Origin of the sequence: Acidovorax sp. FG27 (assembly GCF_040365715.1) — a bacterium.
In the GTDB taxonomy this organism is placed as follows: Bacteria; Pseudomonadota; Gammaproteobacteria; order Burkholderiales; family Burkholderiaceae_C; genus Paracidovorax.
Window position 1 is genome coordinate 110105 of record NZ_BAABVY010000010.1, and the last position, 56078, is coordinate 166182.

Here is a 56078-nt window from a genome sequence, read left to right on the forward strand (position 1 = left end):
CTGCACGTCGACATGGCTGCCGACCTTGCCCGTCTGGGCGATGAGCCGCAGGCGGGGGAGCTTGTCCACCAGCTGGCGCGTGATCTGCGTGCGTTCGCGCACCAGCACGATGATGTCCGCATCCTTCAGGCGCACCGACAGCTGGCCCAGGCCCTTGACGGTGTTGGTGTAGACCTTGGCGGAATAGGCGTCCAGCCGCGACGCGCAATGCAGTTTGCGGACCGCGTCCTGGTAGTCGTCGAGTATGACTATGTTCATGTTGTCCGTTGCGTCCGCACCCCGAGGGGCGGTCCCAGGGCCCGGAATCGGGTTCCGTCGCCACTGGCTACTCAAGAAAAAAAGCGAAGTCGGCAGGGCAGTCGCGTTGCACGCTGCGTTGTGGTGCATTGTCGTTCATCCCCACGAGCCCACGGCCGCAGCGGGGCTTGCGAGCGGCCCTGGGGGACACACCGTTACAAAACGCCGGGCTCCCGGGCGCACCGGGGCGGGGCCGCGCGCCGGGCGGTCGCGTGGGTGACGCCCCATTGGTGCGATCCCCAATACGGGCCACGGCGCGGCTCTTTAGGCTGTGGCGGCAAAGGAAGACCGTTCATGCCCCCTCATCATCGATTCTGGCCGCGCCGGCTGCCGCACGCGCTGCGCGTTCCCGCCACCTCGCTCTGGGACAACCTGGCCACCAGCGCACGCCGCTACCCGCACAAGGCGGCACTGGTGTTCTTCGGCACGGCCATGCCGTACGGCGAGCTGGCGGCGTCGGCCGAGCGGCTGGCCGCGCGGCTGCATGCCCTGGGCGTGCGCAAGGGCGACCGCGTGGTGCTCTGCATGCAGAACTGCCCGCAACTGGTGCTGGCGCATTTCGCCATCCTGCGGGCCAACGCGGTGGTGGTTCCCGTCAACCCGATGAACCGGGCGCAGGAGCTGCAGCACTACATCACCGACCCCGACACCCGCGTGGCCATCACCACGGCCGACCTCGCGCCCGAGCTGGCTGCGGCCAGCGATGCGCTGACGGCCGATGCGGCCTTGCGCCATCTCATCGTCACCCAGTTCACCGACGCGTTCGACCCCGCCGCCTCCGGCCCCGATGCGGTACCCCCGCAATGGCGCGACTGGCTCTGCACGCAGCGCCCGCTGCCCACGCTGGCGCACGGGCAGGTGCATGCCTGGTCGGACGCCCTGGCCTGCGACGACGCGCCGCCCCCGCACGACGCGGTGAGTGCCGACATGGCCGTGCTGCCCTACACCAGCGGCACCACCGGCCTGCCCAAGGGCTGCATGCACCCGCACCGCAGCATCATGCACAACGCGGTGGCCGGCAGCCTCTGGGGCACTGGCACGCCCGAGAGCGTGGTGCTGGCGGTGGTGCCCATGTTCCACATCACCGGCATGGTCAGCGTCATGCACACCGCGATCTATTCCGGCTCCACGCTCGTCGTCATGCCACGCTGGGACCGCGACCTGGCCGGCCGGCTGATCTCGCACTACCGCGTGACCAGCTGGACCAACATTCCGACCATGATCATCGACCTGCTGGCCAGCCCGCATTTCGGCGACTACGACCTGTCGAGCCTGGTCTACATCGGCGGCGGCGGCGCGGCCATGCCGCAGGCCGTGGCCCAGCGGCTCTTCGACCACTACGGCCTGCGCTATTCGGAGGGCTATGGCCTGACCGAAACTGCCGCGCCCTCGCATTCCAATCCGCCGGACCATCCCAAGCAGCAGTGCCTGGGCATTCCCTTCATGAGCACCGATGCGCGCGTGATCGATCCCGACACCCTGCAGGAAGTGGGGGTGGGCGAGCAGGGCGAGATCGTGATCCACGGCCCCGAAGTGTTCGACGGCTACTGGAAGCGCCCGGACGCCACCGAATCGGCCTTCATCGAGCTGGACGGCAAGCGCTTCTTCCGCTCCGGGGACCTGGGCCACCGCGACGAGGACGGCTATTTCTTCCTGACCGACCGGCTCAAGCGCATGATCAACGCGAGCGGCTTCAAGGTGTGGCCGGCGGAGGTGGAGGCGCTGATGTTCCGCCACCCCGCCATCCAAGAGGCGTGCGTGATCTCGGCACGCGACGCCTACCGGGGCGAGACGGTCAAGGCCGTGGTGGTGGTACGGCCCGACCAGCGCGGGCAGGTGTCCGAGGCGGACATCGCCGCCTGGTGCCACGAGCACATGGCCGTGTACAAGGCGCCGCGCATCGTGCAGTTCGTCGATGCGCTGCCCAAGAGCGGCAGCGGCAAGGTGATGTGGCGGGCGCTGCAGGAGGCCGAGCCACAATAGCCTGCCGGGCCCGCACCCCTGGCGGCCTCGTCAGGCGGGTGCCGCCAGCTCGCCCAGCTCGCGCTCCAGCAGGGCGAGGTCTTCCAGCTGCAGCTCGATCAGCCGGCGCAGATGGGTGACGCTGTCCAGGTCGATCACCCGGCACAGCACGCCGACGTGCGTGCCATCGATGTGCGCCACTTCGGCGCTCATGGCGATGTGCGCATCGCCCGGCGGCAGCGGCAGCGACAGCTGGCAGGGCATGCCCACCGCCAGCGCCACGTCGGCGGGCCGCTCCAGCAACGCCCCCTGGAGCGACAGATCCAGCACCCGCACCGCGAACGTGCCGTGGCCGGTGGTGAATTGCGCCGGCGCATGAAAGCCGATGCGGACGAAATGGCGGCGCTCTGAAGGCATGGGAAGACGCTCCTGGTGGACGGCAGCCATGCTAGCGCACGGCGGCCGCCCTGCGTGCAACCGGGGGCGCGGCCTGGCGAGGCGCCCGCTGGCCCAGCGCCGCCCGGCCCCGTTGGCCTTAAGCTCGCAGGCCATGGGCCACATCACGTTCTCTCCCCCCTATGCGTCGCCAGCCGACATCGCACCGCAACTGCGCGACCTGGGCCATGTGGTCCTGCGCCCGCAGGGCGTGATGGCCTGGTCGGGCACCACGGCTGGCGAATTGCAGGCCCTCGCCGCCAGTTGGGCCGATCTGCCGCCCGATGAATTCCTCAAGGACGGTGGCCGCTACCGCCGCCGCAGGCACGCCAGCTTCGTGGCGGAGCCCGCGGCGTCGCGCGGCGACGGCGGCATGCAGCTGCGCAGCGTGGCGCACCGCGCCCATTGGCAGCCGGTGGAATACAACGCCCTGCACGGCGGCATGGAGCGCTGGTTCGCGCCGGTCGCCGACGCGGTGCTGCAGGCTCCCGCCTGGCAGCGCCTGCTGGCCGCGCTGGCGTCGCTGGCGCAGTGCGCGCTGGCCACGGCGCCCGAGCCCTGGTTTGTCGAGGCCCACCAGTTCCGCATCGACACCGCAGGCGGCATCGGCCGTCCCACGCCCGAGGGCGCGCACCGCGACGGCGTGGACCTGGTGGCGGTGTTCCTGGTCGCGCGGGAGGGCGTCAAAGGGGGCGAGACGCGCATCTTCGACGCGGCCAGCCCTTTCGGCCAGCGCTTCACGCTGACCGAGCCCTGGTCGGTACTGCTGCTGGACGACACGCGCATGATCCACGAGACAACGCCCATCCAGCCAGTGGCTGAGGGCGGCTGGCGCGACACGCTGGTCGTGACCTGCCGGCGCGGCGGCTTCCAGGACGCGGTGGAAGGCGCCGCCAAAATCCCTGCGGCGTGATGGGCATCAAACCATCGCACGGGTGGCGCTGCCACACTAGGGGCACCTCTGCACGATGGCCGTGCCCCGGGCGAATTCCCCTGAGGGGGCACGCACCCGACGGACGCGGCGACGCGGGCAGGGACGGCGGCCCGGACCTCGACCGGCGACCGGGCCTTCCTTCCAACTCTTGAGGAGAAGACAACATGTTCCAGCACATTCTGATTCCCGTCGATGGTTCGAACACCGCGATGACCGCAGTGGCCAAGGCGGCCGGCCTGGCCAAGGCCTTCGGCAGCAAGGTGACGGCGCTGTACGTGGTCGATCCTTACCCGTTCACCGGCGTGGGCGCGGACTTCGCCTATGGCCAGTCGCAGTACCTGAGCGCCGCCACGGCCGAGGCCAACACCGCGCTCGACGCCGCCAAGGCCGCGCTGGAAGAGGCCGGCGTGCCGGTGGCCACGCTGGTGGGTGAAGGCCATGCCGTGCACGACGGCATCGTGCGCGCCGCCGAAACCGCTGGCGCCGACCTGATCGTGATGGGCTCGCACGGCCGGCGCGGGCTGGAAAAGCTGGTGCTGGGCAGCGTGACGCAGCGCGTGCTGGGCGTGGCCAAGGTGCCGGTGCTGGTCGTGCGCGACTGACGCGCTTGCCCCGGCGGTGAGCGCCTGCGCCGGCCGCTGAAGGCAATGAAAAAAGGCTCCCGCAGCGACCGCTGCCGGAGCCTTTTGTCTTGGAGCCCGCGCTGCCGCAGCGGCATGCGCAGGGGCTCGGCGGCTTATTCGATCTTGGCGCCCGAAGCCTCGACGATGCCCTTCCACTTGGCATAGTCGTCACGGAACAACTTGTTGAACTGGCTCACCGACAGGGCCTCGGCCTCGGCGCCCTGGGCCTGGATGGCGGCCTTCATCTCCGGCATGGCCAGCAGCTTGTTGACCTCGGCGTTCACCCGCGTCACCACCGAGGCGGGCGTGCCGGCCGGGGCGAACAGCCCGTACCAGGTGCTGACGTCGAAGCCCGCGTAGCCCGATTCGGCCACCGTGGGCACGTCGGGCAGCGAAGAGCTGCGGCGGGCCGACGTGACGGCCAGCGGCCGCAGCTTGCCCGACTTGATCTGGCCGATGGCGGACGGCACCGAGGAGACCAGCAGGTCCACGTTGCCCGAGAGCGCGTCCATCAGGGCCGGGTTCGAGCCCTTGTACGGCACGTGCACCAGCTTCACGCCGGAGGCCTTCTCGAACAGGTCACCCGCCAGGTGGATGGACGTGCCGTTGCCCGGCGAGCCGTAGGTGATGGTGCCCGGCGTGGCCTTGGCCGCCGCCACCACGTCGGCCAGCGTCTTGAAGCGGGAGTTGGCGCTGGTCGCGATCAGCACCGGCGTGTAGGCGACGTGTGCGATGGGGGTGAGGTCGCGCGTGGGCTCCCACGGCAGGTTCTTGTAGAGCCATGGCCCGATGACCAGGTTGTCCTTCTGGCCCATCACCAGCTCGTAGCCGGTGGGCGCGGCGCGCACGGTTTCGGTGATGCCGAGGGTGCCGCCGGCGCCAGGCCGGTTGTCGGCCACCACCGTCCACTTTGCGGATTCGCCCAGCTTCGTAGCCACCAGCCGCGCCAGGATGTCGGTGCCGCCGCCGGGCGGAAAGGGCACCACCATGCGGATCGGCTTGGTGGGGTAGTCGGTGCTGCCGGCCGCCGCGGGAGCGGTCTGCGCCTGGGCGGCGGTGCCCAGCGCGAGCGCGAGGGCGGTGAAGGACACGAGGTTGCGAATCATGGTGCGGTTGTCTCCGTGGTGGTCAAAACAGTCGAATGTTCTTGTCTTCAATGCCAATTATGCCTGTGGCGCTTGATCCATATGGGCCTATAGCTACCAAAATAATAGCAGTGGGTGATGTGCTGCCGGCGCCACGCTGAACGTTGCGCGCTGGCGGGCCTGTCTGCGCTCAAGCCTCGCGCACGTCGGCCACGGGCTGCTCGCCGAAGTCCTTGCGGTCCAGCCAGGCGAGCACCCGGCGGGCCGCGTCCTCGGGCGACGTCAGCCGGCCTTCGTCCTTCAGCGCCGCGAAATTGTGCGCGTCGGGGAACCGCGCCGGGTCGGCGCCGCGCAGCTGGCTCTGCATGTCGGTGTCGATCACGCCGGGGGCGAGCGAACACACCCGCGCCCCGTGCGGCCGCGCCGCCTCGTCCAGCGCCACGCAGCGCGTGAAATGGTCCATGCCCGCCTTGGCCGCGCAATAGGCTGCCTGCGACGCCATGGCGCGCCGCCCCAGGCCCGACGAGATGTTCAGCACCTTGCGCGGCACCTGCCAGTCGCCCGTGGCGCCGAGGAAGGCGCCGGTCAGCAGCAGGGGCGCTTCCAGCCCCACGCGCAGCGCCTGCACCAGCGCCGTCGGGCCGCTGGCGGAAAGCGGCGCGATCGGCGGAATGACGCCGGCGTTGTTGATCAGCGTGGCGCTGGCGAAGCGCCCAGCCGGCACGGCCTCGAGCCATTGGCGCAGCCGTGCGGCGGCCTGCACCGCATCGGCCAGGTCCTGCGTCCACTGGTCCAGCGTGGCGCCGGCGGTTGCGGCGGCTTGTGCCAGCTCGGCGGACGGCTGGCGGGAGAGAGTGATCAGCGTATGGCCGGGCTGCAGCAGCTGCCGGGCCATTGCCAGGCCCATGCCGCGCGATGCGCCGGTCAGCAGGTAGAGGGAGGAGGGGGTCATGCGGGCAATGGTAGCGGTTGACGCCGGCTGCGCGGGGGCCGTCCGGCGCGGCAGGCGGTGGGCGAATGGAATCCGCGGCAACGCCGCTCCCCGCCGTTCCACGCCCCACCGGACAGAGGTCCCGGGAGCGCGTTGAGAAAGCGCGACCCCGTCAGAACGGTGCGGGAGAAGAGAACGCCACCATCGCGCCGCTGCGCGGATGGGCGAACCGCAGGTCCGTCGCATGCAGCAGCAGTCGCGGCGACGCCGCCAGCGTGGCCGCGTCGGCATAGAGCGCGTCCCCCAGGATCGGATGGCCCAGGGCCGCCAGGTGCACCCGCAGCTGGTGGGTGCGGCCGGTCACGGGCTGCAGCGCGAGCCGGGTCGTGCCGGCCGCCGCGTCTGGCGCGGGGGCCGCAGCCAGGGCGCGCCAGCGGGTCACGCTCGGCTGGCCCCGCTCGGGGTCGATCACGCGCAGCGGGCGGCGGTCCCAGTCGGCGGCGATCGGCAGGTCGATGGTGTGCCAGTCCGGGCCGGTGTCCGCAACCGCGTCCGTGTCCGAAGCCCTGGCCGCTCCCACCCCCGGCGCGGCGGGGCGCCCCCGCACGACGGCCACGTACTGCTTGTGCACGCGGCGCTCGGCAAAGTCCTGGCTCAATGCGCGCTGCACCGGCAGCGACCGCGCCATCACCACGAGGCCGGAGGTCGCCTGGTCCAGCCGGTGCACGACCAGCGCATCGGGCCATTGCTGCTGCGCCCGGGCGCTCAGGCAGTCCTGCTTGTCCGGGCCGCGCCCGGGCACGCAGAGCAGGCCGGCGGGCTTGCACAGCACCAGCAGGTCCGCGTCGGCATGCAGGGACTCGACCGCCTGCGCAGCCGCGCCCGGCAGCTCAGCCGTGCCGGCCATCGGCGCGGGGCGTGGAGGCGGCGCCAGCGCTGCCCGACCCGTCGGTGTCGCCGGACCCGTGCGCCAGCCGCTGCACGGTCGCGCACAGCTCCTCCACGTCGTTGGGTTTGTGGATCAGCGCGCTGGCCCCTTCCGCCAGCGCCTCGCGCTCGATCTCGGCCGTGACGTAGCCCGAGGCGAGCGCCACCGGCAGGCCCGGGCGGATGCGCTTGGCCTCGCGCACCAGATCCACGCCGCAGTAGCCCGGCATGTTGTAGTCGGTCACCACCAGGTCGTAGCCCTGCGGGTCGCGGCGCAGCGCCTGCGCGGCCTCGTGCGGATCGGTGAAGCCGCTCACGCGGTAGCCGCGCCGGCGCAGCAGCCGCTGCACCAGGAAGACCAGCGCCTGGTCGTCATCGACGTACATCACGTGGCGCTGGCGTTCGGTGGCTTCGGCATCGCCGGTGGCTTGCGGTGGCGCGCTGCTCGGCGATTCCGACGGTGGAGCCGGGGGCGGCGGGACGGCGGCCACCGGCATGCTGGTCGGGATGCAGAACGCACCGCCGTCGCCTTCGTCCGGCACGCAGTGCGAGGTGCCGGGAAAGTAGAGCGTGAAGCTGCTGCCCTCGCCGGGCACGCTGTACACGTCCACCGCGCCGCCGTGCGTGCGCATCACGCCATGCACCACGGCCAGGCCCAGGCCGGTGCCCTGGCCTACCGGCTTGGTGGTGAAGAAGGGCTCGAAGATGCGCTGCTGCGTGGCCGCGTCCATGCCCGGGCCGTTATCGCTGACGCGCAGGCACACGTAGTCGCCCGGCGGAATGCCCAGCCGCTCGCAGATGCGCGGGTCGGGCTGCGCGCAGACCGCCTGCAGCAGCACCGTGCCGCGCTGGTCACCCAGGGCGTGGATGGCGTTGGTGCACAGGTTCAGCAGCGCCTGCTCGACCTGCGTCGGGTCCGCCAGCACGTCCGGCACGTCGGGGTCGATGCGCACCTGCACGTCCACGGCGGGCGGCACCGTCACGCGCAGCAACCGCACGGTGTCGTTCACCGCCTCCTGCACCGACACGGCCTTGCGCTGCGGCGGCTCGTTGCGGCTGAAGGTCAGGATCTGCCGCACCAGGTCGCGGGCCCGGCGGCCGGCCTTCTGGATCTCGAGCAGGCTCTCGAGCACGGGCGACTCGGCTCCGGCGTCGGCCTTGGCCAGTTCCACGTTGCCGAGGATGGCACCCAGGATGTTGTTGAAATCGTGCGCAATGCCGCCTGCCATGGTGCCCACGGCCTGCATCTTGTGCGACTCGCGCAGCTGCGCCTCCAGCTCGTTGCGGTGGGCCTCGGCCTTCTTGCGGCCGGTCAGGTCACGCGCGAACACGGTGGCGCTGGTGCCCTCGCCCTGGCTCTCGAACGACACGCTCACTTCCACCGCCAGGTCGCGGCCGTTGGCGGTGCGCGCAGTCACCTCGCCCAGCACGGCCTGCGTCGTCAGTTGCGACAGCGCCATGGCCTGCGCGGCGTCGGGCAGAAAGCGCTCCAGCGGGCTGCCCAGCGCGTCCTCCTGCGGGCAGGCGAAGAGCGCCGCCGCCGTGGGGTTGAACACCGTGATGCGGTGCTGTGCGTCCACGCAGATGATGGCGTCGAGGGCGGAGTTGATCACCGCCTCCAGCCGCCGTTCGCTCGCCAGGATCTGCGCGTTGCGCTCCTTGAGCGTGGCGGCGCTGTCCTGCAGCGCGCGCCGTTCGGCCAGCAAGGGGCCCTGGTCGATCACGGCGCAGAGGAACTGCGGCGCCGGCGGGCCGCCGTCGGCCTGGGGCGTTTCGATGAAGGCGATGTGCAGGTCGCCGGTGATGCGGGCCTGCTCGCCGGTGAGGAAGACGACCTCCGTCACCTCCGCGCTGCCGCCGGCGCGCGCGGCGTCGAAGGCGGCGCGCACCCGCTCGGCATCCGCGGCTTGCACGAAGGGCATGAGCGCGACCAAAGGACGGTCAGCCTCGGTCGGCTGGAACGAGCGGTGGGCCATGGAATTGGCCTGGACCACCATGTCGTGCTCGTCCAGCACCATCAGCGCCAGCGGCACGCTGGAAAACAGGGTTTCGAACCGCTCCGAAGCGCTCTCCGCCGCCGCCTGGCTGAAGCGCAGCACCTTGTTCTGCGCCTCCAGCTCGGCCTGGGACGAGCGCAGTTCGGCGATCAGCGCCCCCACCGCGTCTGAAGGCCGGCCGGGCTGGCGGCGCTCCGGAATGCCCGGGGGCGGCGCATGCTTGCGATCCGTCGATTCCGGCGCCGGCGGCTGCGCGGAGCGGAAGAGAAAGGATAGGTCGGGACGCGTCATGGCGCGGTGGGCGAGAAGGAGGGGGTGGCGGGCAGCGGCGTGGGGTGGGTGACTGCCGGGGCCACGCCGGGCGGGCGCGGCCCGCAGGCGGTGCGTGGCAGGTGGCCGTGCCAGTGTACGCGGCGCGTTCTCACCCGGCCAGCGCGGGGGGACCGGCCCCTGGTCGCGCCGCGCCCGCCATCGGCATGGCCGTGGCGCGCAGGGCGCTGGCGGAGGGGGCGATCAGCGCCGCACCGAGATCAGCTCGATCTCGAAATTGAGCGTGGCATTCGGCGGAATCACGCCGCCCGCACCGGCAGAACCGTAGGCGATGGACGCAGGGCAGGTCAGCCGGGCCTTGCCGCCGGGCTTCATGCGTTGCACGCCTTCGGTCCAGCAGGGAATCACGCGGTTCAGCGGGAATTCGGTGGGTTCGTTGCGCTTGTAGGAGCTGTCGAACTCCTTGCCGTCGGGGAACGTGCCCCGGTAGTGCACCTTCACGGTGTCGGTCGCCTTGGGCGATTCGCCGGTGCCTTCCTTCAGCGACTGGTACACCAGGCCGCTGGAGGTGGTGACCGGTGCGGGAGTCGTCTGCGCCATGGCGAACGGGCTGATGGCGAGGGAAGCGAGCAGGGTGGTGAGCAGGCGCATGCGGGGGCACTCCATGAAAAGGCGAAGGGCCGATGGTAGTGCCTGGGGGAGGCGGTACGCGCCCACACCGGCCGATCCAGTCCTGGGTCAACGCCCGCGCCGCAGCGTCACCATGGCCGCCAAGGCCATCAGGCCCATCAACAGCCACATGCCGAGCGCACCCAGCGTGGGGATGGGCGCCGCGCCCGAGCCTGCCGCGCTGCGCTGCTCGAACTCGAACGCCCCGATGTCGCAACCTGCTCCCTGCGGGCGCGGCTGTCCGCGTTGATCCACCCCGTTTTGCGGTGCCGCGCTGCAGGCGGCCGCGCTGGCGGTGTTGATCGCCGGGCTGCCGACCAGCAGCGCGTGGGTGAATGTCGGCCCGCCATTGTTGGCGAGCGGGCCAATCAGCGCCGCCGCGTTGGTCGCCGTCGGGCAAGAGTTGTCGTCCGAGAGGTTGTTGCCTCCGCCGCTGGCGCCGGAGCAGTTGGTACCGTTGGCCTGCTGCGCCAGCAGGGTGTTGGTCAGCTGCAGGGTGCCCGCAATTCCGAACACTCCACTGCCCGCTCCGGCTGCCGAGCCATTCGTTCCGCGATTGGCCGCGACGGTGGTGTTGACCAGGGCGGTGGATGGGCTGCGGCTGAAGACTCCGCCCCCATTGCCTGCCGCCACGTTGCCGCTCACCGTGCTGTTGCTCAGCGTTGCGTTGCCCACTCCCGTGTCGATACCGCCGCCCGCGCCCGCGCCGGTGTTGCCGCTGATCGTGGATTGGGAGATCTGCATGGCGCCCCGGTTGACGATGCCGCCGCCGCCCGCTTCCGTCGCCAGCACGGCATTGCTGCTGATGGTGCTGCGGGTGACGGTCAGGCTGCCGTCGTTGTGGATGGCGCCGCCTGAGCGCAGCGCCTGGTTGGCCGTGAGCGTGACGCCATCCAGGCTCAGGAAGCCCCGGTTGAAGAGGGCGCCGCCCGCGCCTTCGACGCCCAGGACGTCGGCGCAGCCGTTGCTCAGTGTCAGGTTCTTGAGCGCCAGCGAGCCGAGGGCGCTGATGTAGAAGATCCGGAACTTCGCACCGCCTCCGCTGCAGGCCGAGCCGCTGAACAAGGCGGGGTCGCGGCTGATCGTGGCGCCATTGCCCTCGATGATCAGGTCGCCGTGGACCTCGGGCAGGCCATTGACCTGGTCGTCGCGGTGTTCCGTATCGCGGTCGCCGATGAGATAGATGCTGTTGGCGGCAAGCACGATGGTGTTGCTGCCCACCGAGCCGGGGGTGCAGTCCCCTCCCGACGTCTCCGATTCGGTGTCCCCGTTGCGGATGGCCTCGCGCAGCGAGCAACTGCCGTTGCCGGGGTTGAAGGCGGTTTCACCGGCAGCGACCAGGATCGTTGCGGCCTGGGCCGGCGCGCCCGCCATGCCGGCCAAAAAAGCCAGTGCAGTGCACCACAGGGAATGTTTCATAGGGTCCTCGATCAAGGTTCTCAGTCGCCGGAGACGAGCGCTGCACGCGGCACCGCTCTCGAAATGCGTTCGTGGTGCCAGAAGACGGCCAGCGCCGCCGCCATGCCGAGCGCGGAAATCACCAGGGGGGCCGCCAACACGTCGTATTGGCCGGGCTGCAACGCGCCGGCGGGACGCAGGCAGGTCCAGACGATGGCCAGCGCGCCGGCCTCCAGCGCCAGCATCGCCGCCGCCGCGAACGGGTACGCGCGCAGGCGGCTGCCCGGCAGCCGGCCCGCACCGGTCTTGGCGGTGACCATGAAGGCGGTGTTGGGCGCGGCGAGGGCCTTGACGAGCGACAGGCCATAGAGGCCGCCCAAAAAATTGTTCATGACCGCGCTTTCGCAGAGATGGCTGCGCCTTGCCCGCTCGACGAAAAACTGCCGCTCCCACAGATGGTTGGCGACGGTGGCGCTCAAGATGAATGCGCCGATGGCGGCCATCAGTGGCAGGCCGATGGGCAAGGTGACGCCGCACAGCAGCAGCACGAGCAGCAGCCCCTTGGCCAGCATGAAGAACGAACCCCACGCGTAGTAGTTCAGCAAGGTGAAGGTGAAAAGCCGTTGCTTGGCGGTGAAGCCGCGCCAGAGCGTCGGGAAGTAGCGCACCAGCAGATCGAGCCCTCCGGAAGCCCAGCGGAGCTGCTGCTGCATGTAGGCCGCCCAGCTCGAGGGCAGCTCGCCCACGGCAATGACTTCATCCACGAAGATGCCCCGCTTGCCGAGCGCCCGCATGCGCAGCATCATCAAATAGTCTTCGGTCAGGTGGACCGGGTAGAACCCGCCGAGGTCGCGCAGCGCCTCGGCGCGAAACGTGGTGTGCGAGCCCACGATCACCGGCATGCCGAGGCCGAAGTAGCTGCGCTGCAGCACGCCGACGAAGGTGTCCCGTTCGTGGGCAGCGGCGCGGGTGACGAAGTTCTGCTCACGGTTGTGAAAGGACTCGGGGCCTTGCACGAAGGCCACGCCCGGGTCGCGCAGGTAGGGCAGCACCGTTCGGTAGAACGTCGGCTTGGGCATGTGGTCTAGGTCGAGGAAGGTGACCACGTCGTACGCCTCGGGGCGTGTCGCGTCGAGCCACGCGTTGATGTTCCCGCCCTTCTGGCGCGCCTGGAAGCGCTGGAAGCGGCGGCCCGACGGTGCCTCGTTGTACCGGGCGATCCCTGCGCGGGTGAAGTAGCGCAAGCGCACCCCGGCGCCGCGCAGGCGCGCATCGAATTCGGCGACCATGGCCCGTACGCGGGCGTCGTTCTCCTCGTCGAGCACCCAGTGGTCCACTGCGTTGCCGCAGCGGTCGACCCGCGCCATGGCCTCCAGCTTGCCGCGCAGCAGATCGAATTCGCGGCTGGGCACGATGGTCGTCGCCATCGCGATGCGCAGGCCGGTGGGCGGGGCGGCATCGGGCGGCACGGCCCGCTTCATCGATAGCACCCGGTACATGGCGGCGATCTGCCACGCGATGGCCAGGGCGCCGCCCGTCACCACGATGGCACGCACCGCCATCGGGGCCACGAACTGCGAAAAGAACATGTCGGCCAGGGTGGCCGACAACCACAGCAGCATGCCGAGGGAGGGCAGCTGGATCGCCAGGAACGCGGCCCGCTGCCGGCCGGACACCACGGCCTCGAGCCGGCACGGCGCAGCCGCGGGCGCCGTGCGCGCGAGCGAAGCGGCTCTGCGGGCAGGCGCTGCGGTCGGGTGGGAGGGGTCAACGTACAAGGGACGTCCAGTTCATCAATGCCTGCTCCCTCGCCCGGTTGCGCAGCGGGTCGCATCGGCCCAGCCAGAACGCGAGGCCGGTCTCGGGCGCCTGCCCTGCGGCGCAGCCCATGCCGTCAGCCGGCCCGGTGTCGTACTCGGTATGGCCGCTGCCACGGAAATCGGCGTAGTCCGCGCACGGCCTGGGAGTGGTGCCGGTGCGGCAGAGCGGCTTGTCAGCCGAGGTGATGCCCACCAGGTCATCGAGCCGCAGGTAGCCGAGGTAGGTGAAGGTGTATTGGCACAGCGGCGATCCATCCGGGGCGCCAGTGGCTTGGTCGCAGATGCCTTCGAGCGACGGCGCCGTCGGGCAGGGCGTGGGCTTGTCGCGCCCGCCGCCTTCACCCAATCCGAACGGGCTGAGCGGGCAGCGGCCCACGAAGGAATACCAATCGGCCGCATAAGCATGCCGCGCGCTGTGGCGTTGGTCCTGGACGCCCACGTAGGCCCCGTAGCGCAGCAGCTGGTCGCGCCCATCCGGCTGGGTGGCGGCCCCGCGGTCGAACGACATGAAGGGTCCGAAAAGCGCCGTGCCCCCGGCATCGCCCGGGGCAGCCGACCGCCGGGCGCGGCGCGTGTTCAGCACGCGCACTTCGAACACCGCGATCGCATCGATGCCATTGCGCCGCCGCTCGCCGGAGCCACTCGCGAATGCCGGAACCACCTCGGTGTGCAGATAGGCGAGCACCCCGCCCACCGAGCCGACATTGGTGTTGCCCAGGCGTGTGCCCGCGTCCCCGAACGGCCCGCCCAGCAGCCGCGAATCGATGGCGCGGTACACCTGGAAGACGGAGACAGGCGGCGGAGAAAAATCGGGCGCAGGAGTGGTCGCGGCGACGCCTAGGGATGCGAACCCGGTGCACAACCCACCGGCCATGGCCTTGCCGATGAGCACAGACAGGCGGGAAGTGGCCGCGCCGGCTGGCCGCAATGCATCGATTTCGCCCCGTTGTCGCGGGTGCGCGTCGGCAGCGGCTGGGGCGTTCAGGTTCACGCCTCGATGGGCGTGCCGGCACCGGGACCGGTCCGAGAGCGTGTAGCGAGCAAGCATGTGGGTGGCTGTCGCTACCAGTCGCGAGAGAAGTCAGGCCGCCGCAGCGCTCACGCCAACGGCCGCCGTGGTCTGGACGGCCGTGGACCGGATGAGCCTGAAGAAATTCACTGACCAGTCCCTTTGCAACCAATTGTTTTGTGCATTGTTCACGAAACCGTTAGCCATGCGTTAGCCGTTCCCAAAAAACGACAAAGGCAGAGGCCGAGCATCCGTTCGGAGTGACCAAGCGTCAGTTCAGGCTTGTGAAGGTGCACTACCGACAGCTGGCCAAGAAACCACGCAACTGCGGTCCGAAAAATTTACCTTAGGCAGTGCCGCGATGCCGGCGGACGAATTGTCGCGGCGAATTCATTAGTCCCTCGCGTCGGCACAGCCCAAAGCGGGTTGCGCGGACCTCCCCTGACCGCCACCATGCGATGTGGTTTGGTCCGAAGCGAATCAGCGGCATGGCGGCTCTGTTGGACAAATTCCCAGACCGCTTTACCCAGACCAAGCCAATGAAAGCATGCCTGCAAGGTAGATGACGACCAACCATAAACTGGATTTTCACCCCGGATTGCCGTCGACCACGGGTGACCCGCCACCCGCAGCACTGAACGAACCCAATACGGACACAGTAGCTACAGTCAGTGCGTCAGTAACTGTATCGGCCGCCTCCGCACCGCGAACGATACCAATGAAGAAGAAGAAAGCTGTACTGAGCACGATCATCCAGCGATCGAAGGAATATGGAAATCCAAGAAGAGCAAGGGTCAGCGAAACACAAAGTGCCACAAGTACGCCAAGCACGGCACCAAAGCCTGCGGATATCAGGCCAAACTGCGCCTGTCAATGAGCGTTGGCGTTTTTTCTCTTATGTGCGGATTGCCGTTTAGGTTCGAGGGCGGCCTGTTCGAAGGCAAGGATACATCACTGGGATATGTTTTTCGATTGCGCTCTCATGCTCCGCACGTACCAAGCTCCGCTGACCCCAAACTATTTGGACGGAGGCGTTACTCATGAGGCGCATTCTGAATTGCCAAGAAGGTCGGCACTATACGTACATGAGTGTGCAGACGCGCCGAACTTATTGATGTACATGGCGCTCCGCACCTGTTTCGCTGCCGTTCGGGTGAACGCGGCGTAGATTGGCCGTCGACCTGGCTAACTGGCTAACTGGCTAACTGGCTAACTGGCTAACTGGCGAACTGGCGAACTGCGGACTCACTCATACAAGGCCTGCCAGCAATTTGCGCCGCACCAGCCATGAACTGGCCTACGCAAACAGCGTGTGCAGCCGTGCCGTGTTCTTGAGCGACCCTCCGTCGCCCAGCTTGGTAGGCCCGGAGGAACCTCCGGTTCGTGCCCTCGTCGGGGAGACGCCCATCGCAGCCTTCGAATTCTGCGAACTCGCGGAACATCGGCATGTCGTCCAGCGCTTGCACTGTCTCCTGGTTGCTCAGTCTCCGGGTCGCTCAGCGCAAACCACTGTTGCCCGAAATGGAGGCGCTGTATAACCTTGCACGGGCTCGGAGGACCCTACGCTTGCCTTCGGGCAGGTAAGGTGACACGCGGGCCACCAGTTCAGTCCAAGGTACGACCTTCTCCATCTCATTCAAGAATTTTCGCCGTCGCGTTCCCTTCGCCTTCATTCCCAAGCCCAGGATGTGCTGCTTCAAGGACGTATCCTCTCAGGGATTCACGCAGCGTCGCGCATGCCAGTAAGTGAGGTATATTGCTAGCGGTACCGCCGCGATGTAAAAGAAAAATACGGGCAGAAAGGTCAGTGCTGACGCAGCGCCAGTGAGGATACCCGTAACTAGCCAAATCCAGTGACAGGTTTGATTTTTCAGCCAGCTAAGTGTCATTGCAGCCTGGCACACCCAGGCAAGCAATGGTACTGGATATAAGTAATGGCTCATGCCCGTAGGTACGCTGTCCAAGCCAACTCTGGATCCGAGAGGAATCATGGCAAAGAAAAAGGCGCTTACTACCGCTATGCTCGCGAAGCACCACGAGAGAAGGGCAAGTGCAAAACGTCGGCCCGAAACCGGTTTGAGGCGGATCTTTTCGTCCATTTTGTTGGTGCGCAAATTTAATCGCGGGAGCATGATATATGAGTTTGGCGGTCACTGAATAATTCGCTGCAATAACGATTTATTTAGTTATGCTAGCAAATCGTTGGCCAACTTCACGCGATACCTTATCTAGTTCATTAGCATTTCTATGTGGCGCAATGCAATAAAATCTAGCATTTCGTCCTGGTTTTTCCATTGGCGCTGCTCAAAGAAAATACAGGTTCTCAATTCGGTAAGAGTGCCTTGTCGCTGTGCATTTGCCACCTCAGCACAGGCTTCAGCACTACCCCAATATTTGTAGCCATCAAACGTAATCGCGAAACGTTCAATCGACGACCAACACGCATCAGCGTCAGGAATTTTTTGCTCGAAGCTCAGCATTGGGAATTAAGCGAGGTGCGGACACAGCAGTCTCCTTAGCGATCTAACGTCTGACTTCGGCGGATGCCTACGGCGGTCCAAAAAGTAGTCCGCTGGAAGGAAATGTTTGGTGTCATGCCGCGTTGAGCGCAACCGCCCGCTCGAAAAATGACTTGCCACCCTTGCATCCGCATCTCTCCCCCTACAAAGCACAAAGGCCTGGTCACCCAGGCCTTTGTCATTCAGGTCACAACGCTCTTAGGACGCTGGATGGTATTCCAGCCCCGTTAAGACACCAACTCGCTCACCGGCACACAACTGCAGAACAGATTCCGGTCCCCGTAAACGTTGTCCACCCGCCCCACGGGCGACCAGTACTTGGACTGGCGCAGCGCGGCGACCGGGAACGCAGCGGTTTCTCGGCTGTAGGCAGCGTTCCAGTCGGTGCCCAACAGGCTTTCCGCCGTATGCGGCGCGTTCTTCAGCGGGTTGTCGTCCTGCGGCCAAGTGCCAGCCTCGATCTGGCGGATCTCCTCGCGGATGGCGATCATGGCGTCGATGAAGCGGTCCAGCTCGGCCAGGGTTTCGCTCTCGGTCGGTTCCACCATCAGCGTGTTGGGCACGGGGAAGGAGAGCGTCGGCGCGTGGAAGCCGTAGTCGATCAGGCGCTTGGCGACGTCTTCGGCCATGACGCCGCTGGTTTCCTTGAATCCGCGCAGGTCCAGGATGCATTCGTGCGCGACATGGCCGTTGGCGCTGGCGTACAGCGTGGGGTAGTGGCCCTTCAGGCGGGCGCTGATGTAGTTGGCGCTGAGGATGGCGGTTTCGGTCGCGGCCTTCAGGCCGTCCGGGCCCATCATGCGGATGTACATCCAGCTGATCGGCAGCACGGCGGCGTTGCCCAGGGGCGCTGCGCTGACGGCGCCGGTACCGCCCGCCACGCCGGCCGTGGCGTGGCCCGGCAGATACGGCACCAAGTCTTCGACCACGCAGACGGGGCCGACGCCTGGGCCACCGCCGCCGTGGGGAATGCAGAAGGTCTTGTGCAGATTCAGGTGGCTCACGTCGCCGCCGAATTCGCCGGGCGCGGCCACGCCGACCAGGGCGTTCATGTTGGCGCCGTCCACATAGACCCGGCCGCCGTGCTGGTGCACCAGCTGGCAGAGCTCCTTGACCTGCGTCTCGAACACGCCGTGGGTGCTGGGGTAGGTGATCATCACGCAGGCGAGCTTGTCGGCGTGCTGCTCGCACTTGGCCTTCAGGTCGGCCATGTCCACGTTGCCGTTCGCGTCGCAGGCCGTCACCACCACCTGCATGCCCACCATCTGGGCGCTGGCGGGGTTGGTGCCGTGGGCGCTGCTGGGGATGAGGCAGATGTTGCGGTGGCCCTGGCCCTGCGCCTGGTGCCAGCCGCGAATGGCCAGCAGGCCGGCGTATTCGCCCTGGCTGCCGGCGTTGGGTTGCAGGCTGATGCCGGCGTAGCCCGTGGCCTGGCACAGCCAGGCGCGCAGCTGCTCGTCCAGCTCGGCATAGCCCTGCAGCTGGTCGGCGGGGGCGAAGGGGTGCACGTGCGCGAATTCCGGCCAGGTGATGGGGATCATCTCGCTGGTCGCGTTGAGCTTCATGGTGCAGGAGCCCAGCGGAATCATGGTGCGGTCCAGCGCCAGGTCCTTGTCCGAGAGCTGGCGGATGTAGCGCAGCATGCCGGTTTCGCTGTGATGGGTATTGAACACCGGGTGCGTCATGAACGCGCTGGTGCGCCGCAGCGCGGCGGGGATCAGCGGCTCCACGCCGGCTTCGGCGAACTCGGCGAAGCTGGGCAGGGCCTGGCCTTCTGCGAAGATCTTCCACAGCAGCTCGACATCAGCCCGCGTGGTGGTCTCGTCGAGCGAGATGCAGAGGTATTCCTTGAAGTAGATTCGCAGGTTTGCGCCCATGGATACTGCGCGGGCAGCTATTTTTTCAGTAGCATCGCCGGTGTGCAGCGACAGGGTGTCGAAAGCGCCGTGCTCGCGCAGCGGCGCGCCCAGGGCCTTCAGGCCGCGCGCCAGGATGGCGGTGTAGGCGGCCACGCGCTGGGCGATGCGGGTCAGGCCTTCGGGGCCGTGATAGACCGCGTACATGCTGGCGATGACGGCCGGCAGCACCTGCGCCGTGCAGATGTTGGAGGTGGCCTTCTCGCGGCGGATGTGCTGCTCGCGCGTCTGCAGCGCCAGGCGGTAGGCGGGCTTGCCGTGCACGTCCACGCTCACACCTACCAGGCGGCCGGGCAGGCTGCGCTTGAATTCGTCGCGGCAGGCCATGAAGGCGGCGTGCGGGCCGCCCGCGCCCATGGGCATGCCGAAGCGCTGGGTGGTGCCCACGACGATGTCGGCGCCCCATTCGCCGGGCGGGGCGATGAGGGTCAGCGCCAGCAGGTCGGCTGCGGCGATGAAGGCGGCGCTCCGGGTGTGGGCCTTGTCGGCGTCGGCCTTCAGGTCGTCGATGCGACCGCTGGTGGCCGGGTACTGGGCCAGCACGGCGAAGTAATCGCCGTCCAGCGCGGTGTTCCATTCATCCAGCGAGTTGGCCAGCACCACCTCGATGCCCAGCGGCGCGGCGCGGGTTTGGATGACTTCGATGGTCTGCGGATGCGCGTCGCCGGCCACCACGAAGCGGTTGCTCTTGGATTTGACCGAGCGCTTGGCCAGCGTCATGGCTTCGGCGGCGGCGGTGGCCTCGTCCAGCATGGATGCGTTGGCGATCGGCATGGCCGTCAAATCGCACACCATGGTCTGGAAGTTGACCAGCGCCTCCATGCGGCCCTGGCTGATCTCGGCCTGGTAGGGCGTGTAGGCCGTGTACCAAGCCGGGTTCTCCAGGATGTTGCGCAGGATGACGCCGGGCGTGTGGGTGCCGTAGTAGCCCTGGCCGATGAAGCTTTTCAGCACGCGGTTCTTGCCGGCGATGGCCTTCAGCTCGGCCAGTGCGCCGGCCTCGGTCGTGGCGGCGGGCAGGTCCATGGGCTGGCTGCGCGCGATGGAGCGCGGCACGATGCCGTCGATCAGCGCGCGGCGCGAGGCCTCGCCGATCACGGACAGCATGTGGGCTTCGTCCGCCGCATCGATGCCGATGTGGCGGGGCTGGAATTCGGTGGCGTTCTCCAGGGCGGAGAGCGGGGGCAGGGCGGTGGTCATCGGCGGCGTCCGGTCGGGGCGGGAGGGGGCGGGGCGTGGGGCCGGCCGCGGCCCGGTCTGCAGTAAGGCAGGCAGGCTGGGCGCGGCGGCGGCGGCGGCGGCGGCGGCGGCGGCGGCGGCGGCGGTGGTGGTGCGGCTCAGGCGGGCTCAGGCGTCCTGGGCGAAAGCGGCGTAGGCGGTTTCGTCCATCAGGCCGTCCAGCTGGGCGGCGTCGGACAGGCGCACCTTGAAGAACCAGCCCGCGCCCAGCGGGTCGCTGTTGGCCAGCGACGGGTCGGCGCGCAGGGCTTCGTTCACCTCCACGATCTCGCCCGAGACGGGCATGTACACGTCGGCCGCGGCCTTGACGGACTCGACCACGCCGGCCACTTCGCCTTGTGCGAAGGTGGCGCCGACTTCGGGCAGGTCCACGAACACCACGTCGCCCAGCGCGTCCTGCGCATGCTGGGTGATGCCGACGATGGCGGCATCCGCCTGGGCCGTGTCGATCCACTCGTGGTCTTTGGAAAACTTGACGCTCATGGGGAACTCCAGAAAAAGAGGGGTAGGAAAGACGTTAGGTAAAAAACGATGGCGCCGATGCCAGTTGCGACTTTAGCCGCGTGGCAGCGGGGCGCGCACCCGATGCCAGTGAGTTGGCCGTCCGCCGTGAGCTCGTCGAAGGGCTTCCTGGGACAGGCCCCCGGCTTCGACAATCGCAGTCCGAGGGCACTTTCATCCACCGACGGGTATGGGGCGCGTGCCGGCTTTCAGCCCCGGTGGTAGCGGTTGGGGGTGAAGGGCATGGCCGCCACTTGCATCGGCACGGCCTTGCCGCGCACGATGGCATTCACCCGCGTGCCCAGCGCCGCGAAGGCGGGCTGCACGTAGCCCATGGCGACGGGTTTGTCCACGGTGGGGCCGAGCAGGCCGCTGGTCACCTCGCCGATGGGTTGGCCGTCGAGGGACTGCAAGGCCGTGTGCTCGCGCACCGGCACGCGCTCCAGCGCCACCAGGCCCACGCGCTTGCGGGTGAGCAGCGCGGGGTCGTCGATCTGCGCCAGCACCTCGTCGGCACCCGGGAAGCCGCCCGCGCGCGCGCCACCCGTGCGGCGCACCTTCTGGATGGCCCAGTTCAGCGCGGCCTCGGGCGGGGTGGTGGTGGTGTCGATGTCGTTGCCGTAGAGGCACAGGCCCGCTTCCAGCCGCAGCGAATTGCGCGCGCCCAGGCCGATGGGCTTGACCTCGGGCTGGGCCAGCAGGGCGCGGGCCAGCGTCTCGGCCTGCGCTGCGGGCACCGAAATTTCGAAGCCGTCCTCGCCGGTGTAGCCGCTGCGGGTCACGTAGCAGTCGCAGCCGGCGATGGTGGCGGCCATGCCGGTCATGAAGACCAGTTGCAGCACTTCGGGCGCCAGGCGGCCCAGCGCGGCGGCGGCCTGCGGGCCCTGCAGCGCCAGCAGGGCCTGCTCGGGCAGCGGCTCTACCTGGCAGAGGTGGCCGATGCGCTCCTGGATGTGTGCGATGTCGCCCACCTTGCAGGCGCCGTTGACGATGACGAACAGGTCGTCGCCCCGGTTCACGAACATCAGGTCGTCGATGATGCCGCCCTCGTCGTTCAGCAGCAGGCCGTAGCGCTGCTTGCCGACGCCCAGGCCCAGCACGTCCACCGGCACCAGGGTCTCGAAGGCCGCGGCGGCGTCGGCACCCACCAGGCGCAGCTGGCCCATGTGCGAGACGTCGAACAGGCCGGCGGCGGTGCGCGTGTGGTGGTGCTCGGCCATGAGGCCGGCGGGGTACTGCACCGGCATGGAATAGCCGGCGAAAGGCACCATGCGCGCGCCCAGTTCCAGGTGCAGTGCGTTGAGCGGGGTCGTCAGCAGGGGGGCGGACGCGGGGGAGGTGGTGGAAGCAGGGGAAGCAGGCGAGGACATCGGCGGAAATCTCCAGGGGGCAGCCAGTGGTGCGGCCTGTCCTTGCAAAAGACGGGCCGCCGCATGTGCCCCGCTGTCCGCTTTACCTGAGAGATTCACCGCGCCGCATGGCGGGGTTTGCTCCTTCGGTGGGCTGCCGGCCGTATCGAACGGGCGGCCACCTCTCTCCAGCAAGGGAAACGCCCGCATCCCTGCGGGCGTTCCTGTCAGTCCTTTTGCCTGAGCGTTCGGGCGGTGGGCCCTGCGCCTTCGGCGGCCGCCGCTGAAAGCGGCAACTCTCTCCTGACGAGTGGGCGAAGTATAGCGGCGCGGCCTGCATGGCGTGGGGCTCGCGCAACGGAAAGGCGGTCGCCCAAGCACTCGAGTCCTGTCACGAATTGTTGCATCTTGCCGGTGATTGGCTGCATCCAAACACACGGCTGGCGGGTAGAGCCCAGGACGGCGCGTGGCATCGCGACGGGCTGTCGGTCCCCCCAACTTCCAAGGAGCAACCCATGCGCAACCTTCGTATCTCCCATATCTCTCGTATGACCGCCCTGGCCGGCACCGTGTCCGCCGCCGCCCTCCTGGCCGCCTGCGGCTCGATGTCTCCGACCGGCACGTCGGCCAGCGCCTCCGGCATGGTGTATTCGCAGGCCGGCCTGCCTGCCTCCATCCAGGTGCCGGCCGGCAACAAGGTGGCGTGGGAAACGGTGGGCAAGGGCGACATCACCTACGAATGCAAGGACAAGGCCGGCATGCCCGGCCAGGTCGAATGGACTTTTGTTGGCCCCGACGCCAAGCTGATGGACCGCAGCGGCAAGCAGGTCGGCAAGTACTACGGCCCGCCCGCCACGTGGGAGGCTAACGACGGCTCCAAGCTCACGGCCACGCAGCTGGCGGTGGCACCGTCCACGGCCGGCGCCCTGCCGTACCAGCTGGTGAAGGCCAATCCCGCCATGGGCAGCGGCGCGCTGACCGGCGTGACCTACATCCAGCGCGTGAACCTGACCGGCGGCGTGGCCCCGGCCAACATGGCGTGCACGGCGGCCAACAAGGGCCAGAAGACCACCGTTCCCTATCAGGCCGACTACATCTTCTACAAGGCGGGCTAAGCCGCGAAAGTCCGCCGGAGAGGGCGGGGACCGGCGCGGCATGCACTACGATGCCGCGCATCCCTCCACCTCTGGCCAGGACCTTTCTTGACCGCTGCCGCCGACGCCCCCTTCGACTACGACGCCGCCCTGGGCGCCTGCGCCCGCGGCGACCACCAGGCCCTGCAGCGCATCTATGAGCGCGAAGGCCGCTACCTGCTGGGCGTGGCCCTGCGCATCGTGCGCGAGCATGCCCAGGCCGAGGACGTGCTGCACGACGCCTTCCTCGGCATCTGGCAGCGCGCGGGCAGCTTCGACGCCGCGCGCGGCGCGGGACGGGGCTGGATCTACAGCGTGGTTCGGCACGCGGCGCTGAACGCGGTGCGCGGCAGCAGCCGCGACGTGCGCATCGACGAAGAGGCCGTGCAGGCCATCGACGACCAGGCAGCGCTGGAGAGCTACCGCAGCCAGGTCGAACCTTATGAGCGCGGCGCCGACCTGGGCCGGCTCGACAACTGCCTGGGCCGGCTCGAGCCCGCCCGGCGCGACTGCATCGTTCTGGCGTACGTGGAGGGTTGCTCCCACGGCGAGATCGCCGAGCGCACCCGCACGCCGCTGGGCACCGTGAAAGCGTGGATACAGCGCGGCATGCGCATGCTGCGGGAGTGCATGGCATGACGACTCCATCGACACCGAACACCGGCGAACCCGCCTCGCCCCAGGGCATCGACGACCTGGCCGGCGGCTACGTGCTGGGCACGCTGCCCATCGCAGGCCGCCGCTCGGTGGAAGCGCGCCTGCCGGACGATGCCGCCCTGCGCGCCGCCGTCGATGCCTGGGAAGCCCGCCTGCATCCGCTCGTCAGCCTGGCGCCCGCCGTGGAGCCCTCGGCCGCGCTCTGGCCGCGCATCGAGCACAGCCTGGGCTGGGGGCAAGCCGAAGCGGCCGACGCCGCCCGCCCGCCGGCACCGGCCCGGCCCTCCGCCCTGGCTTCGTGGTGGAACGACCTGCGCCTGTGGCGCGGACTGGCGGCGGGCGGGTTCGCCGCTGCCGCCGTGCTGGCAGCGGTGCTGGTGGCCGGCCCCGGCCTGCGCGGGCCGGCCGGCGGGCCCCAGTACATGGTGGTGCTGGTGGCGCCCGGCGGCACCGCGCCCGGCTGGGTGGTGCAGGCGTCGGCCAGCGCGGGCCAGCTGCAGCTCAAGCCGCTGGGCGACACGCCCGTGCCGCCGGGCAAGTCGCTGCAATTCTGGACCAAGGCCGACCAGTGGACGGGTCCGAAGTCGCTGGGCCTGGTGCGCCCGGGCGAAACGGCCCAGGTGGCCATCGGCCGCCTGCCGCCGCTGGAGCCCAACCAGCTCTTCGAGCTGACGCTGGAGCCCGAGGCGGGCTCGCCCATCGACAGGCCGACCGGGCCGATCGTGTTCATCGGGCGGGCGGTGAAGATGCTTTGATGCTATCGAAAAGATAGCTGCTGGCGTTGTGGGGGTGGGCGGTGCAGCTAGTTTTTATGCTTGGTTCGCGCTGACCTTTTAGAGGCCAGAGTTTGGCGTGGGGGCGCTGCTGGCCATTGCCAAGTGGTTGCTTCCCGGGGCGAAATCCCGGCTCCGGGAAGCAACCGCCTAGCACGTGCTAGCACCGCCCCCGGCTCCGACAAGGCTTCGACTAGCTCAGCCCGAGCAAGCCCGGCTCGCCCCTCGAACAGCGACCGTCACATACCCGAATAGTTCGGCCCGCCACCACCCTCCGGCGTAACCCAAACGATGTTCTGCGTCGGATCCTTGATGTCGCAAGTCTTGCAATGCACGCAGTTCTGCGCGTTGATCTGCAGGCGCTGGGCATCGCCGCCCTTCGACTCGTCCGGCACGAACTCATATACCGCCGCAGGGCAGTACCGCGCCTCCGGCCCCGCGAACTTCGCCAAGTTGATGTTCACCGGCACGCTCGGGTCCTTGAGCGTCAGGTGGGCGGGCTGGTCCTCGGCATGGTTGGTGTTGCTGATGAACACGCTCGAGAGCCGGTCGAAGGTCAGCTTGCCGTCGGGCTTCGGGTAGACGATGGGCTTGAACTCCGAGGCGGGCTTCAGGCAGGCGTGATCGGGCTTGTCGCGGTGCAGCGTCCACGGGATGTGACCCTTCAGCACGAATTGCTCGATGCCGTTCATCAGCGTGGCGGTGGCCAGGCCCTTCTTGAACCAGGTCTTGAAGTTGCGGGCCTTGTTGAGCTCGGTGTAGAGCCAGCTGTTCTCGAACGCCGTCGGGTAGGCGGCCAGTTCGTCGTGCTGGCGGCCGGCCTGCACGGCGTCGAAGGCTGCTTCCGCAGCCAGCATGCCGGTCTTGATGGCGGCGTGGCTGCCCTTGATGCGGCTCACGTTCAGGAAGCCTGCTTCGCAGCCCACCAGCGCGCCGCCGGGGAAGACGAACTTCGGCAGGCTCATCAGGCCGCCGGCCGTGATGGCGCGCGCGCCGTAGCTGATGCGCTTGGCCGGCTTGATGCCCTTGGACTCGTCGCCTTCCAGGTAGTAGCGGATGTTCGGGTGCGTCTTCCAGCGCTGGAACTCCTCGAACGGACTGAGATAGGGGTTGGAGTAGTCCAGCCCGGTGATGAAGCCCAGCGTGACCTTGTTGTCTTCGGCGTGATAGAGGAACGAGCCGCCGTACGTGTCCGCCTTCATCGGCCAGCCGGCCGTGTGCATGACGAAGCCGGGCTGGTGGCGCTGGGGGTCGATCTCCCACAGCTCCTTGATGCCGATGCCGTAGCTCTGCGGGTCGCGCCCTTCGTCCAGCTTGAAGCGCGAGATCAGCTGCCGGCCCAGGTGGCCGCGCGAGCCCTCGGCGAACAGCGTGTACTTGCCGTGCAGCTCCATGCCGAGCTGGAACTCGCCCGTCGGCTCGCCGTCCTTGCCCACGCCCATGTTGCCGGTGGCCACGCCCTTGACCGAGCCGTCTTCGTTGTAGAGCACCTGGGCGGCCGGAAAGCCCGGGAAGATCTCCACGCCCAGCTCTTCCGCCTGCGCGGCCAGCCAGCGCACCACGTTGCCCAGGCTGACGATGTAGTTGCCGTGGTTCTGGAAGCACTCGGGCAGCAGGAAGTTGGGCGTGCGCCAGGACGACTTCTCGCCCAGGAAGATCATCGCGTCCTCGCTCACCGGCTGGTTCAACGGGGCGCCGCGCGCTTTCCAGTCGGGGATGAGTTCGGTCAGCGCCTTCGGGTCCATGATGGCGCCCGACAGGATGTGCGCGCCGGGCTCGGAGCCCTTTTCCAGCACCACGACGGACAGTTCCTGCTCCTTCTCGGCCGCCAGCTGCTTCAGGCGGATCGCGCTCGCCAGGCCGGCGGGGCCGCCACCCACGATCACCACGTCGTATTCCATGGCCTCTCGCGGGCCATAGGTGCTCAGAATCTCGTCTTTCGTCATGGGTGTCTCTTCGTCATTTGATAATCGACACGGTGAGTCGCTGGGCCTGGCCTGGCGTCACCTCGCAACCGATTGTATGCACGGCTTCCGTGCAAGTGAACGACCGTTCTTTTTTTAGGAATCCAGGGATGGCTGATCGACAGGCGCGGGGCACCGCAACCGCTGGCCCGGCCGCCGTGGGGCCGGCCGGCGGCGTGGCGCGCGCATGCTGACCGGCATCGCCGCGGGCCTGGCGGCAGGCGCGCTGTGGGGCCTGGTGTTCGTGGCGCCCAACATCGCCCGGGGCTTTCCCTCCACCGACCTGGCGGCGTGGCGCTTCATGGCCTACGGCGCCATGGCTGCCGGCATGCTGCTCTGGAGCTTGCGGGGCAAGCCGCGCTGGCCCACGCCGCGGCAGGCGGGCGCGGCGCTCGCGCTCTCCGTGCTCGGCTTCACCGGCTACTACGTGCTGCTGGTGCTGGCCATCCGCGATGCCGGCGCGGCCATGCCGGCGCTCATCATCGGCACCATCCCCGTGTGGGTCATCGTGTTGGGCAAGCCGCAGGGGCTGCGCTGGGGCGCGCTGGTGCCGGGCCTGCTGCTGACCGTGGCCGGGTTGCTGCTGATGGCCGACGTGCCGCACGCCGACACCGCCGCCACTGGCGCTTCGGCCGCGGGCACCTACTGGCGCGGCATCGGCCTGTCGCTGGTGGCCCTGGTGTTCTGGACGGCGTTCGCGCTGCTGAATTCGGCCTGGCTCCAGCGCCACCCCGAGGTACGGGCGGGCGACTGGGCCAACTGGCTGGGCATCGCCACCGGGCTGGGCGGGTTGCTGCTCTGGCTGACGCTGGGCTCCAGCATGGCGGCGCTTGCGGCGCGGCCGGGCTTTGGCAGCTTCGTGGCGGTGTGCCTGGCCATCGGCATCGGCGCCAGCTGGCTGGCCACCGTGCTGTGGAACGTCGCCAGCCAGCGCCTCTCGGCCAGCCTCTGCGGCCAGCTCATCGTGAGCGAAACCCTGTTCGCGCTGCTCTATTCCTTCGCGTGGGACGGCCACTGGCCCAGCGCGGCGCAGTGGGCGGCCTGCGTGCTGTTCACGCTCGGCATCCTGGCGTCGGTGCACGCGCACCGTTGACGGGCGGCGGCGCCACGTGCCGTGCGCTGCCTGAGGGTGCCGCGTGCGCGGGGTCATCGCGCCAGCCGCTCCAGCGTCAGCGGGTCGGGCTGGCCGCGGAAGTAGCGGTTCAGCACCGCCGCGAAAGCGTCGTCGCCCGGCGCCGCCACCTCGCGAAAGAGCGTCATGCTCGAGCGCAGCTTGATGTCGTCGGGACTGCCGAAGATGTCGTGCGCCGAACGGTCCGGGTGCTGCAGCAGCAGGGCGCAGCAGGCGCGCAGCCGGCTGCCCAGATCCGGATGGCCCAGGTAAGCCCGCGCTTCCCCGGCCGAGAGGATGGCGTAGCGCAGCGCCATGTCGCTGTGCCCCAGGCCCGCCAGCTGCGGGAAGACGAACCACATCCAGTGGGTGAGCTTGCGGCCGGCGGCCAGTTCGGCCAGCACCCGAGGCCAGACGGGCGCCTGGGCCTGCAGAAAGCGTTCGAGCGATGGGTCGTGGGACATGCCCTCATCTTGGCCGCTTCGCGCCGGGCCCGGCGGTGAGCGTCTGGCCCGCTTCGGATGCTGCCCAGTCCTACAAGCGGCCGCGAACGGCCGGCGCCAACCTGCAGGCATGACGCTGCGCATCCACCACCTCAACTGCATTTCTGCCTGCGCCCTGGGCGGCCATTGGATGGACGGCTGCACGCCCTCGCTGATGCAGCGAGCGCCGCTGTGCTGCCACTGCCTGCTGGTGGAGACGCCCACCGGCCTCGTGCTGGTGGACACCGGCTACGGCCTGCGCGATGTGCGCGAGCCCAGGCGCCGGCTCAGCCCGTTCTTCCTGTGGTTGATGGACCCCGACCTGCGCGAGGAGATGACGGCCGTGCGGCAGATCCGCCGGCTCGGGTTCGACACCGCCGACGTGCGCGACATCGTGCTCACGCACCTGGACTTCGACCACGCCGGCGGGCTGGACGACTTTCCCCGGGCGCGGGTGCACCTGCTGGCGCGCGAGCACGACGCCGCCCTGGCCCAGCGCGGCTGGCTGGACCGTCAGCGCTACCGGCCGCAGCAGTGGACGCAGCGCCAGCACTGGCACACGTATGCGCCATCGCATGGCGGGGGCTGGTTCGGCTTCGACTGCGTGCGCGAACTGGAAGGCGTGCCGCACGACATCCTGCTGGTGCCCTTGGCCGGCCACACGCTGGGCCATGCCGGCGTGGCCGTGCGCTCGCAGCACGGCTGGCTGCTGCAGGCGGGTGATGCCTACTTCCACCACCGGGAGATGGATGCCGAGCGCCCCTGGTGCCCGCCCGGCCTGCGCGCCTACCAGACGATGATGGAAAAGGACCGCCCCGCGCGGCTGGGCAACCAGGCGCGGCTGCGCGCGCTGGCCCAGGGGCACGCGGGCGAAGAAGTGCGGGTGATCTGCGCGCACGACAACCGCGAATTCGAGCAGCTGGCGGGCCGGTCGCTGTCGTCGTTGCCGTGAAACAGGAGTGGCTGGGCGCGCCTCGCAGGGGCCGCCGGCCGCCTCAGTTGATGGCCGTGAAGAACTCGTCCAGTTGCGTGGACTTGTCGAACACCGCGTCGGCGCCCAGCGCCGCGCAGCGGCGGCACACGTCGGGCGACAGGTAGTTGGTGAGCATGAAGATCTGTTGGTGCGCCGCCCGTTGCTGAAGCGCCTCCAGCACCGACAACCCGTTGCCCTCGCGCAGGAAAAGGTCGAGCACCATCAGCTGCCAGTCGCACTCGCTCGACACCTTCAGTGCCTCGTCCACGGTCTCGGCCGTCGCCACCACTTCGCCCAGCGTCAGGTCGCCCAGCGCGGAAAGCAGGGAAGCGCGGATGGCGGGGTTGTCTTCGACCAGGATGATGCGTTTGTGCATGGCGGGAAAGGAAGCGGTTCCAGGGAGCTTCCCTGTTCGCGGCCCCAGCGCGTGTAGGAGCACAGGCTTTTTGCCGTGACGTGGGTGGTGGCGCGTGGTGGATCGCCAGCCATGGGCGAAAGGGCGGATTCACCCGTGAGCGCCCGCGCTGCGGGCGTGGTCTGCTATCGAATAATGAGCGGCCGGAGGGCGGCTGGCTACCGCACCACCCGAAAGCGTGTCGCGTGCGCAACGAACCAGGCTTGCGCCAGCGCGGCCGCGCCGGGCGAATGCGTCTCCTGGTCGGGGTGGAAGTCGCGCCGCAGATAGCGCAGCGCCGCCGGCACCGTGCGCCACACCAGGCCGTCGCGCCCCCAGAACAGGTCCAGGGCCTGCCACCAGGTGGAAGGGCGCCAGAGCGTGCCGTCGCGGTGCAGGTTCAGCACCGTCTGGCGCAGGGTGTCGCGGGCGAAGGTCAGGCACACGAACAGGTACCAGCGCACCCGCCAGCGCTGGTTGCCGCCGCTTGCCTGGTACAGGTCGAACGCCACCGAGCGGTGCTCGGTCTCCTCGGCCGCGTGCCAGCGCCACAGCAGCTGCATCTCGGGCTCGGCGCCATCGAGCCAGCGCGGGTAGCGCAGCGTGCCGTCGGCCAGCAGCGCGGTGAAATGCTCGTACGCGCAGGTCACCGCCAGCGCATGCAGCGGGTGCGGGGCGCGCCGCTGCAGCAGCGCGATGCGTTCGCGGGCCCAATGCTGCCAGCGGTTGACCAGCCCCTGCTTGTCGAGCTGGGCGTTGTAGAGGCCGTGGATGTGGCGGTGCGTCGCCTCCTGCCCGACGAAGCCGCGCAGCTGCTCCTGCAGCGTCTCGCGCAGCCGGGCGTGTTCGGCACCCTGCGGCAGCAGCGGGGCGGCGCCGCGCACCGCATCCATGAAGAATTGCTCGCCCACCGGAAAGCTCATCGAGAGGGCGTTGAAGAACTGCGTGTGAAAGGCCTTGCCGCCGTGCCAGTGGCGGCCGAAGCCGCGCTCCAGATTCACGGCCAGCTTGCGGATGGGCAGCGGGCTGGGGCGGCGGGCGTCCGGTGCCTGGCCGTCGGGCTCGCGCGGCGCGGCGTGACTGGCGGCGGTGGTGGTCATGGCGATGTCCTTGGAAAGTGGCACCCCATCGTCCGCGTTGCGGGAGGCGCCATTTCTGAGCATTATTCAGATTCATGCCGCGCACCGCTACTCGCCTAAGGCTCATGTTTTGCCAGCCCCATCCATGAAGAAGACCGATACCCCCAAAACACGGCCGGCCCTGCGCCGGCAGCCCACGCAGGACCGTGCGCTGCACACCGTCGAGGCGATCTTCGGCGCCACGGCTCAGATCGTGGAGCAGGGCGAGGCGGCGGTGACCACCAACCGCATCGCCGAGGTGGCGGGGTTTTCCATCGGCACGCTCTACCAGTACTTCCCGTCGAAGGAGGCCATATTGCTGGCGATGGTGGAGCGCGAGCGCAACCGCGTGCAGCAGCAGATCCAGCAGTTGCTGGACGCGGCCGTGGCCGAGCGGCGCGAGGTGCGCGGCGTGGTCCGCGACATGGTGGGGCTGCTGGTGGCGGCGTTCGGCACCGGCCGCTCGCAGGCGGGCCGGCAGATGGTGCGGCTGGGCTGGCGCATCGACCGGCACGATGCCATCACCGCCGCCCTGCGCGAGGGCGCCGAGCGCAATGCCCTGGCCCTGTCGCGGCTGGTGGAGGAGGGCGGCGGCGACGCCTCGGTGCGCCCGCCCACGCCGGCGATGATGTTCGTCGCCACCCGCGCGGTGATGGGCGCCATCCGCAGCGCCGCGCTGGAGCAGTCACCGCTGCTGGGCACCCCCGCTTTCGAGGACGAACTGGTGCGCATGATCTGGGGCCTGCTGCGCGCCGATGACGATGCGCCCCGGCCTGCGGCGTAGGTCGTGCGCCAGAACGGGCGGCCGCCGTGCCCTCGCTTCCAGGGCACGGTAAGGGCGTGGTGGGGGCGCTGCTGGCTGCGCCGCCGCTGCAGAATCCAGCGAAGAATCCCGTGCGCCGTCAGGCGCTGCTTGGTACAACCCTGGTCATGCTCTCCCACCACTCCCACGTCTTCGTGAGCATCCAGGCTCTGCAGGACTTTTTGCGAACCGGCCCGCTTGCCGCCCATGCTGCCGCGGCGCGCTCGGTGCTCGTGCAGGTGTACTCGATGCACAACGAGATGGCCGCTGTGATGGAGATCGTGCGGGTGGTGTCGGACGAACTGCCGCAGGCCGTCATCGTCGGCGCATCCACCGTGGGCGAGATCGCCGGCGGACGGCTCCTCACGCACCAGACCGTGCTCGGTTTCACCTGCATGTCCTCGTCCACCGTCACGGTGATCGACATGCCTTGCGGCGGCGACGACGAGGCATCCGTGGGCGCAGCACTGGGCCACAGGATCGCCCGTGCCGCGGGCGATGTGCGCGGCGCCTTGTTGCTCGCGACCCCGCTCAGCCTGGACGCCGCTTCCCTGCTGCGTGGAATCGAGTCGGTGGCCGCCGGCGTACTGCTGTTCGGCGGGGGGGCGGGCGACTACGCCATGATGGCGAATTCGTTGGTCTTCACGAACGGCGCGGCCTACGCATGTGGCGTCGTCGCCGTGGTCTTCGCGGGCGCGGACCTGCAGATCGATGCCCACACCTACCTGGGCTGGCGTCCGCTCAGCAAGAGCATGGCCATGACCGCGGTGCAGGGACTGACCCTCGCGCAGGTCGATGGCGAGCCTGCTTTCGAGATGTACCGCCGGTACCTGAACATTCCGAACGATTCGGATTTCTTCCTGAACGCATTGGAGTTTCCACTGCTGATCGAGCGCGAGGGCCGGTTGCTCGCACGCGTGCCGGTCGCAGCGCACGAGGACGGATCCATACAGTTCGTGGCCGACCTGCACGAAGGCGACCGGTTCCGCCTCGGCTACGGTGACCCGGTGCTGATCGTGGAGGGCGCGCGCAGCATCCATGCCGCGATGGCGCACGAGCGGCCACAGGCCATCTTTCTTTTCTCCTGCGGCTGCCGGCGGTTCCTGATGCAGGGCGAGGCCGAACTCGAAACCGTTCCTTTCGAGTCGATCGCTCCGACGTTCGGGTTCTATACCTACGGCGAATTCTTCGGAACGACGCGCCTGTCGCTGCTCAACGCGACCATGGTGGCGGTCAGCTTGCGCGAGGGCCCGCGGGATCCATCCCCCGGCACGGCTTCGGAAGATGCGGCGAGCCCGCTGCCTCGGCCCGATGTGCGGGACCCTTACGCGAACCAGCACAGCCGCGTCGTCTCGCGCCTGGTGCAGTTCATCGAAGCCGTCACTTCCGAGTTGGAGGCCTCCAACCAGGAGATCACCCAGCTGTCCATCACCGACCGCCTCACCGGCATCGCCAACCGGACGCGGCTGGACCAGGTGCTGGAGGACAACCTGCTGCGGGCCCGGCGGTATGCCACGTCGTTCTCCGTCATGCTGCTCGACATCGACCATTTCAAGCGCGTCAACGATCTGCACGGGCACCTGGTCGGGGACCGGGTGCTGGCGCACCTGGCCAGGGTGCTGACGGCACACACGCGCAGCGTCGACACGGTCGGCCGCTGGGGCGGGGAGGAATTCATGCTGGTGCTGCCAAACACCCCCGCCATCGACTGCCTGCTGGTCGCCGAAAAACTGCGCGGCGCCATCGCCGCCACCGACTTTCTCGCCGTGGGCCCGTGCACCTGCAGCTTCGGCATCGCGAGCTACGCCATCGACGACGATGCCGACACGCTGACAGCGCGAGCGGATCAAGCGCTCTATGCCGCCAAGCACGCGGGCCGGAACACCGTGCGCGTGAAGTGACCGTTCCGAGGCGTAGGAGGCCTCGCCCGATCGCCATGCCCGCTGCGGCTGGGCCAAGCGCATGGGCAGCGGAGCGGGTCAGATGACGCATCCCACCCAGAAAATCACCGCTGGCGCCCGCCAATCCAGCGCCTCTTGCTATCAATAGCGTAGCGAAGCGCTCAGGCTCGGTTCAGGTTACCGGCGCCGGGTTGAACAGCACCAGCTGGTTGGCCAGCTTCCAGCGCTCGGCCCAGGTCTTGTGCCGGCCGCTGGCCACTTCCAGCATCAGGTGGAACATCTCCCAGCCCAGCGATTCGATGGTCGCCTCGCCATCGGCGATGCGCCCGGCGTTCACGTCCATCAGGTCGTGCCAGCGCCGCGCCAGATCGCTGCGCGTGGCCACTTTGATGACGGGCACCTCGGCCAGGCCGTAGGGCGTGCCCCGGCCGGTGGTGAAGACGTGCAGGTTCATGCCGGCGGCCAGCTGCAGCGTGCCGCAGATGAAGTCGCTGGCCGGCGTGGCGGCATACAGCAGGCCCTTCTGGCGGGCCTTTTCGCCCGGCGACACCACGCCGCTGATGGGCGCGCTGCCGCTCTTGACGATGGAGCCCATGGCTTTCTCGACGATGTTGGAGAGGCCCCCCTTCTTGTTGCCCGGCGTGGTGTTGGCGCTGCGGTCCACGCGGCCCTGGTTCAGGTAGGCGTCGTACCAGGCCATCTCGCGGATCATCGCGTCGGCCACCTCGGGCGTGGCGGCGCGGGCGGTGAGCTGGTCGATGCCGTCGCGCACCTCGGTCACCTCGCTGAACATCACCGTGGCGCCGGCGCGCACCAGCAGGTCGGTGCAGAAACCCACCGCCGGGTTGGCGGTGACGCCGCTGAAGGCGTCGCTGCCGCCGCACTGCACGCCCACCACCAGTTCGCTGGCGGGCACTGTCTCGCGCCGGCGGGCATTGAGCCGCTCCAGGTGGCGCTCCGCCTGCCGCAGGATCGATTCGACCATCGACATGAAGCCCACGTGCGCCTCGTCCTGCAGGCAGACGACGTCGAGCGGCGCTTCTTCCAGCGTGCGTTCGTCGCGCAGCGCAATGCTGCCGGGCGGCAGCAGGCGCTCGGGCTGCAGCTTCTCGCAGCCCAGGCTGACGACCATCACCTCGCCGCCGAAGTTGGGGTTCAGGCTGATGTTGCGCAGCGTGCGGATGGGAATGACGGCGTCCGGCGCATCGATGGCCACGCCGCAGCCGTAGCCGTGCTCCAGCGCCACCACGTCGTCGACGTTGGGAAAGCGCGGCAGCAGCTCCGACTTGATGCGCTGCACCGCGAAGGCGGTCACGCCCGCCACGCACTGCACGGTCTGCGTGATGGCCAGGATGTTGCGCGTGCCCACCGAGCCGTCCGCGTTGCGAAAGCCCTCGAAGGTGTAGCCGGTGAGCGGCTCCAGGGCGGGCGGTCGCACGGTGGCGATGGGCAAGCCTTCCAGCGAGCGCGCCTCGGGCATCTTCACCAGCTTCTCGTGCACCCAGCTGCCCGCGGGAATGGGCCGCACGGCGTAGCCGATGGGCACGTCGTAGCGGCGCACCACGCCGCCTTGCGGAATGTCTTCGAGCGCCACCTTGTGGGCCTGCGGCACGTGCTCGACCAGCACCGGGCCGCCCGGCAGCGCGGTGCCGGCGGGCAGGCCGCCGTCGTTGGCGATGATGGCGACGTTGTCGGCCGGGTGCATCCTGATGTGCAGCGGCGGGCGGGAGAGGACGGTGGAGGTGGGGGCGTTCATGGCAAAGGTTCCTCGGGGCGGGCGCCGAGCGTGCGGCGCCGCGGGTTCGATCATGCCCGCTGGCCGATCTCGACCGACGCGCGCGTCCAGCGGGCGGCCTGCTCGCTGAGGGACAGGCCCAGGCCGGGCCGGGTGGGCACCTGCATGCGGCCGTCCTTCAGCTCCAGGCGTTCGTTGAAGAGCGGCTCGAGCCAGTCGAAGTGCTCCACCCAGGGCTCGCTCGGGTAGACGGCGCCCAGGTGCACGTGCAGCTCCATGGCGAAGTGCGGCGCCAGCATCACATGGGCGGCCTCGGCCTGCGCGGCCACCTTCAGGAACGGCGTGATGCCGCCCAGCCGGGGGCCGTCGGGCATGATGAAGTCGGCGCCGCGGTGGCGGATCAGCTCGGCATGCTCGGCGGCGCTGGTCAGCATCTCGCCGGTGGCAATCGGGGTGTCGAACTGCGCGGCGAGCGCGGCATGGCCCTCGTAGTCGTAGGCGTCGAGCGGCTCCTCGATCCAGACCAGGTTGTAGGGCTCGAAGGTGCGGCACATGCGCTGCGCGGTGGGGCGGTCCCACTGCTGGTTGGCGTCCACCATCAGGCTCACCTGGTCGCCCAGGTGCTGGCGGGCGGTGGCCACGCGGTGGATGTCCAGCGCGCAATCCGGCTGGCCCACCTTGAGCTTGAGTCCGCCGATGCCGCGCCCGAGCGATGCCTCGGCATTGCGCAGCAGCTGGTCGAGCGGGGTATGCAGAAAGCCGCCGGAGGTGTTGTAGCAGCGCACCGATTCGCGGTGCGAGCCGAGCAGCTTGGACAGCGACAGGTTCGCCCGCCGCGCCTTCAGGTCGTAGAGCGCCACGTCGAACGCGCCGATGGCCTGCACCGCCAGCCCGCTGCGGCCCACCGAGGCGCCGGCCCAGCAGAGCCGGGTCCAGAGGCGTGCGATGTCGTTCGGGTCTTCGCCGATCAGGGCGGGCGCGATCTCCTCGGCGTGCGCGAACTGCCCCGGCCCGCCCGCGCGCTTGGAATAGCTGAAGCCCAGGCCGCGGTGGCCGTCCCGCGTCTCGATCTCGGCGAACAGCATCGCGATCTCGGTCATCGGCTTCTGCCGCCCGGTCAGCACCTTGGCGTCGCTGATCGGCTGCGAAAGCGGCAGGTAGCAGGACGACAGGCGTATCCAGGCGATGCGGTCCTGGCTGGAGGTCTCGGAGGAAAGGGCGGGCGCGGCTGAAGTCATGGGTTCGTCAGGAAGCGTGTGGGGGGCGGTTCGACCTCAGTCGATGGAAATCTTTCCGGTCTGGATCACGGTCTTCCAGCGGTCGTATTCCTTGCGCTGGAAGGCGGCGAATTCCTCGGGCGTGTTGGCCACCATCTCGAAGCCGATCGAGACGAACTGGTCGCGCACCTTGGGGTCGTTCAGCGCTTCCACGAAGGCGGCATGGGCCTTCTGGCGCACAGCGGGCGGCAGGCCCTTGGGCGCGACGATGGCCTGCCACGAGGCGACTTCCACGTTCTTCACGCCAGCCTCGGCCAGGGTGGGCACGTCGGGCAGCACGGGCGAGCGCCGGGCGCTGGTCACGGCCAGCGCGCGCATCTTGCCGCCCTTGATGTACTGGATCACCGAGTTCACGTTCTGGAACGACGCATCCACCTGGCCGCCGATGAGGTCGGTGTGCGCGGGCGCGCCGCCCTTGTAGGGCACGTGCATGCCCTGCGTTCCGGTCTGCTGCCAGAAGAGCTCGGCCGTCAGATGGTCGCTGGAGCCGTTGCCGGCCGAGGCGAAGCTCATCTTGCCGGGTTGGGCCTTGAGCTGTGCCACCACGTCGGCCACGCTTTTCAGCGGCGACGCGGCCGGCACCACCAGCACGTTGGGCGACTGCACGGCCACGGTGATGAGGTCAAAGTCCTTCAGCGGATCGAAGGGCAGGCTCTTGACCAGGTGCGGCACGATCACCAGCGGGCCGAGCGAGGTGACCAGGAACGTGCTCCCGTCCGGCGCCGCCCGCTGCACGAAGGTGGCGCCGATGGTGCCCGTGGCGCCGGGCTTGTTGTCCACCAGGAACGATTGCTTGAACTTCTCGGTCAGCCGCGGGCTGACGGCGCGGGCCACCTGGTCGGTCGACCCGCCGGGCGGGAAGGGCACGACCAGCGTGACGGGCTTTTCGGGCCAGGACTGGGCGGCGGCGCCCCAGGCGGCCAGCGCCAGGGCGGCGGCAATGCAAAGCTTTTTCATGGTGTTGTCTCCGTGATGAAGGGGTGAATGCCTGCGGGCAGCGACTGCCCGGCGGATGACATCGTTGTCATCTGGCGCCGAGCGACCTGGACTGTTGGAATATTTGTGGTTTGCCACGGCCAGGCAGGAACGTGAGACGGAATGATATCGTTGTCATTTGGGCCAGTGAAAAGGGTTTTCCCGCATCGCGCGCCTGTGAGCTGCGCCGGCGCGGTGGGCGATCTGCTACCGTTGCCACCCGCCGTCAAGGCGCCGGCATGTCAGGACGATGCGTTGGCTGGCCGGGCCGTCATGTCCCGGCGTGCCCGGGGCCCTGGGTTGGCGCCCGGCGCGGGTTCCGGCGCTGGCAGCCCCGGCAGCGTGTACGGCCCGATCCTTTTTGCTGTTGCTCCATGAACGCTTCTTCCCGCCCCGACCGAACACCGAATGCGCCTGTGAAGGGCGCCACGCTGCACGACGTGGCGCGGGTGGCCGGCGTGTCGCTCATCACCGCGTCGCGGGCGCTGGGCAATCCGGCGATCGTGTCCGCCAAGACACGGGAGCGGGTGGAGCAGGCGGTGCAGGCGACTGGTTACATCCCCAACCTGCTGGCCGGCGGGCTCAAGTCCCGGCGCAGCCGCATGGTGGCGGGCATCGTGCCGGCGCTGTCGGTGTCGCAGTTCCTGCCGACGGTGCAGACGCTGACCGCGGCGCTGCACGACGAGGGCTACCAGCTGCTGCTGGGCCAGACCTTCTACGACGCCGAGCGCGAGGACGAAGTGCTGGCTGCCATGCTCGGCCGCCAGCCCGACGGCATCGTCGTCATGGGGCTGGTGCGCTCGGAGCGCTCGCGCGAGCGGCTGCGCGCCACCGGCATCCCGGTGGTGGAGACCTGGGACATCAGCGACCGGCCGGTGGACATGGTGATCGGCTTCTCGCACCTGAAGGTGGGCAGCGCCCTGGCGGGGTACTTCCTGGCGCGGGGGTTCCGCCACGTCGGCATCGCCACCGGCGACGACCACCGCGCCATGCAGCGCCATGCGGGCTTCACCGCCGCCTGGGGCCGCGAGGTGCCCACCGCCCGGGTGCCCGCGCCCAGCACGCTCGAATCGGGCCGCCGCGCCCTGGGCGAGCTGCTCGAGCGGCATCCCCGCCTGCAGGCGGTGGCCTGCAGCTCCGACATGCTGGCCCACGGCGTGCTGGTCGAGGCGCGCGCCCGCGGCCTGCGCGTGCCGCAGGATCTGGCGGTGTCGGGCTTCGGCAATGCGGAATTCGCCGCGCACATGGTGCCGTCCATCACCACCGTGCACGTGGACGGCCCGGAGATCGGCCGCCTGGCCGCCCGGCTCATCGTGGACCGCTGCCGGGGTGTGCCGGCCGACCGGTCGTCGTTCGACCTGGGGTTCCGGCTGATCGAGCGGGCCTCCACCCGGGCGGACGAAGGCGATGCCGGCCTGCCGCCCCCGCACGACGCCGGATGAGGGCCAAAATTCCCTCCGGCGCCCGTCTGATAAGCGCGAGTTGCTATTGAAATAATAGCGAATGCATCACGGCGGGTTCACTGTTTCTTTTCGCGCGGCACCCGGCCCATCAGGTAGAACTCGGGGTTCGGCTGCATGCCGGCAAAGCTCGCCATGCGATTGGAGAGGCCGAAGAACGCGGTGATCGCCGCGATGTCCCAGGCATCCTCGTCGTCGAAGCCGTGCGCGTGCAGCGCGTCGATGTCGGCCGGTGCGATGGCCTGGCTGTCCAGGCAGACCTTCATCGCAAATTCGAGCATGGCGCGCTCGCGCGGGCTGATGTCGGCCTTGCGCCAGTTCACGGCCACCTGGTCGGCGATGAACGGCTTCTTCTCGTAGATGCGCAGGATCGCGCCGTGGGCCACCACGCAGTAGAGGCACTCGTTGGCGGCGCTGGTGGCGGTCACGATCATCTCGCGCTCGCCCTTGGTCAGGCTGCCTTCTTCCTTCAGCATCAGCGCGTCGTGGTAGGCGAAGAACGCCCGCCACTCGGCCGGACGCCGGGCGAAGGCGAGGAACACGTTGGGAATGAAGCCCGACTTCTCCTGCACCTCGAGGATGCGGGCGCGGATGTCGTCCGGCAGGGTGTTGAGGTCGGGTTGGGGGTAGCGGCTCACGCTGGTCTCCTTGGGTTGTCGGCAAGAGGCTGCGCAAGACGGTAGCACGGGGCCGCCGACGTGCCCCTCAAGGGTGCCAATGGCTCGCCCGCTGCGCCGGCGCGGACTGGGTCGCCGCGTTGCCCGCCAGCGCATACGACAGCTGCGTGGCGGCGCTCACCACCGTTTGCGCCAGCTCCTGCAGGCGGTCCTCCGTCAGGCGCGAGGCGGGGCCGGAAATGCACACCGAGCCCATCAGCCGCCAGTGCATGCCGAAGACGGGGGCCGACACGGTGGCCACGCCTTGCTCGCGCTCGCTGATCGACCAGTGGTAGCCGCGCTGGCGAATGGCCTCGTACACCGCGCCGGGCTCGCCGGAGAAGGCCAGGATCACCCGGCCGGGCGAACCCTTTTCCAGCGGCAGGCCCTCGCCCATGCGGGCATGGTGGCGCAGTGCCTGCGGGCCTTCCACCCGCACGATGCAGGTGCGCAGGTTGCCCTCGCGCACGTAGAAGGCGGCGCTTTCGCCGGTGGCCTGGGTCAGGGCGCGCAAGGCCGGTTCCATCACGTTCTGCACGTCGAAGCCCGCCTGGTAGCGCGCGCCCAGCCAGCCGGTGGCGGGGCCCAGCCGCCAGTCGCCATCCTCGCGCTGCACCAGGTAGCCCGACTGCGCCAGCGTGCGCGCCAGGCGCAGCACGGTGGTCTTGTGCAGGCCGCAGCGGCGGCTCAGCTCGGCCAGCGGCAGGTGCGATTCGCCCAGCGCGAAGGCTTCGAGCACCTGCAGCGCCCGCGTCACCGCGATCACGCCGCCTGGCTCCGGTGCCGTGGCGGGCGGTGCGTCGCCAGCGGTGGGTGGTCCGTCGCCAGCGGACGCGGTGGTCTCCGCACCGGCGGATCGGGCGCTTTTCACGGGCGCTGGAGAAGGCATTGAACGGGTTCGGGAGGAGTTGCTCATCGTGGCATTCGTTTCGCTGTACGAAACCGCATTGTATGGGTTGAAACGTTTTCGTAGAGTCGCCCCCAATGCCTGGAACAAGGCTGGGCAGGTCCACCACAACGGAGACAAACCATGCACAACGCCATTTCGCCAACGTGCCGCGCCCTGGGCGCACGCCTCATGCTCGCCGCCCTGATGGGGCTGGGCGCCGCTGCGCTCACACCCGGCGCCGCGCATGCCCAGGCCGCCTATCCCAACAAGCCCATCCGCCTCATCGTGCCGTTCCCGCCCGGCGGGGGCACCGACATGATCGCGCGCACCGTGGCCCAGAAGCTGACCGACCAGCACAAGTGGAACGTGGTGGTCGACAACCGGCCCGGCGCCGGCGGCAACCTGGGCGTGGACGCGGCGGCCAAGGCTGCGCCGGACGGCTACACGCTGGTAATGGGCCAGACCAGCAACCTGGCCATCAACCCCTCGCTCTACGCCAAGCTGCCCTACGACCCGCTCAAGGACTTGGTGCCCGTCGCGCTGGTGTCCTCCGCGCCCATCGTGATGGCCGCGCCCATCAATTCCCCCTACAAGACCTTCGCCGACGTGGTGGCCGCCGCCAAGGGCAAGCCCGACGCGCTCACCCTGGGCTATTCCGGCAACGGCACGGTGGCCCATCTGGCGGGCGAGCTGGCCGAGAACGCCGCCGGCATCCAGCTGCGCCACGTGCCCTACAAGGGCGCTTCCCAGGCCATGACCGACCTGGTGGGCGGGCAGATCGATCTCTACATGTCCGCCGTGCCCACGCTGCTGGGCCAGGTGCGCAACGGCAAGCTGCGCGCCATCATGATCACCTCGCTCAAGCGCTCGGCCCAGCTGCCCGACACGCCCACGCTGGCCGAGTCCGGCTACAAGGACTTCGAGGCCGCCTCCTGGTACGGCGTGCTGGCGCCCGCGGGCACCCCGGCGGCCGTGGTGCAGACACTGAACAAGGCCATCAACCAGGCGCTCACCCAGCCCGACGTGGCCGAGAAACTCAAGTCCGAGGGCGGCGAGGTGCTGGGCGGCACGCCGGAAAAGTTCAGCACCCTGCTCAAGGCCGAAGTGCCGCGCTGGGCCAAGATCGTCAAGGACTCCGGCGCCAGCCTGGACTGAGCACGGTTCGCAGCCGCTCGACATGTCTCGACGCATGACGACGATCGCGATGACCCGCGACGACTGCACACCTGCGCCGGTGCGCTACTCGGCCGGCACCGCCGCCCCGCGCACGGCGCTGCCGGCAGGGGCCTGCGATTGCCACGTGCACCTGTACGACAGCCGCTTCGCAGCCGATCCCGCCGCCCGCCTGCGGCCGCCGGATGCCGGCGTCGCGGACCTGCGGGCGCTGCAGCGGCGCATCGGCACCCAGCGCGCCGTGCTGGTCACGCCGTCGACCTACCGCACCGACAACCGCTGCATGCTCGAAGGCTTGGCGGCGCTGGGCGAGGGCGCGCGCGGCGTGGCGGTGATCGGCGGGCAGGAAAGCGATGCCGAACTGCAACGCCTGCACCAGGCCGGCGTGCGTGGTGTGCGGCTCAACCTGTCGCTGGGCGTGTCGGGCACCGTGGATGCGCTGTTGCCGCTGGCCCGGCGCATCGCGCCGCTCGGCTGGCACCTGCAATTGCTGATGGCGCCGGACGTGCTGGCGCAGCAGGCGAGCGTGCTGCGCCAGTCGCCCGTGCCGCTGGTGTTCGACCACTTCGGGCGCATCGCCCCCGCGCTGGCCGGACGCCATGCCGCCCATGCGCTGGTGCTGGAGCTGCTGCAGGGCGGGCGCGCATGGGTCAAGCTGTCCGGCGGCTACATCGTGAGCGAACGCCAGGCGGTGGACGACCCGGCGCTCGACGCACTGGCCGCCAGCTACCTGCGGGCGGCGCCGGAGCGTGTCGTCTGGGGCAGCGATTGGCCCCACGCCACGGCCACGGCCGGCGTGCAGCCGCTGCCCGACGACGCGCAGCAGGTGGACCGCCTGGCCGACTGGGCGCGGCAGACGGGCGACGCCGCCGCGCTGCGGCGCGTGCTCGTGGACAACCCCGCCGCGCTGTATGGATTCGCTCCCTGCGGGCCTCTCATTCCAACCACAAGAGACAAACCATGAGCCACATCCTCCATCCATCCGGGTCAGGCCGCGCTTCCGGAGGCATGCAGCGCCGCCGCGTGGTCGCCGCTGCCGGCGCGCTGCTGCTGGGCTCCCTGGTCACCGCGCCCGCCCTGGCCCAGCCCGACTGGCCGGCGGGCAAGGTCATCACCTGGGTCGTGCCGTACCCGCCCGGCGGCAGCACCGACGTGCTGGGCCGCAACGTGGCGCAGCGCGTGGGCACGTCTCTCGGCACCAACGTGATCGTGGACAACAAGGCGGGCGCCACCGGCACCATCGGCGCCGCCTACGTCGCCAAGGCCGCGCCGGACGGCTACACGCTGCTGGGCACCTCCATCGGCCCGCAGGCCATCGCGCCGCACCTGATGGGCAAGCTGCCCTACGACCCCATCGCCGGCTTCGAGCCGGTGGCGATCATCGGCACCATCCCGCACATCCTGGTGGTGGGCCTGGGCCAGCCGTTCCAGACCGTGGCCGAGCTGGTGGCAGCCGCCAAGGCCCAACCCGGCCAGCTGGCTTTCGCTTCGGGCGGCAACGGCACCATCCTGCAGATGCAGGGCGAGCTGCTGCAGCAGCAGACCGGCGCGCGCTTCATCCACGTGCCCTACAAGGGCGATACGCCCGCGCTGCAGGACACGCTGGCGGGGCAGGTGCAGTTCATGTTCGCACCGGTGGCCGCCGCACTGCCGCACGTGCAGGCCGGCAAGCTGCGCGCGCTGGCGGTCACCTCGGCCCAGCGGCTCAAGGCCCTGCCCAACGTGCCCACCATGGGCGAGGTCGGCATGAAGGATTTCGTCGTCGAGCAGTGGCAGGCCGTGTTCGCGCCCGCCAGGACGCCCGAGGCCTTGGTGCAGCGGCTGAACCAGGAGATCAACGGCGCCCTGAAGGACCCGGCCGTCACCGCGCTGGCCGACAAGCTGGGCGTGACGCTGGTCGGCGGCACGCCCCGGCAGCTGGGCGACCTGCAGAAGGCCGACTCCGCCAAGTGGGCCCGGGTCATCAAGGACGGAAACATCAAGGCGGAGTGAGGGGCGCGGCCGGCCCTCGCGGGCAGGCCGCCTCCGAACCCGGCCGCTGTGGCTCCTGCCATTCCCCATTTTTTTTTTACTTCACCTCACCCAACGAGCATCACCATGAGCCAACTCCCTGAAATCATCCGTGACATCGAGCGCGTCGGCGCCGACGTCGTCACCCGCGCCGCCACCTACCAGGCGGCGATCCTGGCCGACGTGGCCGGCCGCCGGGGCACCATGCACGGCCGTGTCGCGCCCGTGCACCAGAGCATGAAGGTCGCAGGCCCGGCCTTCACCGTAGAAGTGCGCCCCGGCGACAACCTCATGATCCATGCCGCCATCGCGCTGGCCCAGCCGGGCGACGTGCTGGTGATCGACGGCAAGGGCGACCAGACCGCCGCGCTGATGGGCACGCTGATGCTCAGCGCCTGCAAGAAGCGGGGCCTGGCCGGCGTGATCGTGGACGCCGCCATCCGCGACAAGCTGGAGATCCTGGAGCTGGACTTCCCCGTGTTCAGCGCCGGCTTCAACCCCGCCGGCCCCACCAAGTTCGTGCCCGGCCGCATCAACCACCCCATCTCGGCCGGCGGCGCCGTGGTGAACCCGGGCGACCTGGTGGTGGGCGACGCCGACGGCGTGGTCGTGATCGAGCGGGCCAAGGCCCCCGCCATGATGGATCTTGCCGACAAGAAGGTGGCCGACGAGGCCGCCCGCATCGAGGCCATCGCCCGGGGCGACACGGCGTCGAAATGGCTGCCCGCCGCGCTGCGCGCCGCCGGCGTGCTGAAAGAAGGGGAATCGCTGTGAGCGCCGGCACCATCATCGTCACGGGCGCCGACCTGGCCCGCCAGGCGCTGGACCTGCTCGCCGGCTACGAAGTCGTCTATGCCGGCAAGACGCCGACCGAAGCCGACCTGGTCGCGCTGGCGAAGCAGCACGACCCGGTGGCCATCATCGTGCGCTACGGCAAGGTGGGCGCCGCCATCATGGACGCGGCGCCTTCGCTCAAAGTGATCTCCAAGCACGGCAGCGGCACCGACACCATCGACAAGGTGGCGGCGAAGGAGCGCGGCATCGAGGTGGTGGCTGCCGTGGGCGCCAACGCCGCGGCCGTGGCGGAGCAGGCGCTGGCGCTGCTGCTGGCCTGCGCCAAGTCGGTGGTGGCGCTGGATGCGCGCATGCATGCCGGCCACTGGGACAAGGCCACGCACAAGAGCCTGGAGCTGGGCGGCCGCACCGTCGGCCTGGTGGGCCTGGGGGCCATCGGCCTGCGCTTCGCGAAGATGGCCGACGCACTCGGCATGCGGGTGATTGGGTTCGACCCTTTCGCCATGAATTTGCCCGACTACGTGCAGAGCGTTTCGCTCGACACGATCTGGCGCGAATCGCATGCCATCTCGCTGCACTGCCCGCTGACCGACGAGAACCGCGGCATGCTGAACGCCGCCACGCTGGCGCAGTGCAAGCCCGGCGTGATTGTGGTGAACACCGCGCGCGGCGGCCTGATCGACGAAGCGGCGCTGTTGCAGGCCGTGCGTTCGCGCCAGGTGATGGCCGCCGGCCTGGACAGCTTCGCCGTCGAACCCATGACGGCCGGCCACCCGTTCCAGGGCGAGCCGCACTTCATCCTCTCGCCGCACATCGGCGGCGTGACCAGCGACGCCTACGTGAACATGGGCGTGGGCGCGGCGAAGAACCTGCTGGCCGTGCTGGAGCGCGTCCCGGCTGCCGCCTGACTGAAAGAGCAGGCGCGGGCCTGGGCGTGCGCCCGGCCTGCGCGCCTGCGTGTGCCGGCGCCGGACGTGCGATCCGGCGCGCATTTTTCCCATCCACTCCATGAGGCTGCACACCAAGCGGCCCGACGCGCGAGACAAGCCATGCCTCTTCATTTCAAGCCAAAAGTGCGCCCCGCGCTGATGAAATCAGCGCTTGCAGCTACTTTTTTGATAGCATCTGCCAGCGCCTTCGCCCAGGCGCCCAGCTACCCCGCCAAGCCGGTCAAGCTGGTGGTGGGCTTTGCCGCCGGCGGCCCGACCGACGTGGTCGCCCGCGCGTTCGCCGACCATGCCAGCCGCGTGCTGGGCCAGCCGTTCGTCATCGACAACAAGCCCGGCGCCAACACCATCCTGGCCGCGCAGGCCGTGGCCAGCGCCCCGGCCGACGGCTACACCCTGCTGTTCGGCGCCACCAACCACACGATGATCCCCGCGCTTTACGGCGGCCGGGTCAAGTTCGATGCGGTGCAGTCCTTCCGGCCGCTGTGCACCGTGGCCACCAGTCCGACGGTGCTGGTGGTGGGGCAGGGCCTGCCGGTCAAATCGCTGGCCGACTACCTGGCCCGCGCCCGGCAGGAGCCCGGCCGCGTCACTGCCGGCACGGCCGGCGTGGGCAGCTCGGGCCATTTCGCCACGGAGATGTTCGCGCGCGCCAACGGCCTGAAGCTCAACCACGTGCCCTACAAGGGCGCAGCGCCCGTGGTGTCCGACCTGATGGGCGGCCAGCTCGACAGCTCGTTCGCCACGCTGGGCTCGGTGCTGCCGCAGATCAAGAGCGGCAAGCTCACGGCGCTGGCCGTCGCCTCGCCCAAGCGCTCGCCGCTGCTGCCCGAGGTGGCCACGTTCGCGGAATCGGGCGGCGGCAACTATTCCGCCGACGCCTGGTACGGCGTGCTGGCGCCCGCCGGCCTGCCCGAGCCCATCGCGCAGCAGCTGGAAAAAGTGGCCCGCGAATTCGCCCAGAGCGCGGACGCCGCTGCCAGGCTGCGCGGCCTGGGGCTGGACGCCGATTCCACCTGCGGCCAGCCTTTCGCCGCGCAGGTGGCGCGCGAAGTCGCCACCTACACGCAGATCGCCCGCGATCTGGATCTGAAGGCGGAGTAGCCGCAGGCTGCCGCTCGAAGTCCGCCGCGACGGCGCCGGACGCCTCTTTCGCTCTTTCATCGGTTCAAAACCAGGAGACACCATGCACCGCTTCATCAAACCCCTCGTCGCCGCCGTCGCCCTGGCCGCCGGCCTCGCCCAGGCTGCCTTTCCCGAGCGGCCCATCACCATCGTCGTGCCCTATGCGCCGGGCGGGGCGGCCGATGCCGTCGCCCGCGTGGTCGCCACGCGCATGGGCGCCAAGCTGGGCGGCAGCGTGATCGTGGACAACAAGCCGGGCGCGAGCGGCACCATCGGCGCCAGCTTCGTCGCCAAGGCCCCGGCCGACGGCTACACCATGCTCTACGACGCCACGCCTTACTCCATCAACCCGCACCTGTTTCCCAAGATGCCGTACGCGGCCAAGGCGCTGCAGCCGCTGTCGCTGGTGCTGCTGGCGCCCAACATCCTGATCGTGAAGGCCGACTCGCCCTTCAAGAACGTGAACGATCTGATCGCGCGGGCCAAGGCGCAGCCGGGCAAGCTGAACTTCGCCTCCGGCGGCAGCGGCACGGTGCAGCGCCTGGCCTCGGAGCTCTTTCGCCAGCAGCTGCAGCTGGACATGGTGCATGTGCCCTACAAGAGCGGCGGCCCAGCCATCGCTGACGTGATGGGCGGGCAGGTGGACTTCATGTTCAGCACGGTGGCGGCCTCCTACCCGCTGGTGACCGGCGGCAAGCTGCGCGCCCTGGCCGTTTCCGCGCCGGAACGCTCCAAGCGGCTGCCCGAGGTGCCCACGGTGGCCGAGACGGTGATCCCCGGCTACGAGGCCTACGAGTGGAACGGCGTGTTCCTGCTCGCCGGAACACCGGCGCCCATCGCTGCCCAGTTGCAGCAGGCGCTGGTCGAGGTGCTCAAGGAAGACGAGGTGCGCCAGCGGCTGACCGACCTGGGCGCCCAGCCCATCGGCTCCACGCCAGCGGAGTTCGCGGCCTTCCTGAAGAAGGAAGACGCCAAGTGGGGCGAGGTGGTGAAGAAGGGCAACATCAAGCTGGACTGAACCGGAGCCCGTGCGCGCCCTATGCCCGGTCCGGCCCGGCCCGGCCCGGCCCCCACATCGACGCGAGACACCATGCATCTGCCCGACCTCTCCGAACCCGTGCCCCATTCCGTGGGGCTGAATCGCCCTGCGAGCGCGCTGCCGGCGCTGGCGTGCGACAGCCACATGCACATCTTCGACCGGCGTTTCGCGCCGTCGCCGCACTGGCCGCGCACGCCGCCCCATGCGCCGGTGGCGGCCTATCGCCAGTTGCAGCAGCGGGTGGGCACGTCGCGCGCGGTGGTGGTGACGCCCTCCACCTACGGCACCGACAACGCCTGCACGCTCGACACGCTGGACCAGCTGGGCGACCAGGCACGCGGCGTGGCGGTGGTGGGGCCGGGAGTGGCCGAAGCGGAGCTGTCCCGGCTGGCGGCTCGCCGTGTCCGCGGGCTGCGGGTGAACTTCGTGTCGCCGCAGTCGTGGGGTGCGACCCCGCCACAGATGATGGCCACGCTCGCGGACAAGGTCGCGCGCCAACCAGGCGGCGTGGACTGGCATATCCAGCTGTTCGCCCGGCCTGAGCAGATCATGGAGTTCGCGCCGCTGCTGCAGACACTGCCTGTGCCGCTGGTCATCGATCACCTGGGCCTGATCGAGCCGGCCGAGGGCGCGGCCGCGCCGGCGTATGGCGTGCTGCGCCAGTTGCTGGATGCGGGCAATACCTGGGTCAAGCTCTCGGGCGCCTACATGCGCTCCACGGTGCAGGGCCAGGGCTATGCGGACACGCTGCCGCTGGGTCGGTCGCTGGTAGCGGCGGCGCCCGAGCGGCTGGTGTGGGGCAGCGACTGGCCCCACACCACCGAGAAGCCGGGCACGGTGAACGACGCCGATCTGGTGAACCTGCTGCGCGCCTGGGCGGGATCGGATGCCGCCATGGCGCGCATCCTGGTGGACAACCCGGCCCGGCTGTACGGCTTTCCGCCAGCCACTTGAAGCCAAGAAGAAAGAATCGCCGCGATGTATCTGCTGCAACCTCCGCTGGTCCGCGAACTGGACGTTTTTTCCACCATGCCCGACGCGCTGCGCCGCCCCGAGCGCAGCGACTGGGCCGACGCCAACCGGGGCGGCACCGTCACCGACTCGTTCCTCGAGGGCCCGGTGTTCGACGGCGCGGACAACCTCTATGTGAGCGACATCCCCTGGGGCCGCATCTTCCGCATCGACCCCCAGGGCGCCTGGAGCCTGGTGGCGGAATACGACGGCGAGCCCAACGGCCTGAAGTTCATGGATGCCGGCACGCTGCTCATCACCGACTACAAGAACGGGTTGATGCGGCTCGACGTGGCCACGGGCCAGGTCTCGCCGTACCTGCAGCGCCGCAACAGCGAGCGCTTCAAGGGCGTGAACGACCTCGTCTTCGACGCCGACGGCAACCTCTACTTCACCGACCAGGGCCAGAGCGGCCTGCACGACCCGAGCGGGCGGCTCTATCGCCTGCGGCCCAACGGTCAGCTCGATCTGGTGCTGCACAACGTGCCCAGCCCCAACGGGGTGGCGCTGTCGCCCGACGGTCGCGTGCTGTATCTGGCCGTCACCCGCGGCAACTGCGTGTGGCGTGTGCCGCTGCTGCCCGACGGCAGCGTGGCCAAGGTGAGCCAGTTCTTCACGTCGTACGGCCCGAGCGGCCCGGACGGCCTGGCCGTCGACGCGCAGGGGCGCCTGCTGGTGGCCAACCCGGGGCTGGGCGTGGTCTGGGTGCTCAACGCCCGCGCCGAGCCCGAGCAGGTGCTGCGCGGCATGCCAGGCAGTTCCACCACCAACCTCGCATTCGGCGGGGAAGGGCGGCGCACGCTGTTCGTGACCGATTCCACGCACGGCCGCATCCTGCACGCCACCATGGACGCGGCTGGCCTGCCGCTCCATCGCCTGGCCCAGCGCTGACCATGGCCGGCAGGGGCGCTCCCGTACCGCCCGCTCCAGCGGCGCAGGCGGGTGAGCCAGTGCAGTCGGTGGCCCGCGCCCTGGCCGTGCTCAAGGCGTTCTCGGGCGGCGAGGCCTTTCTGTCGCTGGCGGAACTGGGCCGCCGCACGGGCATGCACAAGCCCACGGTGCTGCGCCTGGCGCGCACTTTGGCCGCGGAAGGCTTTCTGGTGCAACGGGAAGACGGGGCGTGGCGCCTGGGGCCCAGCGCGGGAGCGATCGGGGCCTGCTATCAGGCCCAGTTCGACGTGGGCGTGCTCATCGAGCCCCAGTTGCAGGCCCTGTCGGCCGCGACGGGCGAGAGCGCGTCGTTCCACGTCTACGAAGGCAGCATCCGCAGCTGCCTGCTGCGTTGCGAGGGGCCGCGCGGCATTCGCCACCACGTGCGGCCTGGCGAGCTGCTGCCGCTGGACCGTGGCTCTGCCGGGCGGGTGATCCTGGCGGCCTTGGGCGAGCCCGGCGAGGGGTACGACCGCATTCGCCGCGAAGGCTACGGCATCACGCGTGGCGAGCGCAGCCCGGCAGCCGCCAGCGTGTCGGCGGCGGTGTTCGGCGCCCAGCGCTCGGTGTTGGGCTCGGTGAGCATCTCCGGGCCCATCGGCCGGCTGACCGACGCGCTGCTGATGGCGAGCGCGCCCGCCGTGGTGCGCGCGGCCGCGCAGATCTCATGGGCGCTGGGCGGCGTGTCGGTCGCCGCGTTGCGCACCACCTGGCACCCCTGACCTGGGCGGCGTTACGCCTGCCGTAACGCGCTTCGCACGCACGGGCCGTCTCCCTACCATCCTGCGACGGCCCCGGGCCAGAGCGTGATCGAGCGCTTTCCCGGGCCGCCACAGCAGGAGACATACCATGAACATGACGCAGATGCGTGCCCTGATCGGCACGGCGATGGGCCTCTGCGCGGCCCTGGCCGCTCCGGCGGCATTTGCCCAGCCTTCCGCCTACCCCTCCAAACCCATCCGCATGGTCGTGCCCTTTGCCGCCGGCGGGCCGGCCGATGTCATCGCCCGGGAACTGGCCCAGTCGCTGGGCAAGGACCTGGGGCAGTCCTTCATCGTGGAGAACCAGGGCGGGGGCGCGGGCGTGCCGGCGCTCAACGCCGTGTCCCGCGCCGCGGCGGATGGCTACACGCTGCTGTTCGCGGCGTCGGGGAACGTGGTGATCCAGCCGCTGCTGAGCAAGACCCGCGTGGACGTACTCACGCAACTGTCGCCGGTGGGCATGGTCACCACCAGCCCGCACGTGCTGGTGGTGACCAGCAAGCTGCCCGTGCGCACGGTCGGGGAGCTGACGGCCTATGCCAAGGCCCACCCGGGCGAGGTCAATTTCGCGTCGGCAGGCGTGGGTGGCCTGGCCCATCTCGGCACGGAACTGTTCAGGCGCTCGGCGGGCGTGGACGTGCGCCACGTGCCCTACAAGGGCACATCGCAGGCCATGACCGACCTGGCCTCGGGGCAGGTCCAGGCCATGTTCAGCAGCCTGCCCTCGATGAAGGGCATGATCGACAAAGGCGCGATCCGGGTGGTGGGGGTCACGGCGCCCTCCTCGTCGCCGGCGTACCAGGGCATTCCGGTCATCAAGGACGCCGGCGTGCCCGGCTTCGAATACGCTACCTGGTACGGCATCTACGGCCCCCCGCAACTGCCGGCCGCGGTGGTCGAGCGGCTCGGCGCGGCCCTGGCGAAGCTGGCCACCGACAAGGCCTTCGACGAGCGCCTGCGCGCGCAGGGCGTCGACCTGCAGATCAGCACGGCGCCCCAGCTGGCCGAACGCACCCGCAGGGAATCGGCCGAATGGGACAAGGTGATCCGCGAGTCGGGCATCGAGCTCAACTGACGTGGCAGCCGCAACAACGAACGGACCGCCATGATCATCGACTGCCACGGCCACTACACCACCGCGCCCAAGGCGCTGAACGACTACCGCGCACGGCAGGTCGCGCTGCTGGCCGAGCCCGGCGCACCCGCGCTGAGCCCCGACGTGCGCATCAGCGACGACGAGATCCGCGCCAGCCTGGAGCCCCACCAGATCGCCACGCAGCGCCTGCGTGGCGTGGACCTGACGATCTTCTCGCCCATGGCTGGCGCCATGGCGCACCACGTCGGCAACGCGGTGACCAGCCGCCACTGGACCCAGGCCTGCAACGATCTGATCCACCGGGTCACCCGCCTGTACCCGCGCGAGTTCGCCGGCGTCTGCCAGTTGCCGCAGTCTCCACGCTCGGGCATGGCGGAGTGCATGGCGGAACTGGAGCGGTGCGTGAACGGATTGGGTTTCGTGGGCTGCAACATCAACCCCGATCCGTCCGACGGGTACTGGACCGACCCGCCGATGACGGACCGCTACTGGTACCCGCTCTACGAGAAGATGGTGGAGCTGGACGTGCCCGGCATGGTGCATGTGAGCTGCTCGTGCAACCCCAACTTCCACCACACCGGCGCCCACTACCTGAATGGCGACACCGCTGTGTTCATGCAGTTCGTGCTCTCGGACCTGTTCAAGGACTTTCCGACCCTGCGGTTCGTGATCCCCCATGGCGGTGGCGCCGTGCCCTATCACTGGGGCCGCTACCGCGGGCTGGCCCAGCAACTGGGCCGCCCGCCGATGGAGGCCTTGCTGGGCAATGTGTTCTTCGACACCTGCGTCTATCACCAGCCGGGCATCGACCTGCTGCTCAAGGTCGTTCCGCCGGACAACGTGCTCTTCGCCTCGGAGATCTTCGGCGCCGTCAAGGGCGTGGACCCCGAGACGGGCTTTCACTTCGACGACACCCGGCGTTATGTCGACGCGGTGCAGGGCGTTTCCGATGCGCAGCGGAGCCTGCTGTTCGAGCGCAATGCGCGCCGCGTCTACCCGCGGCTGGATGCACTGCTGCGCGCGCAGGGCCGCTGACGGCCCGAGGCCCGAGGCCCGCGCATCGGGCGCAGGCTCACTCGGCCGTCAGCAGTCCGGACTGCACGAGCGCCGCATAGGTCGCGACCTGGCGTGCCAGGAACCGGTCGAAATCCGCAGGCGCCATCCGCGTCGGCACGCCGCCGATGTCCTCCACCCGCTTGCGTGTGGCAGCGTCCGCGAGCACGGCGTCGTTGGCGGCCACGAGCCTGTCGACGACGGCCTGCGGCGTGCCGCGTGGCGCCATGACCGCGGTGAAGGGAGCGATGTCCACCTCCGGCTGGCGGGCCTCGGCCATGGTGGGAACGTCGGGCAGCGACGGCGCCCGCTGGGGAAAGACCACCGCCAGCGCCCGCAGCTTGCCGCCCTTGACCAGCTGCAGGGTCGAAGGCAGGTCGGTTGCCACGGCGTCGAGCTGCTTGCCCAGCAGGTCTTGCACGGCGGGCCCGGCGCCCTTGTAGCCGGCAATCACGAAGGGCGTGCCCAGCGCCTTCTGGATCTGCAGGATGTTGACGTGCCCAGCCGTCCCGTTGCCCGGATGGCCGATTCGTACATCGCCGGCATGGGCCTTGGCGTGGGCGACGAACTCCTGGTACGTCTTCCATGGCGAGGCGGCATTCACCACCAGGACGCCCGGCACCAGCGTGAGCAAGGCCACGGGCTTCATGTCCTTGATGCCGTAGGGCGCCTTGTCCGCCATCTGCCAGCTGGAAACGATGGGCGCGGTGGTGCCCATCATCAGGTTGTAGCCGTCGGGCTCGGAGCGCACCATCTGCAGCGCGCCGATCATGCCGCCGGCGCCGCCGCGGTTGTCGATCACGAAGGGCTGGCCCAGGCGCTGGCCGTAGGCTTCGGCGAAGATCCGCGCGGTGCTGTCGGCGTTGCCGCCGGGCACGAAGGGCACGATCACCTTGACCGGGCGGGCGGGGTAGCCGTCCTGCGCCCAGGCGGGGCGCAGCGAGGTGAGCGACAGGGCGAACGGGGCGGCCAGCGCGGCGGCCAGGGTGCGCCGGCGGGTGATGCATGGGTTCATGGAAGTCTCCTTTGTGGTGCGGGGTGGGAACGGGGGGCGATGGAGTCGGCCGGGATGAGCTGGGCGGCGGACAGGTCGGCGAGCGATGGCACGCCCAGGAGCGCCATGTCACGGTGGATCTCGTCCTGCAGCAGGCCGATGGCGTGCGCCACGCCCGCCTGGCCACCCACGGCGGCGGCGTAGGCCATCGGGCGGCCGACGAACACATGGTCGGCGCCCAGGGCCAGGGCCTTCAGCACATCGGTGCCGCGGCGCACGCCGCTGTCGAGCATCAGTGCCATGCCACCCTTGACCCGGGCGGCCTCTGGCAGCATGCGCAACGGCGGCGCCGTGCCGTCGAGCTGCCGGCCGCCGTGGTTGGAGAGGATCACGCCGTCCGCCCCGGCCTGCCCGGCGCGTTCCACGTCCTCTGCCGCGATGATTCCCTTAACGACCAGCCGGCCCTTCCACAGCCTGCGGACCAGCGCCAGATGGCCCCAGTGCAGGTGGTCGCGCAGGCCGAACTGGCGCACCACGCTGCGCGAGATGATGGGAACCCCGCGCTGGGCGCCGGCGTTTTCGAAGTGCGGCATGCCGCGCTGAAGCAGCGTGCGGGCCAGCGTGCCTGCCAGCCATCGCGGACGCAGTAGCCCGTCCCAGGCCAGCCGGGGGCTCGGGCGCAGCGGGGTGGAAAAGCCCACACGCACGTTGTTCTCGCGGTTGGCCAGCGCGGCCGTGTCCACCGTCACGACCAGCGTGCGAAAGCCTGCCTCGGCGACGCGCTGCACCAGCCCCTCGATGTGTGCCGGCTCGCCGGGGATGTAGGCCTGAAACCAGCCGCAGGTGGGCGCCGCGCGGGCCACTTCCTCCAGCCGGGTGAGCGATGCGCCGCTCAGCACGAAGGGAATGCCCGCGGCCTCGGCCGCCCTGGCCAGCACCAGATCGCCTTCGAACGCGAAGAGCGCGCACAGGCCCATGGGCGAGATGCCGAACGGCGCGCGGTAGCTTTCGCCCATCAGCGTGGTCGCCTGGCTGCGCTGGGAGACGTCCACCAGCACCTGGGTGCGCAGCAGCCACTGCCGGAAGGCGGCACGGTTGGCCTCGAGCGTCACGTTGTCTTCCACGCCGCCCTGCAGGTAGCCGAAGATCGGCCGGGGCAGCGTGCGCCGGGCGGCGGCCTCGAAGTCGCCCAGCGACAGGATGCCGCGCAGGCGCCGTGGCAGGTGTGCGCGGGCATTCGGCGCGGGCCCGAGCTGCGGGCGTGGAAGCGGGGAGGTCATGAAGGGGGCTGAGGTCCAGGGGTTGCAGAGCCTGCGTCGCCGCAGGGCTGGGTTCCATTGGAAATCCCCGGCGCAGGTGCGGGCAACGCGTTACGCATGGCGTAACGGCCAAGTCAGGCAGGCGCCGGCGGTGGGGCTGGTGCCCTGCGTGGTGAAAGTGCCCCGCCATGCGGGGTGCCGATAGGAGTTTGTGCGGCAGCAGCTCAGGCGCCGCCTGCCATCACGGATGCCGTCACGGGTGCCAGGTGGCTCGCAGCGCGGTGGAGGGCATGCCGCCGAGCGCCGCGCCCAGCTGCCTCGCCGCAGCCACGGTGTGTGGCGCATGCGCGCGCAGCACGGCGGCCGTGAGACGTTCCACCGGGCCCGAAGTGCTGACGGCGCCCAGTACCAGGCCCTGCGCGCCGCGCACCGCCGCGGCCACGCTGGCCGCTCCCGTGCTGCGCTCGGCACGTGCGTAGTGGTAGCCCCGGCGGCGGATGCGCTCGTACAGCTCACCCGGCTGGCCGAGCGCGGCCAGGATCACGTGCCCTGGCGCGCCCAGCTCGAGCGGCAGCAACTCGCCCGATCGCGGATGGTCGGGCCGTGCGTCGGGGCCGTCGAACCGCATGAGGCAACTGCGCAGATTGCCTTCATGCACGTAGAACGAGGCGCTTTCCCCGGTGAGTACCGAAAGCCTTCGCAATATGGGTTCGATGGCGGACTCAGCATCGAACAGCGCCTGATACCGCGAGCCGATCCACCCCGCCGCCGGGCCCAGCCGCCAGGCTCCGTCGTCGCGCTGCACCAGCAAGCGCGACAGCGCCAGCGTGCGCGCCAGCCGCAGCGCCGTGGGCTTGTGCATGCCCGTGCGCCGGGCCAATTCGGCCAGCGACAGGAACTGCTCGTCGCCATGAAAGGCGGTGAGCAGGCCCACCGCGCGGTGGACCGCCTGCACATGGTCGCGGGTGAGCTCCGGGGGCTCGCCGTCGCCTGGCTGAAGCAGTGGGCGCATGGGCGTGCCTGCGGGCGTGCTGGCGGGCGGTGCGGTACGGGTAGGCGGCCGTTTCGGCGCGGGCCTGGACATGGGGCGATGGTAGCGCGGGCCAGGCGGGCACCCTTGCCTGAAGGCGTTGCCGTTACGCAATGCGTAACGCGTTGCCGCGATGGAAGAGGGTACGCGATCATTACCCTGCGGCTGGACTCCCGTCCACCAACGCTCGCCCGGCGCCTGGCGTCCAGGGGATGCGGGCACGGCCGCAGTGGAGTCCGGACCCATGTTTTCTGCCGAATCCTTTTTCTCCGCGACGGGCGACAGCCTCGTGCGCCATGCGTTCGATGTGAACGGTCAGATGCGCGAAATCGACCGGCTGACGATGCCCTGCGGCGTGCAGTACGCCTGTCTCGAGCGGGCGCGCGCCTTGCTCTACGTGGTGTGCAGCAATGGCGGCGTGGGCCGGCCTGGAGACATGCACCGCCTGGCACGTGTGGCCGTGGACGGCGGGCTGCGCCTGCTGGAAGCGCCTGCCGCGTTGCCGTACCGGCCGATCCATGCGGCGCTCGATGCGGCCGGCCGCCGCCTGCTCATCGCCTACAACCAGCCGGCCGCGGTGACCATGCACCCCTTGGACCAAGCGGGCAGGGTTGGCGAGTGCCTGGGCCCATTCGAAGGGGACGAGCTGGTGGGCTGGTTCCCCCACCAGGTGC

The 56078-nt window shown here is 69.5% G+C and carries 52 protein-coding genes, 1 pseudogene and 2 riboswitches (2 of these 55 running past the window's edge); of the genes and pseudogenes, 24 read left to right on the forward strand and 29 right to left on the reverse strand.

All coding sequences use genetic code 11. The features are described from left to right. Window positions 1-258, reverse strand: partial view of a D-2-hydroxyacid dehydrogenase family protein gene (locus ABWV53_RS14385; protein WP_353366822.1) — the 5' end (the start) only. The gene continues 750 nt to the left of window position 1, outside the view; only the first 258 of its 1008 coding nucleotides appear in the window; its start codon is at window positions 256-258; its stop codon lies off the left edge, out of view. Between the two features lie 333 nt (window positions 259-591). Between ABWV53_RS14385 and ABWV53_RS14390 the strand changes: the two genes are divergently transcribed. After that, window positions 592-2280 carry a long-chain fatty acid--CoA ligase gene (locus tag ABWV53_RS14390; RefSeq protein WP_353366823.1) on the forward strand — a complete coding sequence of 563 codons (1689 nt, stop codon included), beginning with the start codon at window positions 592-594 and terminating at the stop codon, window positions 2278-2280. A gap of 30 nt (window positions 2281-2310) precedes the next feature. Here ABWV53_RS14390 and ABWV53_RS14395 read toward each other — a convergent pair whose 3' ends face one another. Then, window positions 2311-2676 (reverse strand): PilZ domain-containing protein, encoded by a 366-nt coding sequence (locus tag ABWV53_RS14395; protein ID WP_353366824.1) that lies wholly within the window; start codon window positions 2674-2676, stop codon window positions 2311-2313. Window positions 2677-2809: 133 nt separating this feature from the next. Between ABWV53_RS14395 and ABWV53_RS14400 the strand changes: the two genes are divergently transcribed. Next, on the forward strand, window positions 2810-3607 hold the full coding sequence (locus ABWV53_RS14400) for a 2OG-Fe dioxygenase family protein (RefSeq protein WP_353366825.1): 798 nt from the start codon (window positions 2810-2812) through the stop codon (window positions 3605-3607). Window positions 3608-3792: 185 nt separating this feature from the next. After that, window positions 3793-4230, forward strand: coding sequence for a universal stress protein (locus ABWV53_RS14405; RefSeq protein ID WP_353366826.1), 438 nt, complete (start codon window positions 3793-3795; stop codon window positions 4228-4230). 134 nt (window positions 4231-4364) lie between these two features. Here the strand turns inward: ABWV53_RS14405 and ABWV53_RS14410 are convergent, their stop codons facing one another. From ABWV53_RS14410 to gcvT, 15 genes and pseudogenes are all read right to left on the reverse strand, one after another. Beyond that, the gene (locus ABWV53_RS14410) at window positions 4365-5357 is read right to left on the reverse strand and encodes a Bug family tripartite tricarboxylate transporter substrate binding protein (RefSeq protein WP_353366827.1); all 993 of its coding nucleotides are present in this window, start codon (window positions 5355-5357) and stop codon (window positions 4365-4367) included. Window positions 5358-5526: 169 nt separating this feature from the next. Next, window positions 5527-6288, reverse strand: coding sequence for an SDR family NAD(P)-dependent oxidoreductase (locus ABWV53_RS14415; RefSeq protein ID WP_353366828.1), 762 nt, complete (start codon window positions 6286-6288; stop codon window positions 5527-5529). 151 nt (window positions 6289-6439) lie between these two features. Then, window positions 6440-7174, reverse strand: coding sequence for an RluA family pseudouridine synthase (locus tag ABWV53_RS14420; RefSeq protein WP_353366829.1), 735 nt, complete (start codon window positions 7172-7174; stop codon window positions 6440-6442). Continuing rightward, entirely contained in the window at window positions 7158-9482 is a 2325-nt protein-coding gene (locus tag ABWV53_RS14425) for a PAS domain-containing hybrid sensor histidine kinase/response regulator (RefSeq protein WP_353366830.1), read from the reverse strand. Before ABWV53_RS14425 ends, ABWV53_RS14420 begins: the two co-directional genes overlap by 17 nt. A 222-nt stretch (window positions 9483-9704) precedes the next feature. After that, window positions 9705-10112 carry an FKBP-type peptidyl-prolyl cis-trans isomerase gene (locus tag ABWV53_RS14430; RefSeq protein ID WP_353366831.1) on the reverse strand — a complete coding sequence of 136 codons (408 nt, stop codon included), beginning with the start codon at window positions 10110-10112 and terminating at the stop codon, window positions 9705-9707. An 87-nt stretch (window positions 10113-10199) separates the two neighbouring features. Further along, window positions 10200-11549, reverse strand: a complete 1350-nt coding sequence (locus ABWV53_RS14435) for a choice-of-anchor Q domain-containing protein (RefSeq protein WP_353366832.1) — start codon at window positions 11547-11549, stop codon at window positions 10200-10202. A gap of 20 nt (window positions 11550-11569) precedes the next feature. Next, on the reverse strand, window positions 11570-13204 hold the full coding sequence (locus ABWV53_RS14440; RefSeq protein WP_353366833.1) for a glycosyltransferase family 2 protein: 1635 nt from the start codon (window positions 13202-13204) through the stop codon (window positions 11570-11572). A 91-nt stretch (window positions 13205-13295) separates the two neighbouring features. Continuing rightward, window positions 13296-14339 carry a hypothetical protein gene (locus tag ABWV53_RS14445; RefSeq protein ID WP_353366834.1) on the reverse strand — a complete coding sequence of 348 codons (1044 nt, stop codon included), beginning with the start codon at window positions 14337-14339 and terminating at the stop codon, window positions 13296-13298. Between the two features lie 606 nt (window positions 14340-14945). After that, window positions 14946-15188 carry a hypothetical protein gene (locus ABWV53_RS14450; RefSeq protein ID WP_353366835.1) on the reverse strand — a complete coding sequence of 81 codons (243 nt, stop codon included), beginning with the start codon at window positions 15186-15188 and terminating at the stop codon, window positions 14946-14948. Window positions 15189-15673: 485 nt separating this feature from the next. Further along, window positions 15674-16057 (reverse strand): annotated as a pseudogene (locus ABWV53_RS14455) (transposase); the annotation flags it as partial. A 12-nt stretch (window positions 16058-16069) separates the two neighbouring features. After that, window positions 16070-16456, reverse strand: coding sequence for a hypothetical protein (locus ABWV53_RS14460; protein ID WP_353366836.1), 387 nt, complete (start codon window positions 16454-16456; stop codon window positions 16070-16072). Window positions 16457-16585: 129 nt separating this feature from the next. Next, on the reverse strand, window positions 16586-16837 hold the full coding sequence (locus ABWV53_RS14465) for a hypothetical protein (protein WP_353366837.1): 252 nt from the start codon (window positions 16835-16837) through the stop codon (window positions 16586-16588). A gap of 266 nt (window positions 16838-17103) precedes the next feature. Continuing rightward, complete coding sequence (gene gcvP, locus ABWV53_RS14470; RefSeq protein ID WP_353366838.1) at window positions 17104-19992, reverse strand: aminomethyl-transferring glycine dehydrogenase; 2889 nt, start codon at window positions 19990-19992, stop codon at window positions 17104-17106. A 147-nt stretch (window positions 19993-20139) separates the two neighbouring features. Then, the gene (gcvH, locus tag ABWV53_RS14475) at window positions 20140-20514 is read right to left on the reverse strand and encodes a glycine cleavage system protein GcvH (RefSeq protein ID WP_353366839.1); all 375 of its coding nucleotides are present in this window, start codon (window positions 20512-20514) and stop codon (window positions 20140-20142) included. 227 nt (window positions 20515-20741) lie between these two features. Beyond that, on the reverse strand, window positions 20742-21902 hold the full coding sequence (gene gcvT / locus ABWV53_RS14480) for a glycine cleavage system aminomethyltransferase GcvT (protein WP_353366840.1): 1161 nt from the start codon (window positions 21900-21902) through the stop codon (window positions 20742-20744). A 63-nt stretch (window positions 21903-21965) separates the two neighbouring features. Beyond that, window positions 21966-22083: riboswitch (glycine riboswitch) on the reverse strand. 16 nt (window positions 22084-22099) lie between these two features. Next, window positions 22100-22197, reverse strand: a riboswitch (glycine riboswitch). A gap of 199 nt (window positions 22198-22396) precedes the next feature. Here gcvT and ABWV53_RS14485 point away from each other — a divergent pair. The 3 genes from ABWV53_RS14485 (at window position 22397) to ABWV53_RS14495 (ending at window position 24426) form a co-directional block, all read left to right on the forward strand. Next, on the forward strand, window positions 22397-22996 hold the full coding sequence (locus ABWV53_RS14485) for a DUF3455 domain-containing protein (protein ID WP_353366841.1): 600 nt from the start codon (window positions 22397-22399) through the stop codon (window positions 22994-22996). Between the two features lie 87 nt (window positions 22997-23083). Next, complete coding sequence (locus ABWV53_RS14490) at window positions 23084-23653, forward strand: sigma-70 family RNA polymerase sigma factor (RefSeq protein ID WP_353366842.1); 570 nt, start codon at window positions 23084-23086, stop codon at window positions 23651-23653. Further along, on the forward strand, window positions 23650-24426 hold the full coding sequence (locus ABWV53_RS14495) for an anti-sigma factor (RefSeq protein ID WP_353366843.1): 777 nt from the start codon (window positions 23650-23652) through the stop codon (window positions 24424-24426). The genes ABWV53_RS14490 and ABWV53_RS14495 overlap by 4 nt, the downstream gene beginning before the upstream one ends. 257 nt (window positions 24427-24683) lie before the next feature. Here ABWV53_RS14495 and ABWV53_RS14500 read toward each other — a convergent pair whose 3' ends face one another. Beyond that, window positions 24684-26390 (reverse strand): electron transfer flavoprotein-ubiquinone oxidoreductase, encoded by a 1707-nt coding sequence (locus tag ABWV53_RS14500; protein ID WP_353366844.1) that lies wholly within the window; start codon window positions 26388-26390, stop codon window positions 24684-24686. Window positions 26391-26595: 205 nt separating this feature from the next. Between ABWV53_RS14500 and ABWV53_RS14505 the strand changes: the two genes are divergently transcribed. Beyond that, window positions 26596-27501, forward strand: coding sequence for a DMT family transporter (locus ABWV53_RS14505; protein WP_353366845.1), 906 nt, complete (start codon window positions 26596-26598; stop codon window positions 27499-27501). Window positions 27502-27554: 53 nt separating this feature from the next. Here the strand turns inward: ABWV53_RS14505 and ABWV53_RS14510 are convergent, their stop codons facing one another. Next, window positions 27555-27983, reverse strand: a complete 429-nt coding sequence (locus tag ABWV53_RS14510) for a DUF1810 domain-containing protein (protein ID WP_353366846.1) — start codon at window positions 27981-27983, stop codon at window positions 27555-27557. Window positions 27984-28098: 115 nt separating this feature from the next. Between ABWV53_RS14510 and ABWV53_RS14515 the strand changes: the two genes are divergently transcribed. Further along, window positions 28099-28953 carry an MBL fold metallo-hydrolase gene (locus tag ABWV53_RS14515; RefSeq protein ID WP_353366974.1) on the forward strand — a complete coding sequence of 285 codons (855 nt, stop codon included), beginning with the start codon at window positions 28099-28101 and terminating at the stop codon, window positions 28951-28953. Between the two features lie 43 nt (window positions 28954-28996). On the opposite strand, the gene ABWV53_RS14520 is transcribed toward ABWV53_RS14515, so the two are convergent. Both ABWV53_RS14520 and ABWV53_RS14525 read right to left on the reverse strand, forming a co-directional pair. Then, window positions 28997-29350 (reverse strand): response regulator, encoded by a 354-nt coding sequence (locus ABWV53_RS14520; protein WP_353366847.1) that lies wholly within the window; start codon window positions 29348-29350, stop codon window positions 28997-28999. A 197-nt stretch (window positions 29351-29547) separates the two neighbouring features. Next, window positions 29548-30468: a metal-dependent hydrolase gene (locus ABWV53_RS14525; protein WP_353366848.1), complete on the reverse strand. Its 921-nt coding sequence runs from the start codon at window positions 30466-30468 to the stop codon at window positions 29548-29550. Window positions 30469-30592: 124 nt separating this feature from the next. On the opposite strand from ABWV53_RS14525, the gene ABWV53_RS14530 reads away from it, so the two are divergent. Both ABWV53_RS14530 and ABWV53_RS14535 read left to right on the forward strand, forming a co-directional pair. Continuing rightward, window positions 30593-31270, forward strand: coding sequence for a TetR/AcrR family transcriptional regulator (locus ABWV53_RS14530; protein WP_353366849.1), 678 nt, complete (start codon window positions 30593-30595; stop codon window positions 31268-31270). Window positions 31271-31296: 26 nt separating this feature from the next. Further along, window positions 31297-33189, forward strand: coding sequence for a sensor domain-containing diguanylate cyclase (locus ABWV53_RS14535; RefSeq protein WP_353366850.1), 1893 nt, complete (start codon window positions 31297-31299; stop codon window positions 33187-33189). A gap of 172 nt (window positions 33190-33361) precedes the next feature. Here ABWV53_RS14535 and garD read toward each other — a convergent pair whose 3' ends face one another. From garD to ABWV53_RS14550, 3 genes are read right to left on the reverse strand one after another with little or no spacing between them, the layout of a single operon-like run. Next, window positions 33362-34945 carry a galactarate dehydratase gene (garD, locus tag ABWV53_RS14540; RefSeq protein WP_353366851.1) on the reverse strand — a complete coding sequence of 528 codons (1584 nt, stop codon included), beginning with the start codon at window positions 34943-34945 and terminating at the stop codon, window positions 33362-33364. A 50-nt stretch (window positions 34946-34995) separates the two neighbouring features. Then, complete coding sequence (locus ABWV53_RS14545) at window positions 34996-36162, reverse strand: L-talarate/galactarate dehydratase (RefSeq protein WP_353366852.1); 1167 nt, start codon at window positions 36160-36162, stop codon at window positions 34996-34998. A 36-nt stretch (window positions 36163-36198) separates the two neighbouring features. Continuing rightward, window positions 36199-37158: a Bug family tripartite tricarboxylate transporter substrate binding protein gene (locus tag ABWV53_RS14550; protein WP_353366853.1), complete on the reverse strand. Its 960-nt coding sequence runs from the start codon at window positions 37156-37158 to the stop codon at window positions 36199-36201. Window positions 37159-37550: 392 nt separating this feature from the next. Between ABWV53_RS14550 and ABWV53_RS14555 the strand changes: the two genes are divergently transcribed. Then, the gene (locus ABWV53_RS14555) at window positions 37551-38618 is read left to right on the forward strand and encodes a LacI family DNA-binding transcriptional regulator (RefSeq protein WP_353366854.1); all 1068 of its coding nucleotides are present in this window, start codon (window positions 37551-37553) and stop codon (window positions 38616-38618) included. Window positions 38619-38695: 77 nt separating this feature from the next. On the opposite strand, the gene ABWV53_RS14560 is transcribed toward ABWV53_RS14555, so the two are convergent. Both ABWV53_RS14560 and ABWV53_RS14565 read right to left on the reverse strand, forming a co-directional pair. Then, entirely contained in the window at window positions 38696-39274 is a 579-nt protein-coding gene (locus ABWV53_RS14560; RefSeq protein ID WP_353366855.1) for a peroxidase-related enzyme, read from the reverse strand. 67 nt (window positions 39275-39341) lie between these two features. Continuing rightward, complete coding sequence (locus ABWV53_RS14565; protein ID WP_353366856.1) at window positions 39342-40163, reverse strand: IclR family transcriptional regulator; 822 nt, start codon at window positions 40161-40163, stop codon at window positions 39342-39344. Between the two features lie 159 nt (window positions 40164-40322). On the opposite strand from ABWV53_RS14565, the gene ABWV53_RS14570 reads away from it, so the two are divergent. From ABWV53_RS14570 to ABWV53_RS14625, 12 genes are all read left to right on the forward strand, one after another. Further along, window positions 40323-41336, forward strand: coding sequence for a Bug family tripartite tricarboxylate transporter substrate binding protein (locus ABWV53_RS14570; protein ID WP_353366857.1), 1014 nt, complete (start codon window positions 40323-40325; stop codon window positions 41334-41336). Between the two features lie 34 nt (window positions 41337-41370). Then, window positions 41371-42318, forward strand: coding sequence for an amidohydrolase family protein (locus ABWV53_RS14575; protein ID WP_502903906.1), 948 nt, complete (start codon window positions 41371-41373; stop codon window positions 42316-42318). A gap of 44 nt (window positions 42319-42362) precedes the next feature. Next, window positions 42363-43346: a Bug family tripartite tricarboxylate transporter substrate binding protein gene (locus ABWV53_RS14580; RefSeq protein WP_502903914.1), complete on the forward strand. Its 984-nt coding sequence runs from the start codon at window positions 42363-42365 to the stop codon at window positions 43344-43346. A 105-nt stretch (window positions 43347-43451) separates the two neighbouring features. Beyond that, window positions 43452-44138 (forward strand): RraA family protein, encoded by a 687-nt coding sequence (locus tag ABWV53_RS14585; protein ID WP_353366859.1) that lies wholly within the window; start codon window positions 43452-43454, stop codon window positions 44136-44138. Further along, a complete protein-coding gene (locus tag ABWV53_RS14590; protein ID WP_353366860.1) occupies window positions 44135-45067 on the forward strand; it encodes an NAD(P)-dependent oxidoreductase in 933 nt (310 codons plus the stop codon). Before ABWV53_RS14585 ends, ABWV53_RS14590 begins: the two co-directional genes overlap by 4 nt. Before the next feature lie 141 nt (window positions 45068-45208). Continuing rightward, window positions 45209-46210 (forward strand): Bug family tripartite tricarboxylate transporter substrate binding protein, encoded by a 1002-nt coding sequence (locus tag ABWV53_RS14595; protein ID WP_353366861.1) that lies wholly within the window; start codon window positions 45209-45211, stop codon window positions 46208-46210. Window positions 46211-46292: 82 nt separating this feature from the next. After that, window positions 46293-47249, forward strand: a complete 957-nt coding sequence (locus ABWV53_RS14600; protein ID WP_353366862.1) for a tripartite tricarboxylate transporter substrate binding protein — start codon at window positions 46293-46295, stop codon at window positions 47247-47249. 72 nt (window positions 47250-47321) lie between these two features. Beyond that, complete coding sequence (locus ABWV53_RS14605; protein ID WP_353366863.1) at window positions 47322-48224, forward strand: amidohydrolase family protein; 903 nt, start codon at window positions 47322-47324, stop codon at window positions 48222-48224. 24 nt (window positions 48225-48248) lie between these two features. Further along, a complete protein-coding gene (locus ABWV53_RS14610) occupies window positions 48249-49172 on the forward strand; it encodes an SMP-30/gluconolactonase/LRE family protein (protein ID WP_353366864.1) in 924 nt (307 codons plus the stop codon). Between the two features lie 2 nt (window positions 49173-49174). Beyond that, on the forward strand, window positions 49175-49933 hold the full coding sequence (locus tag ABWV53_RS14615; RefSeq protein ID WP_353366865.1) for an IclR family transcriptional regulator: 759 nt from the start codon (window positions 49175-49177) through the stop codon (window positions 49931-49933). 127 nt (window positions 49934-50060) lie between these two features. After that, window positions 50061-51047 (forward strand): Bug family tripartite tricarboxylate transporter substrate binding protein, encoded by a 987-nt coding sequence (locus ABWV53_RS14620; protein WP_353366866.1) that lies wholly within the window; start codon window positions 50061-50063, stop codon window positions 51045-51047. A gap of 30 nt (window positions 51048-51077) precedes the next feature. Next, window positions 51078-52103 carry an amidohydrolase family protein gene (locus ABWV53_RS14625; protein ID WP_353366867.1) on the forward strand — a complete coding sequence of 342 codons (1026 nt, stop codon included), beginning with the start codon at window positions 51078-51080 and terminating at the stop codon, window positions 52101-52103. Between the two features lie 37 nt (window positions 52104-52140). Here the strand turns inward: ABWV53_RS14625 and ABWV53_RS14630 are convergent, their stop codons facing one another. The 3 genes from ABWV53_RS14630 to ABWV53_RS14640 form a co-directional block, all read right to left on the reverse strand. Then, complete coding sequence (locus tag ABWV53_RS14630; RefSeq protein ID WP_353366868.1) at window positions 52141-53136, reverse strand: tripartite tricarboxylate transporter substrate binding protein; 996 nt, start codon at window positions 53134-53136, stop codon at window positions 52141-52143. Then, entirely contained in the window at window positions 53133-54395 is a 1263-nt protein-coding gene (locus tag ABWV53_RS14635; RefSeq protein ID WP_353366869.1) for an alpha-hydroxy acid oxidase, read from the reverse strand. Before ABWV53_RS14635 ends, ABWV53_RS14630 begins: the two co-directional genes overlap by 4 nt. Window positions 54396-54627: 232 nt before the next feature. Then, window positions 54628-55386, reverse strand: coding sequence for an IclR family transcriptional regulator (locus ABWV53_RS14640; RefSeq protein ID WP_353366870.1), 759 nt, complete (start codon window positions 55384-55386; stop codon window positions 54628-54630). 262 nt (window positions 55387-55648) lie between these two features. Between ABWV53_RS14640 and ABWV53_RS14645 the strand changes: the two genes are divergently transcribed. Beyond that, window positions 55649-56078, forward strand: the 5' end (the start) of a protein-coding gene (locus ABWV53_RS14645; RefSeq protein WP_353366871.1) for a lactonase family protein. Its footprint extends 743 nt past the window's final position; only the first 430 of its 1173 coding nucleotides appear in the window; the start codon lies at window positions 55649-55651; the stop codon falls past the right edge of the window.

Coding starts and splice junctions, on each gene's coding strand:
- gcvT (WP_353366840.1), bottom strand. CDS start 21,902: ATGTCCTCGCCTGCTTCCCCTGCTTCCACCACCTCCCCCGCGTCCGCC.
- ABWV53_RS14615 (WP_353366865.1), top strand. CDS start 49,175: ATGGCCGGCAGGGGCGCTCCCGTACCGCCCGCTCCAGCGGCGCAGGCG.
- gcvP (WP_353366838.1), bottom strand. CDS start 19,992: ATGACCACCGCCCTGCCCCCGCTCTCCGCCCTGGAGAACGCCACCGAA.
- ABWV53_RS14520 (WP_353366847.1), bottom strand. CDS start 29,350: ATGCACAAACGCATCATCCTGGTCGAAGACAACCCCGCCATCCGCGCT.
- ABWV53_RS14505 (WP_353366845.1), top strand. CDS start 26,596: ATGCTGACCGGCATCGCCGCGGGCCTGGCGGCAGGCGCGCTGTGGGGC.
- ABWV53_RS14460 (WP_353366836.1), bottom strand. CDS start 16,456: ATGGACGAAAAGATCCGCCTCAAACCGGTTTCGGGCCGACGTTTTGCA.
- ABWV53_RS14405 (WP_353366826.1), top strand. CDS start 3,793: ATGTTCCAGCACATTCTGATTCCCGTCGATGGTTCGAACACCGCGATG.
- ABWV53_RS14605 (WP_353366863.1), top strand. CDS start 47,322: ATGCATCTGCCCGACCTCTCCGAACCCGTGCCCCATTCCGTGGGGCTG.
- ABWV53_RS14610 (WP_353366864.1), top strand. CDS start 48,249: ATGTATCTGCTGCAACCTCCGCTGGTCCGCGAACTGGACGTTTTTTCC.
- ABWV53_RS14620 (WP_353366866.1), top strand. CDS start 50,061: ATGAACATGACGCAGATGCGTGCCCTGATCGGCACGGCGATGGGCCTC.
- ABWV53_RS14410 (WP_353366827.1), bottom strand. CDS start 5,357: ATGATTCGCAACCTCGTGTCCTTCACCGCCCTCGCGCTCGCGCTGGGC.
- ABWV53_RS14570 (WP_353366857.1), top strand. CDS start 40,323: ATGCACAACGCCATTTCGCCAACGTGCCGCGCCCTGGGCGCACGCCTC.
- ABWV53_RS14630 (WP_353366868.1), bottom strand. CDS start 53,136: ATGAACCCATGCATCACCCGCCGGCGCACCCTGGCCGCCGCGCTGGCC.
- ABWV53_RS14420 (WP_353366829.1), bottom strand. CDS start 7,174: ATGGCCGGCACGGCTGAGCTGCCGGGCGCGGCTGCGCAGGCGGTCGAG.
- garD (WP_353366851.1), bottom strand. CDS start 34,945: ATGAACGCCCCCACCTCCACCGTCCTCTCCCGCCCGCCGCTGCACATC.
- ABWV53_RS14575 (WP_502903906.1), top strand. CDS start 41,371: ATGACGACGATCGCGATGACCCGCGACGACTGCACACCTGCGCCGGTG.
- ABWV53_RS14415 (WP_353366828.1), bottom strand. CDS start 6,288: ATGACCCCCTCCTCCCTCTACCTGCTGACCGGCGCATCGCGCGGCATG.
- ABWV53_RS14395 (WP_353366824.1), bottom strand. CDS start 2,676: ATGCCTTCAGAGCGCCGCCATTTCGTCCGCATCGGCTTTCATGCGCCG.
- ABWV53_RS14625 (WP_353366867.1), top strand. CDS start 51,078: ATGATCATCGACTGCCACGGCCACTACACCACCGCGCCCAAGGCGCTG.
- ABWV53_RS14640 (WP_353366870.1), bottom strand. CDS start 55,386: ATGCGCCCACTGCTTCAGCCAGGCGACGGCGAGCCCCCGGAGCTCACC.
- ABWV53_RS14430 (WP_353366831.1), bottom strand. CDS start 10,112: ATGCGCCTGCTCACCACCCTGCTCGCTTCCCTCGCCATCAGCCCGTTC.
- ABWV53_RS14555 (WP_353366854.1), top strand. CDS start 37,551: ATGAACGCTTCTTCCCGCCCCGACCGAACACCGAATGCGCCTGTGAAG.
- ABWV53_RS14530 (WP_353366849.1), top strand. CDS start 30,593: ATGAAGAAGACCGATACCCCCAAAACACGGCCGGCCCTGCGCCGGCAG.
- ABWV53_RS14600 (WP_353366862.1), top strand. CDS start 46,293: ATGCACCGCTTCATCAAACCCCTCGTCGCCGCCGTCGCCCTGGCCGCC.
- ABWV53_RS14525 (WP_353366848.1), bottom strand. CDS start 30,468: ATGACCACCACCGCCGCCAGTCACGCCGCGCCGCGCGAGCCCGACGGC.
- ABWV53_RS14595 (WP_353366861.1), top strand. CDS start 45,209: ATGCCTCTTCATTTCAAGCCAAAAGTGCGCCCCGCGCTGATGAAATCA.
- ABWV53_RS14425 (WP_353366830.1), bottom strand. CDS start 9,482: ATGACGCGTCCCGACCTATCCTTTCTCTTCCGCTCCGCGCAGCCGCCG.
- ABWV53_RS14545 (WP_353366852.1), bottom strand. CDS start 36,162: ATGACTTCAGCCGCGCCCGCCCTTTCCTCCGAGACCTCCAGCCAGGAC.
- gcvH (WP_353366839.1), bottom strand. CDS start 20,514: ATGAGCGTCAAGTTTTCCAAAGACCACGAGTGGATCGACACGGCCCAG.
- ABWV53_RS14390 (WP_353366823.1), top strand. CDS start 592: ATGCCCCCTCATCATCGATTCTGGCCGCGCCGGCTGCCGCACGCGCTG.
- ABWV53_RS14495 (WP_353366843.1), top strand. CDS start 23,650: ATGACGACTCCATCGACACCGAACACCGGCGAACCCGCCTCGCCCCAG.
- ABWV53_RS14550 (WP_353366853.1), bottom strand. CDS start 37,158: ATGAAAAAGCTTTGCATTGCCGCCGCCCTGGCGCTGGCCGCCTGGGGC.
- ABWV53_RS14580 (WP_502903914.1), top strand. CDS start 42,363: ATGCAGCGCCGCCGCGTGGTCGCCGCTGCCGGCGCGCTGCTGCTGGGC.
- ABWV53_RS14485 (WP_353366841.1), top strand. CDS start 22,397: ATGCGCAACCTTCGTATCTCCCATATCTCTCGTATGACCGCCCTGGCC.
- ABWV53_RS14500 (WP_353366844.1), bottom strand. CDS start 26,390: ATGACGAAAGACGAGATTCTGAGCACCTATGGCCCGCGAGAGGCCATG.
- ABWV53_RS14635 (WP_353366869.1), bottom strand. CDS start 54,395: ATGACCTCCCCGCTTCCACGCCCGCAGCTCGGGCCCGCGCCGAATGCC.
- ABWV53_RS14510 (WP_353366846.1), bottom strand. CDS start 27,983: ATGTCCCACGACCCATCGCTCGAACGCTTTCTGCAGGCCCAGGCGCCC.
- ABWV53_RS14400 (WP_353366825.1), top strand. CDS start 2,810: ATGGGCCACATCACGTTCTCTCCCCCCTATGCGTCGCCAGCCGACATC.
- ABWV53_RS14465 (WP_353366837.1), bottom strand. CDS start 16,837: ATGCTGAGCTTCGAGCAAAAAATTCCTGACGCTGATGCGTGTTGGTCG.
- ABWV53_RS14585 (WP_353366859.1), top strand. CDS start 43,452: ATGAGCCAACTCCCTGAAATCATCCGTGACATCGAGCGCGTCGGCGCC.
- ABWV53_RS14435 (WP_353366832.1), bottom strand. CDS start 11,549: ATGAAACATTCCCTGTGGTGCACTGCACTGGCTTTTTTGGCCGGCATG.